This window comes from Streptomyces sp. NPDC027962, assembly GCF_055566095.1.
On sequence record NZ_JBVHTA010000008.1, the window covers coordinates 150,119 to 207,789 of the forward strand.

Genomic DNA, 57,671 nt, shown 5'->3' on the forward strand with positions numbered 1-57,671 from the left:
GTCCCCCCCCCCCCCCCCCCCCCCCCCCCCCCCCCCCCCCCCCCCCCCCCCCCCCTCCCTCCCCCCCCCCCCCCCCCCCCCCCCCCCCCCCGGCCGAGCAACGGGGGGATCGCCTCATGTCCACGGCTCGCGCGCTGCTGTCCGACGCCCGGCTCTATCTCTGCACGGACGCCCGCAAGCGGCAGGGAGACCTTCCCGAGTTCCTCGACGCCGTGCTCTCGTCCGGCGTGGACATCGTGCAGCTGCGCGACAAGGGCATGGAGGCGGGCGAGGAGCTGGAGCATCTTCAGGTCTTCGCCGACGCCTGCCGCAGGCACGGCAAGCTTCTCGCGGTGAACGACCGCGCCGACGTGGCGCATGCCATCGGCGCGGACGTGCTGCACCTGGGGCAGGGCGATCTGCCGGTCCCTGCCGCGCGCGCGATCCTCGGGGACGCCGTGCTGATCGGCCGCTCGACGCACGCCGAGTCCGAGGCGGCCACCGCCGCCGCCGAGCCGGGCGTGGACTACTTCTGCACGGGCCCCTGCTGGCCGACCCCGACCAAGCCCGGGCGGCACGCTCCCGGCCTCGATCTCGTCCGGTACACGGCCGCCCTGAGCGGTGACCGGCCCTGGTTCGCCATCGGCGGCATCGATGGCCGCAATCTGGACGAGGTGCTGGACGCGGGGGCCCGCAGGGTGGTCGTCGTGCGGGCCATCACCGAGGCCGGCGACCCGGCCGCGGCTGCCGCCGATCTCGCGAAGCGGGTCAGGGCCCGGAGCGTGTGACCGGTGGTGATCGTCCATGTCTGTCCAAGGGATGGACAACAGATGGACAAATCCGGCATATTTCCTGGATTTGGTTGGGTGGCCCTCTCGGTCTGGCTAACCTGCGGGTATGGCCCTCGGTACAGCTTCCACCAGAACTGATCGCGCCCGCACGGTGCGCGACCTGCTTGCGACGGGCAAAACGTCGTACTCGTTCGAGTTCTGGGCGCCGAAGACCGAAAAGGGCGAGCGGAACCTGTGGAACGCGCTGCGCAGGGTCGAGGCGGTCGCGCCGAACTTCGTCTCCGTGACCTACGGCGCCGGCGGGTCCACCCGCGCCGGCACGGTCAAGGCGACCCAGCAGATCGCCGCCGACACCACTTTGACGCCCGTCGCGCACCTCACCGCGGTGAACCACTCCATCGCCGAACTGCGCAACATGATCGGCCAGTACGCGGACGCGGGCATCCGGAACATCCTCGCCGTCCGGGGCGACCCGCCCGGTGACCCCATGGGGGAGTGGGTCGAGCATCCCGAGGGCGTGCGGTACGCCGCAGAGCTCGTCCGGCTCATCAAGGAGTCCGGTGACTTCTGCGTGGGCGTCGCGGCCTTCCCGGAGATGCACCCCCGCTCGGTCGACTGGGACGAGGACATCCGGCACTTCGTGGCCAAATGCCGCGCCGGCGCCGACTACGCGATCACCCAGATGTTCTTCCGGTCCGAGGATTATCTGCGGCTTCGTGACCGGGTCGCCGCAGCGGGTTGCGAAACCCCGATCATCCCCGAGATCATGCCGGTCACCAGCGTCAAGCAGATCGACCGGTTCGCCGCGCTGAGCAACGCGCATTTCCCGACGGAGCTGAAAGAGCGGATCCTCGCGGTCAAGGACGATCCGGCGGCTGTACGCTCCATTGGCATCGAGTTCGCGACGGAGTTCGGCGCCAGGCTGCTCGCAGAGGGTGTCCCCGGTCTGCACTTCATCACTCTCAACAGCTCCACCGCGACGCTCGAGATCTACGAGAATCTCGGACTGCACGAGCAGTCCTGACAGGCCGTACCCGCCCCGCCCCGGGGCGGCGGCCGCAGGAGAGGGGCGGGCATGGGCTGGACGGTCCTCTACGTCGCGTTCGGAATCGTCGCACTGTGGCTCCTCGGTGAGGTGCTGCTGCAGTACAAGGCCCGTCTGCGCTGGCGGCTGCTCGCCTTCGCCGGATTCCTGGGCGTCGTCATAGGCGTGCTGCTGCCGTCGGTGGTGGTCATCGCCCTCGGTGCGATGGCGTTCGCGGTCGGTCAGACGTATGTGACGCTCTCCTTCCGGCGCGGCTTCTCCACCGGCTGGGCGCTCGGCGGCAGCCCCGGCGTGAGCAGGCGGCGCAGGTCCGGCGCGGCCCAGGAGGCGAACCGGGAGCCCTCGCTGGAGGTCACCGGCCTCTCCTACGACACGCCCGAGCCCTACGCAGCCGACTCCTCCGAGTCCTATGCCGCCGCCGAGTACGGGCAGTCGGCTGCCCCACCGGCGCCCGACGTCTACGAACCGGAGCCGTTGCCCGACGAAACCGGGACCTACGGCATCTACACGGAGGACGCGTACGCCGCCCGGCGGGACGCGGATCGGCAGGCCACCCCCGAGGAGCAGCAGTACGCCACGTACGACTCGGGTTACGGCGGCTACGACCCGTACGGCGACTACGGCCGGCAGCAGCCCGCCGCGCAGACGGCTTACGCCGGCCAGTACGACCACGGCAGCGGCCAGCAGCAGTACGCCACCTACTCGGATCCGTACGTGGGCGGCCAGCAGTACAGCACCTACGACCCGTACGGCGGCTACACCGGCCAGCAGCAGTACGCCGGCCACGGGCAGCAGGAGGGCCACACCGAGACCCCGCCCGGCGGGGTCTGGGTGCCGCAGCAGCGTGACGGGGAGCAGCCGGAGCAGCCCTCGGCGTACTACGACCCCGGCTACAACGAGCAGCAGCAGTACCGCTACTGACATCCGCGACGGCCACTGGCTTTCCTCCGCGGCCGTCCACGAGGTCCCGGCCGCTACCGAGATCCGCGGAAGTCCGCGCCCTCCACGATCAGCCCGGCGACCAGCGCGCCGGACATCCCCGCGTGCGCAGGCCCGCCTCCGGGGTGCGCCCAGCCCCCGGCGAAGAACAGACCGGGCAGACTCCCGGCGTTGACCACGGGCAGGAACGCGCCGTCGGCTCCCGCGAGCGCCGGGGCCGGCACCCGGCCGGTGCCCGTCGCACGGCGTGTGTGCTCCGGATGGCGCACCTCCCGCCACAGGAGCCGCTCACGCAGATCCGGCATTGCGGCCTCGGCGGCCTCCACCATCCGGTCCGCGGCCGCCTCGGCGATCCGGTCCCAGGTCTGCCCGCCGTGGACCTCGGCCGGAACCGTGGACACCAGGGTGACCGTCTCGTGGTCGTCGTCCGGCCTCAGCAGCGGGTCGTCCGGCCGCAATACGGTCACCGTCGGGTGCGGGCCCACCCCTCCGGCGCGGATCGCCTCCCACTCCGCGACGGGGTCCGCGGCGTGGACCACCGTGCGGTGCGCGGCCCCCGCCTCCGGACCGCCTCGCAGGGCGAGATGGACACTCAGCCGCCCGGTCCGGACCATCGGCTGCCAGTGCGGCCACTCGGCGCGAAGGCTCCGCAGGCCGATGTGCGCCTCGAACAGCGACGGCATCCAGGCCCCCGACACCACGACGTCGGCCTCGACCGGGCCGCCGTGCTCGAGATCGAGTCCCGCCGCGCGACCGTCCTTGACCAGCACGTCCGTCACGTCGGCCTCGAAGACGAACTCCACCTTTCTGGCCAGACAGCGCTCGTACACCGCGTCGGCGAGGGCACGCAGGCCGCCCTTCACGTACCAGGAGCCGAAGGTCTGCTCCATGTACGGCAGTACGGCGGCCGAAGCGGGTGCGGTGGCCGGGTCCAGCCCGTACGCCGCCGCATGGCTGCCGAGCAGCGCCGCCAGGCGTGGGTCGCGCAGCTCGCGCGTGCCGACCTCGGCAAGCGTGCGGGCCGATCGCCGCAACAGACCCTGCCGCAGCGCGGGATAGAGGTCCGTCGACAGCGGTGAGACGTCATGGGGCAGCGGCTCCTCCAGCAGGGGGCGGCGCGAGCGCTCCCACGTCTCGCGTGCCCGCCCCAGGAACTCGCCCCAGCGCTCGCCCGATCCGGGTCCGAGCGCCGATTCGAGGGCGGAGACGATGCCGGCCCTCGAGGCGTTCGGCAGAAGGACGTCGGTTCCGTCGGCGAAGACGTGGCGGCTCGCCGGGTCGACCTGGGTCAGCTCGACGCACCGCTCCAGCGGCTCCTTGCCGGTCTTGACGAACAGGTCCCGCCATACCGCCGGGAGGTGTAGCAGACCGGGCCCGGTGTCGAAGGCGAAGCCGTCCCGTTCGAAGCGGCCGAGGGCACCGCCGTGCGTTGCCGAACGCTCGTACACCGTCACCCGGTGGCCTGCCACGGCCAGCCGGGCGGCAGCCGCCATGGCGCCCATCCCGGCGCCGATCACCGCAATCCGTGCCATGCACGTGACTCTACTGATCAGGACTGACACGGCCCTGGCCGGGTGCGCTCGGGGGTGCCGTGGTCACCAGTCCGGTGGTCTGCGTGCCGCGCCCGTCAGGCGTTTCTCCTCCCGGCGCCGGGCCCTGCGCCGCAGGAAACGGCGGATCCGCGAGGCCAGGAAGAACACGGTGACGATGCCCAGTACCAGCAGTGCGCCCGCGATGATCGCCGCGGCCACCGGGTTGAAGACCGCGAACGAGATGATCCCGGCGACACCCAGGTCCTCCGCCACGCTCAGGCCGATGTTGCTGAACGGCTCCGGCGACGTGTTGACGGCCATCCGCGTGCCCGCCTTGACCAGATGGCTCACCAGGGCGGTCGAACCGCCCACGGCGCCCGCCGCGAGCTCCGGCAGCGACCCGCTCTCGCCCGCCAGCAGAGCGGCGACGACCGCGCCGGCCACGGGACGGATCACGGTGTGGACGGAGTCCCATATCGAGTCGACGTACGGGATCTTGTCCGCCACCGCCTCGCACAGGAAGAGCACCCCCGCGGCGATCAGGACGTCGGTCCGCTGCAGCGACTGCGGTACCTCGTCCGACATGCCGGTCGCGCCGAATATGCCGAACAGAAGGATCACCGCGTATGCGTTGATCCCGCTGGCCCAGCCGCTGGTGAAGATGAGGGGGAGTACCGACACGGACGCGATCGTAACCAGCCGGCGGCTCCGGAAGGTGGGGTTCGGTGCGCAGAGCTGAGTATCCGTACCTAGTCGCCGAGATGAGTATCCGCGCGGATGGGGCCCACCTGCAGGGACGGAAGAGTGGGGACCACGGAAGGGGCGCGGCGCCGGCACCGCCGACACGGGGTGGCGGAACGGCGCGGCTCCCCTGACGGAACGGGGGCCCACAGGACGGAGAGCCCACGACCACGGGGGACACGGGGGACCGGGCTCTTCGGACCAAGAGGGACACGGGGAGCGGGGAACGGGGGACACGGGGAACGGGGAACGGGGAACGGGGAACGGGGAACGGGAAACGGGAAACGCCGGGCGGGCTGGAAGATCAGCCCGCCCGGCGTTTCTCCGATCCCCCGAAACCGTGCTCCGGACCGTCAGTCCCGGCGGCCGCTCACCCGGCCGTGCAGCAGCAGGGACAGCGCCCCGTGCACATCGTCCAGCGACCGCTCCCGCTGGAACGCTTGCCAGTCCAGCGCCGCCACCAGCACCATCCCGACCAGTGCGGCGGCCGTGAGCGGAACGTCGATCTCCTCGCTCAGTTCGCCGGCCTCCACGCCCTCCCGCAGCACCGTCTCCACCACGGCGACCGCCTGCTGCCGCACGACGAGGAGCGTGGACTGCCAGGCCCGGTTGGTCCGCCACAGCTCGGCGACATACAGCTGGGTGAAGGCCGGGTAGCGGTCGATGAACACGAGCCCGGCCCTGATCATCGCGTCCAGCGCCTCGATCCTGGAGCCGCCGCGCTCCGCCGTCTCGTCGGCAGCCTGCTGCAGGGAGGCGGTGAGCAGGCCGACCCCGAAGCGCAGCAGCTCCTCGAAAAGCTCGGTCTTGCTCTTGAAGTTGTAGTAGACCGTGCCCTTGGCGACCCCTGCGCGCTCGGCGATCTCGTCGACCGTTGTTGCCGAGAAACCCTGCTCCGCGATGAGCGTCACCGCTGCCTCGTAGAGCTTCGCGCGTGTCGCCCGGCGTCTGGTGCTGCTGCTGTCCATGACACCGATTCTCACAGCTCCGCCCATGGTCACAGACTCAGCTCCGGGTGGAGCCTGTCCAGCGTCCACACCTGCTTGCGCCGTGCGGACAGGGCGGTCAGCGCCAGCGCGCCCGCGGTGAAGGCCGACAGCACCGCGCACGCCTGCCAGACCGGGCCCAGACCGCCGCCCGTGATCAGCCTGCGCAGCGCTTCGACCACGTACGTCATCGGCAGGAACGGGTGGACCGCGCCGAAGAACCCGGGGCTGGTCTGCACCGGGTAGGTGCCGCCCGCCGAGGTCAGCTGGAGCATCAGGACCGCGAGGACCAGGATGCGGCCGGCTGCGCCGAAACGAGCGTTGAGCCACTGGATGATCGCCGCGAAACAGCAGGTGACGAGGGCGAGGAAGCCCACGGTGCCGGCCGCGTACGCCATGTCGAGGCCGAGGCCCCAGTGCAGGACCGACATCAGAGCCGCGACCTGGAGCAGGCCGATCGCAGCCACCGGCAACCAGCCCGCCGCCGCGATCCGCCAGGCGGACGCCCCGGCGGCGAGGGCCCGGCGGTTGAGCGGCTGGATGATCATGTACGCCACCATCGCGCCCACCCAGAGGGAGAGCGGGATGAAGTACGGGGCGAAGCCGGTGCCGTAATTGGGCGCCGCGTGCAGGGACTTGCCGGCCAGCTGGACCGGGTCGGCCATCACCTCGGTGCGGCGGTCGCGGTCCTTCTTGTCGTAGTCCGGGATCTTGTCCACGCCGTCGTTGAGCCCCACGGCCAGCTCGGTGGAGCCGTCGGCCAGCCGGAAGAGTCCGCCGTCCAGGTCGCCCGCGCCCTTCTTGAGCTTGCCCACACCGGCGTCCAGGTCGGTGGAGCCCTTCTTGGCGGTCGTCAGGCCCGTGTGCAACCGGTCGGCGCCCTTCGCGACCTTGTGGGCACCGGTGTTGAGCTCGTTGACCTTGCGGACGGAGTACGCCAGGTCCTCGTCCAGTTCCGGAGCGCGCCGGGCGAGGGCGTCGGCTTTCTTCTCCAGGTCGGCGAGCTGCTTCTGCAGCGTCTTCAGATCACCGTTGCTGTTGCCGATCAGGACGTTGAGATCGTCGGCGATCTTGGCCACGTCGGCCGCAGCGATCTTGGCGCGCTTCAGCTCGGCACAGGCTTTGGCGTCGGGGAGCAGCGCCTCCTCGCACTGCGTGCGATAGACCTCGCTGAGCACATCCGCCGACTTGTGGGCGACCACCGCGGCGCCGGGGGCCCGTTCGACCAGACGGTCGAGGTTGTGCTGCACGGCCCGCGACGAGTCGGCCACCAACCGGGCCGAGTCGCCGATCGACTTGCCGTTGTCCTTGAGGTAGGGGCGCACCTCGGCGGCGACCCCGTTGACCTTGTCGGCGAGCGTCTGGGTCCCGTCGGCGACCTGACGGGAGCCGGTCTCGAGCTCACCGGCACCCTTGTGCAGCTTGCTGATGCCCCCCGACAGCTTGCCGCTGCCGTCCTTGGCGTCCTTGAGTCCGTCCGCGAGGTCCTCCGAGCCCTTCTTTGCTTTCCCGACACCACTCTTGAGCTTGTCGGCGCCCTTCGCCGCCTTCTCCGTCGCCTCGTGGATGTCGGAGAACGAGATGAAGATCCGGTCGAGGAACGACCGCGAGGCATCGGTCGACGCGGCGGTGCGCACCTCGGAGAAGACTGTCCGCGAGATCTGCCCGACGATGTAGTTGTTCGCGTCGTTCGTACGGACCTGGAGCGCGCCGGTCTCGGGGGAGTCGCCGGAACTGGAGGCGATGCGCCGGCTGAAGTCCGCCGGCATGGTCAGCGACAGATAGTACGTGCCGTCCTCGACGCCCTTGCGGGCCTCGGCACCGCTCACCTCGTGCCACTGGAAGACGTTGCTGTCGCGCAGCCCCTTGGTGATCTCGTCGCCGGCCGTGATCTTCCGGCCGGCCGCGGTCGCGCCTTTGTCGTCGTTGACGAGCGCGACGGGGATCTTGTCGAGCCTGCCGTACGGGTCCCAGAACGACCAGAGGTACAGGGCGCCGTAGAGCAGCGGCAGCAGCAGGACCGCGACGATCGCGGCGGCAGGCAGCTTCCCCCTGCCGAAGCGCTTCAGCTCAAGCGCGGCCAGTTTCGGCGATCGCATCGGCCGTCCCCTCCTCGTTGGTGTTCTCATCGGTGTCGCGCTCGGTCCCGGTGTCCGTCCCTGTCCCTGTCCCGGTCCCGGTCCTGGTCCCGGTCTCGGTCTCGGTCTCGGTCTCGGTCCCGGTCCCGGCGTCCGGGTCCGTCGGAGCGGGCCGGTCCGTTTCATCGGTGTCGGCGTCCGTATCGGGCGCCCCCCGGCCCGTTGCAACGGCGTCGGCGGAGGGGGCCTTGCCTCCGTCGGGGACGGCGCCCGTCGTGCGGACGACGACTGCGTCCTCGGGGGCCTGGCTGCACACCGCGAGCACCGTCGTCCCGCTGTCCGCGACCGAGCGAAGGAGCGCCCAGGCCGTGGCGCGGTCGGCGTCGGAGAGCTTGAGGTCGGTGTCGTCGACCGCGAGCAGCCGCGGTTCGGCGATCAGCGCGAGGGCGACGGAGAGCCGCAGCTCCTCCAGCCGCTCCAAGTCCCGTACGGACGTGCGCTCCCGCTTGGGCAGCGCCGCCAGGTCGAGCCCCGCGGTGGACAGTGCCTTCTCGATGCGTTCGCGCGCCGCGGCGGACCGCTCCGCCCGGGGCCGCAGCAGAGCGCGCAGCGCACCGTCGAAACGCCGCTGCAGCAGGGCCCGTTCGCGCAGATGCTCGGCGACAGTGAGCGCCGGGTCGAGGTCGCTCACTCCCGGCACCGGACCGAGCGCGCTGATCCGGCGCACAGCGGCCATCCTGCGCGGCAGCTCGAGGCCCGCGACCGCAGCGCGGCCCTCCGTGGGCCGCATCCGACCCGTAAGTGCGAGCAGCAGGCTTGTGCGCCCCGAACCCGACGAGCCCTCGATCGCGACGAGTGCCCCCGGCGCGGCGTCGATGTCCACCGATCGGAACGCCCAGCCGCGCGGGCCCTTCACTCCGAAGCCCTCGGCGGCGACGGCCGCGCCGTGCGGGCTGTCCACGTACCCCACCCCGATCCCCCTCCCCAGTTCTCCATCCGTCAGTTTTTGAACTGACCAGTCAGTCCAAAAACTACCCCCGAACCCCCGATCGAAGCAAAAGGACGGCTGGCCGCCCTCAGGATCTGCGTGAACATCGCGAACATGCGGATGCCGGCCGCAGCCAGGCCGTAAGCCACGCCGGAGGCTGCCACCGCGGCTCCGACAGGCAAGCGCGTCGGGTCAAAGGCAGGCCCGTACGACCAAGCGGAACAGAGTCTTGAAGAGTTCGTCCACACCGTTCCGGGCGGACCGGGCTCGCCGGCGGAAGCCCAAAGTGCCGTGATCACCGAGACGGCGAGCCCGGGATCCGCCTCGGTGATCGAACCGCTGCTAAGAAGTGGTCCTCTCGCCACCTCCAGCCGGAAAGAACACCAGGTCAGCGCGGATTGTCAGTGGGGCCCTCCACGATGGACACATACGGCCACAGTGCCGTCACACGACGACAGGAGGCTCGTCATGGCCAGTTACTCGGCAGCCGCCGAACACCGGCGCCGCGCCACCGGCACTGCCCCCTCATCGACCGGCCCCGCGCACGACGTCCACCCCGTCCCGCGCCGGGCATCCGCGCCGCCCGCCGCTCTCGACCTGCTCGCCCGGGCCCGCACCGGGCTCGAGGAGGCCGAGAGCCTCGACCAGCCCAACGAGCGGTATGCCACGGCCCACCTGGCCGCCCTGCGCACGGCCGCCGCGGTGCTCGCCGCCCGCGGCCGCCCCGAGACCGGTCCGCGGCGCCGTCATGGGGCATCCCCACGGCGGAGCCGTAGGGGAGGCATCCGCAGCGCCTGGGAGGTCCTGCCGGAGATCGCGCCCGAGCTCTCCGAATGGAGCCTGCTGTTCGCCTCCGGTGCCGACCGCCGGGCACGTGCGGAGGCAGGCATACGGGGCGCCGCCGGCCGCCGTGACGCCGACGACCTGCTGCGGGACGCGGCCATGTTCCTGAGGCTGGTCGAGCGTTTGCTGGTGCTGCAGCCCTTGCTCCCGCAGCCCAGGCCGCAGCAGCCGGAGCGCGGGGACTCCGCGGGATGAGACGGAGCGCTGGCGGGGGAGTCGGAGGCAATAGGGTGGACTGAGGTCATCAGCTACATCGCCCGAGGAGTCAACAGCCGTGTCGGAACCGTCCCCCGCCGGTGGGGAGACCCCACCGCGACCCTCTCGCGCCTCCCTCCGTACGGCCGTGGTCTGGGAGGTCCTCAAGGAGGCTCTCGACCGTCGGGTCAAGGCGACCGGGACGGACTCCCTGGACATCCTGGACACCGGCGGCGGCACCGGTAACTTCGCGGTGCCCGCCGCTCAGCTCGGTCATCGCGTCACGGTCGTCGACCCCAGCCCGAACGCGCTGTTCGCGCTCGAGCGCCGGGCGGCCGAGGCCGGGGTCGCGGACAGGGTCCGCGGCGTCCAGGGCGACATCCACGGCCTCTTCGACGTCGTCGAGCGCGGTGGCTACGACGCCGTCCTGTGCCACGGCGTGCTGGAGTACGTCGATGATCCCGCCGAGGGCGTCCGCAACGCGGTGGCGGCGCTCCGGCCCGCCGGAGCGCTCAGCCTCCTCGCCGCCGGCCTCGGCGGCGCCGTCCTCGCCCGTGCACTGGCCGGGCATTTCAACGAGGCCCGCCAGGCGCTCTCCGACCCCGACGGCCGCTGGGGCGCGGGCGACCCGGTGCCCCGCCGCTTCACCGCCGAGCAGCTCACCGAGGCTGTCACCCAGGCCGGTGTCGAGGTCGGCGCGGTCCACGGGGTGCGGGTCTTCGCCGACCTGGTTCCCGGCGTTCTGGTGGACACCGAGCCCGGCGCCCTGGACGCGCTGCTGAAGCTGGAGGCAGCCGCCGCCGAGCTTCCTGCTTTCCACTCCGTCGCGACCCAGCTGCACGTCCTGGGCGAGAAGCGGGGCTGATCAGGGGCGCAGCCGCAGATGGAGTACGCAACAGACCCTCCGTTAGTGGCCGTCGCCCCGTATGATCGGGGGACACCATCCGGCATGACGGATCGGAGGTTGGGGAATCAACGCCTCAGCACCCCGATCGGCATGGCGGCCCGGAATGGCGTTTGCGAGAGGGCGGGTTTCACGGGGGCGAATCCCTGCCTATCCTGGAAGGGCCGCATACCGGTCGCCCCCGCGACCGACGACGAGGAGGACTCCGTGCCGCTCTCGGAGCACGAGCAGCGAATGCTCGAGCAGATGGAGCGAGCGCTGTACGCCGAAGATCCCAAGTTCGCTACAGCGCTTGAGGGAAGCGGGCTGCGTACGTACACCCGGCGACGGGTCTACCAGGCGGTCGCAGGCTTCCTGGTGGGTATCGCGCTCCTCATGGCCGGTATGGTCGCCCAGCAGATCTGGATCAGTGTGGTGGGCTTCCTGGTGATGCTCGGCTGTGCGGTTCTCGCGGTCACGGGCTGGCGCAAAGCGCCGAAGCCGGGCGAACAGCAGCAGGCAACCGGCGAGCAGGGACGCCGACAGCCGCACCAGCGCAGATCGATGATGCACCGGATCGAGGAGCGGTGGCAGCGCCGCCGCGACGAGCAGGGCGGCCACTGATTCCACCGGTCACCGGACTTTCACCGGACCGGATGGTGGCTCCGCCGGGCAAAGGCTTGGAGTAGGGATGAGGGGCGACGCTTTCGAGCGCCGCCCCTCATCCGTGTCCAAGGCCCCGCGACACGAGCCGACTTCGTATGCGCCGCGCAGGCGGCGGCCCCGCTGCGGGCTTGGTCCGCCTCCGGCTCAGCCCCGCTGCGCCCCGCGCGCCGGCTGCCCTCGGCGCCCACGCCGGACCGGGCGGCTCAGCGCCGCTCCGCCCGCTCGCTCCGCCGCGGGCTCCGCCCGCCCCCGCTCAGCCCCGCTGTCGGCTCGGTCGGCGAACGGCCCGGGCCCAGCGTTCCAGTGGCAGGCGGCGGACGGACCACCGGTCCGTGAAGGCCGACCAGCGCTCGCTCAGAGTCCACAGGACCCGGACCGACGAGCGGGGCAGCAGCGTCGCTCGCATCCGGGGCCAGAAGCCCACCGCGTCCAGCAGGCCGGCGTGGATCTTCCGTGCGTCCTCCGCGAGGCCCGTGCCGGTTCGCGGGACGGGTGCGTAGAGGACCTGCTCCACCGAGCGGGCCATCCGGTGCACGGCCGCCGCGGGCTCGTCCTCCAGCTTGCCCAGGGTGACGATGCGGGCCGCCGCCTTGCGCGGCGTCAGCGACTCGTCGGGCAGGACGCCGACGTCCCAAGCCGAGTCGGTGACCTCCTGCCACGCCGCCAGCGTCCGGCCAGGGTCGTCCACTGCCGTGCGGCCGGCGACCGCCCCGACACCCCCGGCCAACGACACACCGGCCGGATCGGAGCCGTCGGGGTCCAGGCCCGTCGAGCCTGCGTCGCGCTTGGCCGGCCGGACCACGCGCGTGGTCAGTCTGCGGGCACGTGTCGCGATCCGCCACAGCAACGGAACCGCCAGCAGCAGCAGCCCGGCTGCCACGCCGGACGCGACCAGCAGCACCGTACCCAAGGCCGACTCGTCGGCCGACGGCGGCTGGACGTCACGCGGTTCGGCCGCGCCGCACTCGCCGAGCTGCCGCTCCTGGCGGGGGCAGGTGTCCTGGGGCCGGTCGGTCTGTGCCGGGGCGGCGGAGCCGCCCTCTTCCGGCTGCGCCGGGTCCGAGGGCCCGCCGGAAGGCGTCTGCTCCTGGGTGTACTCGGGCCGGCTGCCGCGGCTCGGCGTCGGCTCGAAGCGGGTCCACCCCACACCCTCGAAGTACAGCTCGGGCCAGGCGTGGGCGTCGCGCAGGCCGATCGACACCGTGCCGTCCGACTGCGTGGTGCCGGGCTGGAAGCCCACCGCCACCCGCGCCGGGATGTCCAGCGTGCGGGCCATGGCCGCCATCGAGAACGAGAAGTGGACGCAGAAGCCCTTCCTGTCCTTCAGGAAGCGGCTGATCGCCGTCGCGCCCGTGCCCGAACGGACGTCCGTGTTGTACTCGAAGCCGCCGTTGTCCGCGAACCACTCCTCGAGCTTCTTCGCTCGCTCGTAGTCGTTCGCCGCGCCCCTGGTGACCGTGACGGCGGTTTCCCTGACGTCGTCCGGCAGCACGTCGGGCACCCGGGTGTATTCCTGCAGCAGCGCGGCGGGCGGCGCGGGAGCATCCGCCAGCTGCTCCTGGGTCGGCTGCACGACGAGGCTGCTGACCGAGTACTGCACGCCGGCCGTGGTCTGCCTGCGGTCGCCGACGAGCGTCCGTCCGGCGGGCTCGAAACGCCAGCGGCCGTCGATGGCCACCGTCGTCGCCGGGTAGGGCATCGGCAGCCAGTTCTGCTTGTAGTCACCGGCCGCCGACAGATTGGTCTTCACTTCGGTGACCTGCACCGACGGGCTCAGACCGGGCGGCTCGGGCAGACGCTCGGGCACATTGGTGACCTTGCGCTCCGAGGAGCGCCACGACGTGCCGTCGAACCGGTCGAGGGCCAGGATCCGCAGATACATGTCCCGGTTGTCCGGCGCGTTGGTGCGGTAGCGAAGCACCTCGCGGTTCTGCGGCTGGTTCAGATTGTCCTGGAGCGAAACCAGGGGGTTGACGGCCGAGATGGTGCCGCCACCGCCTCCTCCGACCCCGCCGCCCGGGCCGTTGCCGAAGCCGCCGAGCAGACCGCCGTCCAGCGCCGGCAGGGCCGCCGGGACCGCGAGCGCGACGCCCAGCGCGAGCACACCGATCCTGCGGCCCGCTCGGACCGGGGCCTGCGGACGCCCGTCCGTCGGGTCCAACCCGCCGGTCGAACGTCGCTGGGCACTGCCGGCGCCGCCGAAGACGCGCCCCCACTGGGACAGCCGGTCACGGCCTTCGGCGAGCAGCAGCAGCAGGTAGCCGGAGGCGGCAAGCAGGAACCACAGCCAGCTGGCCCCGCCGCCGGAGAGCCCGGCAGCCACCGAGTAGAGCGCCAGGAGTGGAAGACCCGCCGGTGCGGCGCTGCGGAACGTCACGGCCAGCGCGTCCACCGCCAGACCGATGACCAGTACGCCGCCGATCACCAGCAGTCTGATCCCGTCGGTCGCGGGGGCCGGGATGGCGTACTTGCCGACATCGGCGGTACCGGCCTGCAGCAACTCGCCGAACCGGGCGAACGCGTCGGGCCCCGGCAGCAGGCCGAGCACCGCCTGTTCGCGCGTGAAGACGACGGTGAGCACAAGAAGCGTCACCAGCACCTGCACTGCCACGGTCAGCGGCCGGGCCAGCGGCACCCGCCGCGCGAGCGCGCCCGCCCCGGCCTGGATCGCCAGCAGGAACGCCGCCTGGATCAGCCAGTTGGGCGGATCGACCAGGGGCAGCAGCGCTCCCGCCGCCATCAGCGTGGCGGCGAAGGCGCACAGCGCGAGCCGTCCGCGACCGCTCATGACCGACCTCCCCAGGACCCGTTCGTACCGGCGGCCGACGACTCGCCGGTGCGCTCCCGGGCCGCCTGCTGCCACAAATCCGCGAGCCGCGTCCCCGGCGTCACCGCCAGTGCCGTCCAGCCCGCGTCGCGCAGCTGCCGCAGCCGGTCGTCGAGCGCCCCCGCCACGGCCCCGCCGGTCAGCCAGGTGCCGCTGTCCACGACGAAGGCGACGGCGGAACCGCTGCGGTGCCGCATCCTGGCCGCCAGCGCGGCCTGTTCCTCGTCCAGATCCCCGAAGAAGGCGACCAGCAGCCCTTCGCCGCCGCCGCGCAGCACGTCGTACGCCCGCGACAGGCCGGCGCCGTCGGAGTGGTCGACGACGGCGAGCGTGTCCATCATCAGACCGGCGGACTCCACGGACTCCTGCGACGAGGCGAACCCCTCGGCGCCCTCACCGGGGACGGAGCTTCCCGTGTCCGTCAACAGTCGGACGGCGAAGCCGCGTTCCAGCAGATGCGTCAGAGCGGAGGCCGCGCCGGACACGGCCCACTCGAAGGCCGAGTCGGGGCCTGCCCCCTCATAGGCCAGTCGGCGGGTGTCCAGCAGCACGGTGCATCTGGCCCGCTGTGGCTGCTCCTCGCGCCGGACCATCAGCTCGCCGTAGCGCGCCGTGGAGCGCCAGTGCACTCGTCGCAGATCGTCGCCGTAGCGGTAGGCGCGCGGGATGATGTCGTCGTCGCCGGCCAGAGCGAGCGAGCGCTGGCGGCCGTCGCCGTAGCCGGAGGCCTCGCCCGCCAGCCGCACCGCGGGCAGCGTCTCCGTACGGGGTATGACCGTGAGGGTGTCGAAGGCGCTGAACGAGCGGGTGAGCTCGCACATGCCGAACGGGTCGTTCAGCCGCAGCTGGAGCGGTCCGAGCGGATAGCGGCCCCGCAGATCGGAACGGACCCGGTAGGACACCTCGCGTCTGCCGCCCGCCTCGACCCGGTCCAGGACGAAGCGGGGCCGCGGGCCCAGCACATAGGGCACATGGTCCTGGAGCATCAGCAGCCCGGTCGGCATCCGCGAGACGTTGTCCATGCGCAGATGCACCCGCGCCTCGGAACCGGCGGGTACCCGGCCCGGCGTCAGCCGGCGGCTGGCCGCGACGCGGTAACGGGTGCGGTACAGCACGGCCACACAGATCAGCGGCAGCACGGCGAGCAGCAGCCCGACGCGGAGCAGGTCGCTCTGGCCCAGGACGTACGCGCACACGGCGGCAGCCACACCGGCGGCGAGGAACGAGCGACCGCGGGTGGTGAGCCCGCCGAGCGCCGCCCGCATGCCGCCGGCTTCCTTGCCGTCCGGGCCCGCAGAGGCGGCAGGCCTCCCGGGCGTCATCACAGCCGCCGGGCGCCGGGCTGCTGGCCGTAGAGCGTCGGCTGTGCCGGCCGGCCGGAGACGTACGCGCCGTCGGAACTGCCGGTGGTGGGCACGGCCGTACGATTGACGATGTCCAGGACGACCTGCTCGGCCGTGCGGCGGTTGAGCTGGGCCTGTGCCGTGGGCAGCAGCCGGTGCGCGAGGACCTGCACGGCGAGGGCCTGCACGTCGTCGGGGAGGGCGTACTCGCGGCCGCTGAGGGCTGCGGACGCCTTCGCGGCGCGCAGCAGATGCAGCGTCGCGCGCGGGGAGGCGCCGAGTCTGAGATCGGTGTGGCTGCGGGTCGCGGCGACGAGATCCACCGCGTAGCGCCGGACGGACTCGGCGACGTGCACCGCGCGCACCGCCTCGATCAGCTTCACGATGTCGTGGGCGTGCGCCACGGGCTGCAGGTCGTCCAGCGGGGAGATGCCGCCGTGGACGTCCAGCATCTGCAGCTCGGCGGCCGCGCTGGGGTAGCCGATGGAGACGCGCGCCATGAAGCGGTCGCGCTGCGCCTCGGGGAGCGGGTAGGTGCCCTCCATCTCCACCGGGTTCTGAGTGGCCACCACCATGAAGGGGTTGGGCAGCTCGTAGCTGTGGCCGTCGATGGTGACCTGGCGCTCCTCCATCGACTCCAGCAGCGCGGACTGCGTCTTGGGCGACGCGCGGTTGATCTCGTCGCCGATCACGATCTGCGCGAAGATCGCGCCCGGCTTGAACTCGAACTCACGCCGCTGCTGGTCGAAGATCGACACTCCGGTGATGTCGGAGGGCAGCAGGTCCGGTGTGAACTGGATCCGCCGCACCGAGCAGTCGATGGATCGCGCCAGCGTCTTGGCCAGCATCGTCTTGCCCACGCCCGGGACATCTTCGATGAGCAGATGCCCCTCCGCCAGCAACACGGTCAGCGAAAGCCGTACGACCTCTGGCTTGCCCTCGATCACACCCTCGACCGACCTGCGGATCCGATCCGCGGTGGTGGTCAGATCCGTGAGGCTCGCTCGATCGTCATAGGTCGTCACCCGGCCCTCCTCGGCCCGTTCTAGGGCCGGTGCACACAAGACGGCACGGCCCACCCCGAAACACGGACACCGCTCCCGGAGAGTCCGGAAGTGGAGTCACACCCGCATTCTTGTTGGCGTTCCCGCGTTGTGTCACTCGCCTGTGGATAAGTGGGTGGGATATGTCGGGGTTGGATGGTTATTCCGGGTGTCGAGCTGCTCACGCAGCGGGGTCGATCTCCCGCAGCAGACCCGTCGCGACGTCGAAGACGAAGCCGCGGATGTCGTCGGCGTGCAGCAGGAACGGCGAGGTGCGCACGCGCTGCATCGACTGCCGTACGTCCTGGTCGACATCCCGGAACGCCTCGACCGCCCACGCCGGGCGCTGCCCGACCTCTTCCTCCAGCTCGATGCGGAAGTCCTCGGTGATGCTCTCCAGGCCGCAGCCGGTGTGGTGCACGAGTATCACGCTGCGGGTGCCGAGCGCCCGCTGGCTGATGGTGAGCGAGCGGATCACGTCGTCGGTGACGACGCCGCCGGCGTTGCGGATGGTGTGGCAGTCGCCCAGTTCCAGTCCGAGTGCGGCGTGCAGGTCGAGGCGGGCGTCCATGCAGGCGACCACGGCCACCTTGAGCACCGGGCGCGCGTCCATCCCGGGGTCCTGGAACTCTGCGGCGTAGCGCTGGTTCGCCTCGACGAGACGGTCGGTGACGGTGCCGCCGGTGCGTGCGGCGTCGGCAGCGGGCGTGTGCGCATAAGTCGACATGCAATGAAGGTAACGGTCACCGACCGGGCAGGCGCGGTGTGAGGGCGGACAAAAGAACGTCAACGACCCTCGCAGTGATGTAACCCACAGGAATGACGCGGTGGTCCGTGCGACGCGCTGGCCGGTTGATTGACCGGCCGGACCAGTGGACTAAAGTGACGCGAAGTTCACGGACACCACCCGGGTAATCGGTGGCTTTCCGCACAATTCCCCGCGTGCGCGGCGTACGCACGGCCCGGCATGACTCGCCCGCGCCGGATCTGAGAGGGCGCATGAGCCAGACCCGACACGTCCCGGTGATGCTCCAGCGGTGCCTGGACATGTTGGCCCCCGCGCTGGAGGCGCCCGGCGCTGTCGTCGTCGACTGCACCCTGGGCCTCGGCGGACACAGCGAGGCCCTGCTCAAGAGGTTCCCCGAGGCGCGTCTGGTCGCTCTCGACCGGGACAAGGAGGCCCTGCGGCTCTCCGGCGAGCGGCTCGCCCCCTGCGGTGAACGCGCCACGCTGGTGCACGCCGTCTACGACGAGCTCCCCGACGTCCTCACCCGCCTCGGCGTCCCCCGCGTCCAGGGCATCCTCTTCGACCTCGGCGTCTCCTCCATGCAGCTCGACGAGGCCGACCGCGGCTTCGCCTACGCCCAGGACGCCCCGCTCGACATGCGCATGGACCAGACGACGGGCCTCAGCGCCGCCGAGGTGCTCAACACGTACCCGGCGGGCGAGCTGGTGCGGATCCTGCGCGCCTACGGCGAGGAGAAGCAGGCCAAGCGGATCGTCTCCGCCGTCGTCCGGGAACGGGCCAAGGAGCCCTTCACCAACAGCGCGCGGCTCGTCGAACTCATCCGCGACGCGCTGCCGCAGGCCGCCAAGCGCACCGGCGGCAACCCGGCCAAGCGGACGTTCCAGGCCCTGCGCATCGAGGTGAACGGAGAGTTGACCGTCCTCGAGCGGGCGATTCCCGCGGCGGTCGCCTCCCTCGCCGTCGGTGGACGAATCGCCGTCCTGTCGTACCACTCCCTCGAGGACCGGCTGGTCAAGCAGGTCTTCGCGGCCGGCGCCGCGATCACGGCGCCGCCCGGGCTGCCCGTCGTACCCGAGGAGTACCAGCCGCGGCTGAAACTGCTGACCCGTGGCGCGGAGCTGCCCACCGAGGAGGAGGTCGCGGAGAACCGCCGCGCGGCACCGGCGCGTCTGAGGGGGGCACAGCGCATCCGGGAGGACGTGGCGTGACCCGGGCGGGCGAGCGGCGCCGCGCAGTCGGCGGAGAAGCGAACCGGAGGACACCTTGAGCACAGCGGCCAAGCAGTTGAAGGGACGGGCCGCGCGGCTCACGCGGCTCATGCCGTCGGGGCCGAGCTCCGCCGCGCGCACCCCCTTCGTCCTGTTGGTCGTGATCCTGCTCGCCGGGGGACTGATCACGCTTCTGATGCTGAACTCGTCCCTCAACCAGGGCTCGTTCGAGCTGAGTGAGCTGAGGAAGAAGACCACCGAACTCACCGACGAACAGCAGGCGCTGCAGCGGGACGTGGACCGCCGTTCGGCCCCTGACGCCCTCGAGCGGCGGGCCCGTGAACTGGGCATGGTGCCCGGCGGCGGCCCCGCCTTCCTCGGCCCGGACGGCAAGGTCCTCGGCGTACCGAAGAAGGCCACCGCGCAGCCCGTGCCGCCTTCGCCGTCACCCACTGCGTCCGACCCGGCGACCGCGGAGCCCTCGCAGCTCTCGACGTCCGCCCAGGCCCCGCCCCCGGCCGCACCGCCGCCTGGTGCCGTCCCTGGCCAACCGGGCAGCGCCGCGTCCACGCAGACGCAGACGACGCAGGCACCGGTCCTCCCGGCGCCCGCCCAGTCCCTCCGTACGTCCCCGCAGCCGATCCCGACGACCCCCGGCAGGTGACGCAGTGCCCTCCAAGGAACCACCGCGGCGCCGGGTGCCAGGCCCCGCACGGCGGCCCTCCGCCCAGTCCGCCGCACGTCCCCGGCAGCGCTCCGGCTCCCGTCCGCCCCGCCCGGGGCAGCGTCCTGCCCCCCGGCGCGTGCGGCTGAGCAACCCGCGCCCCCGGCTGAGGCTGGTCAGCCTGGGTCTGACGCTGGTCATGCTGGCGTTCGTCGTCCGGCTGCTGCAGGTCCAGGCCGTCGACGCGAGCGCGTACGCGGCCAAGGCGGAGAAGAACCGCTACCTCAGCCACAAGCTGGCCGCCGAGCGCGGCGAGATCACCGACCGGGCCGGTGTCGCGCTGGCCACCAGCGTCGACGCGCACGACATCACCGCCGACCCGAAGATGTTCACGCTCGAGGACAGCAAGTCCCCGAGCGCGCCGGAACAGGCGGCGGCACTGCTCGCCCCCATCCTCGGCAAGGAACCGGCCGAGCTCGCGGAGAAGCTCAAGAAGCCCGGCTCCCGCTACGCCGTGCTGGCCCGCCGCCAGACCCCCCAGGTCTGGAACCAGATCAAGGACCTCAAGGGCGTCTACGCGGAGAAGGCCGCGGCCGACAAGCGCAGGGGCGGCCCCGGCGCCAATGTGCTCGCGGGCGTCTTCCAGGAGCCCAGCAGCCGGCGCGTGTACCCGAACGGCGATCTCGCCGCCGGGATACTGGGCTTCGTCAACGCCGCGAACCGGGGCGGCGGCGGCATCGAGTCGATGCTCGACGAGACGCTGGCCGGCAAGGACGGCACCATCACCTACGCCCAGTCCGGCGGCCGCCGCGTGCCCACCGCCACCTCCAGCGAGGTCCCCGCGGTCCCCGGCTCCGACGTCGAGCTGACCATCGACCGCGACATCCAGTGGGCAGCCCAGAAGGCCATCGAGGACCAGGTCCGGAAGTCGAAGGCCGACCGCGGCTATGTGATCGTCCAGAACACCCGCACCGGCGAGGTGCTCGCCATGGCCAACGCGCCCGGCTACGACCCCAACGACCTGGGCCGGGCCGGCACCTTCCCACTGGGCAACGCCGCCCTCCAGGACGCGTTCGAACCGGGCTCCACCGCCAAGGTGATGTCCATGGCCGCCGTGCTCGAGGAGGGGAAGGCGACTCCCGGGACCCATGTCGTCGTCCCCAACCGGCTGCACCGGGGCGACCGGCTCTTCAAGGACGACATCGACCACCCCACCTGGTACCTCACGCTCAACGGCGTACTCGCCAAGTCGAGCAACATCGGCACCATCCTGGCCACCGGGCAGCTCGGCAAGAACCAGCCGGAGGCCAACAAGGTGCTCCACTCCTATCTGCGCAAGTTCGGCATCGGCGTCCCGACCGGGCTCGGTTACCCGGGCGAGACCCCCGGCATCCTCGCCAAGCCGCAGGACTGGTCCACCTCGCAGCAGTACACGATCCCCTTCGGGCAGGGCCTGTCGGTCAACGCCGTGCAGGCGGCCTCCGTGTACTCGACCATCGCCAACGACGGTGTCCGCATCGAGCCGACGCTGGTCCGCGGCACCAAGGGCCCCGACGGCCGCTTCACACCGGCGCCCGAACCGGAGGAGACCCAGGTCGTCAGCGAGAAGACCGCCGACACACTGGCCGCCATGCTCGAGTCGGTCGTCGACGACGAGGAGGGCACCGGCAACAAGGCCCGTATCCCCGGATACCGCGTCGCCGGGAAGACCGGAACGGCCAACCGCGTCGACCCGGAACTCGGCGTCTACAAGGGCTATACCGCCTCCTTCGCCGGCTTCGCACCGGCCGACGACCCGCAGATCACCGTCTACTGCGCCATCCAGAACCCCACCAGGGGCAGCTACTTCGGCGGACAGATCTGCGGCCCCATCTATCAGCAGGTCATGCAGTTCGCGCTGAAGACCCTGCAGGTCGCCCCGACCGGCAAGGGGCCCGCCAAGCTGCCCGTGACCTTCGAACCCGGCGAGTGACCGGAGGACCACCAGTGACAACGATCACGCCCGATTCCGGGAACCGGCCCGGTGAGGGCACCTCATTTTCGCCCGGGCCCGGTGCGCCCGGTACGCTCACCGCCGTGCCACAAGCTGATCAGACCCGAACCACCCAGCAGGACGCCTCCCAGAAACACCCGGGGGCGCCCCGTCCGGACCGGCCCCGCCCGACGCGGCTCGAGGAGCTGGCGGCCCGGCTGGGTGTGCAGACCCCGGGCCGCGCGGAGATCACGGGCATCACCCACGACTCGCGTGCGGTACGCCCCGGCGATGTGTACGCGGCGCTGCCCGGCGCCCGTTTCCACGGCGCCGACTTCGCAGCCCAGGCCGCCGACCTCGGAGCCGCCGCGATCCTCACCGACGAGGCGGGCGCCGGACGCGCCGCCGCGACCGGCCTGCCGGTGCTCGTCACCGACAACCCGCGCGGCCGGATGGGCGAACTCGCCACGGAGATCTACGGTCACCCCGGCCAGGACCTGCTCCAGATCGGCATCACCGGCACCTCCGGCAAGACCACGACCGCCTACCTCGTCGAGGGCGGCCTCAGGGCGGCCGGCCGTTCCACGGGCCTGATCGGCACGGTCGAGATGCGCATCGGCGACGAGCGCATCAAGTCGGAGCGCACCACCCCGGAAGCCACCGACCTGCAGGCGCTCTTCGCGGTCATGCGCGAACGCGGCGCCGACTCGGTCGCCATGGAGGTCTCCAGCCACGCCCTTGTGCTCGGACGGGTCGACGGCTGCGTCTTCGACGTCGCCGTCTTCAACAACCTCAGCCCCGAGCACATGGAATTCCACTCCGGCATGGAGGACTACTTCCAGGCGAAGGCGCAGCTGTTCACGCCGCGGCGCAGCCGGCAGGCCGTCGTCAACTTCGACGACGAGTACGGCCGCAGGCTGGTCGAGGAGGCCACCGTCCCGGTCACCACCTTCTCCGCGGAGGGCCACACCGACGCCGACTGGCGGGCCGAGGACGCCGAAGTCACCGCGCTCGGCTCCACGTTCACCGCGGTGGGCCCCAAGGGCGAGCGGATTCGCGCCCAGGCGCCGCTGCCCGGCCCGTTCAACGTCGCCAACACCCTCGCCGCGATCGCCACCCTCGCCGTCGCCGGCCTCGACCCCCAGACCGCGGCGGACGGAATCGCCGCCGTGCCCGGCGTGCCGGGCCGCCTGGAGCGGGTCGACGCGGGCCAGCCGTACCTTGCGGTCGTGGACTACGCACACAAGACCGACGCGGTCGAATCGGTCCTGCGCTCGCTGCGCAAGGTCACCGAGGGCAAGGTGCACATCGTGCTCGGCTGCGGCGGCGACCGTGACAAGACCAAGCGCGGCCCGATGGGCGCCGCCGCCGCACGGCTGGCCGACACCGCCGTACTGACGTCCGACAACCCGCGCGGTGAGGACCCCCTCGCCATCCTCGCCACGATGCTGGCGGGCGCCGCAGAAGTACCCATCCACGAGCGGGGCGACGTGATGGTCTACGAGGACCGGGCCGCCGCGGTCGCCGCCGCCGTCGCCCGCGCCGAGCCGGGCGACACCGTGCTCGTCGCCGGCAAGGGGCATGAGCAGGGCCAGGACATCGCCGGAGTGGTGCGCCCGTTCGACGACCGCCAGGTCCTCCGCGAAGCCATCGAGGCGCGCAGAGACGCGTCGTCGAAACGCGTCACCGAATTCGAGAACAGTCAGGGATGACCAAGTGATCGCCCTCTCCCTCGCCGAGATCGCAGACATCGTCGGCGGGCAGTCGCACGACATACCGGATCCGGCCGCACCCGTCACCGGCCCCGTCGTCATCGACTCCCGCGCCGTCGAGCCCGGCAGTCTCTTCGCCGCCTTCCAGGGCGAGAACGTCGACGGACACGACTACGCCGAGCGCGCGGTGGCGGCCGGCGCGGTGGCCGTACTGGCCGTCCGCCCCCTCGGCGTACCGGCGATCGTCGTCGACGACGTACAGGCCGCCCTCGGCCGCCTCGCACGGGCCGTGGTGGAGCGTCTCGGCACCAAGGTCGTCGCGCTGACCGGCTCGGCGGGGAAGACCAGCACCAAGGATCTGATCGCGCAGGTGCTCCAGCGCAAGGCGCCCACCGTCTGGACGCCCGGCTCCCTCAACAACGAGATCGGCCTTCCCCTCACCGCGCTGCGCGCCACCAAGGACACCGAACACCTGGTGCTCGAAATGGGAGCGCGCGGAATCGGCCACATCCGGTACCTGACCGAACTGACCCCGCCCCGGATCGGCCTCGTGCTGAACGTCGGCACCGCCCACATCGGGGAGTTCGGCGGCCGCGAGCAGATCGCCGAGGCCAAGGGCGAGATGGTCGAGTCGCTGCCCGCGGACGGCGTCGCCGTGCTCAACGCCGACGACCCGCTGGTGCGCGCCATGGCATCCCGGACAAAAGCACGGGTGCTGCTGTTCGGCGAGGCCGCCGACGCCGCCGTTCGCGCGGAGAATGTCCGGCTCACCGACCTGGGACAGCCGACCTTCACGCTCCACACACCCACCGGGTGCAGTGACGTGACCATGCGGCTGTACGGTGAGCACCACGTGTCGAACGCGCTCGCCGCGGCCGCCGTCGCCCATGAGCTGGACATGTCCGTCGACGAGATCGCCCTCGCGCTCTCCGAGGCGGGCACCCTCTCCCGCTGGCGCATGGAGGTCACCGAGCGTCCGGACGGCGTGACGGTCGTCAACGACGCCTACAACGCGAACCCCGAGTCCATGCGCGCCGCGCTGCGCGCACTGGCCGCCATGGGCGATGCCTCACGGGCAAAGGGAGGACGTACGTGGGCGGTGCTCGGCAAGATGGCCGAGCTCGGGGACGAAGCACTCGCCGAGCACGACGCGGTCGGGCGGCTCGCCGTCCGGCTCAATGTCGGCAAGCTCGTCGCGGTCGGGGGCAGGGAAGCGTCCTGGTTGCAACTGGGCGCATACAACGAGGGTTCGTGGGGTGAGGAGTCGGTGCACGTGTCCGACGCGCAGGCGGCGGTCGACCTGTTGCGCAGAGAGCTGCGCCCAGGAGACGTCGTGCTGGTGAAGGCTTCCAGGTCGGTCGGTCTGGAGCGGATCGCGCAGGCTCTGCTCGAGGGTCTCGAGGGTGAGGGTGCCGTCCGATGAGGCAGATCCTCTTCGCGGGAGCCATCGGTCTGTTCCTGACCCTGATCGGTACCCCGCTGCTGATCAAGCTCCTGGCCCGCAAGGGATACGGGCAGTTCATCCGTGACGACGGCCCGCGCGGCCACGCCGGAAAGAAGGGCACGCCCACGATGGGCGGCATCTCCTTCATCCTGGCCACGCTGATCGCCTATGCGCTCGCCAAGGTGATCACCGGCGAGGACCCGACCTTCTCGGGTGTGCTGGTGCTCTTCCTGATGGCGGGCATGGGCCTCGTCGGCTTCCTCGACGACTACATCAAGATCGTCAAGCAGCGGTCGCTCGGTCTGCGCGCCAAGGCGAAGATGGCCGGTCAGCTGATCGTCGGCATCGCGTTCGCCGTGCTGTCCCTGCAGTTCGCCGACCAGCGCGGCAACACGCCGGCCTCCACCAAGCTGTCGTTCATCACGGACTTCGGCTGGTCGATCGGCCCGGTGCTGTTCGTGGTCTGGGCCCTGTTCATGATCCTCGCGATGTCGAACGGCGTGAACCTGACGGACGGTCTGGACGGCCTCGCCACCGGCGCGTCGGTGATGGTCTTCGGCGCGTACACCTTCATCGGCCTGTGGCAGTTCCAGGAGTCCTGCGCCAACGCGGTGACCCTGACCAATCCCAACGCCTGTTTCGAGGTGCGCGATCCGCTCGACCTCGCGGTCGTCGCCTCGGCCCTCATGGGCTCCTGCTTCGGCTTCCTGTGGTGGAACACCTCGCCCGCCAAGATCTTTATGGGCGACACGGGCTCGCTCGCACTCGGCGGCGCACTCGCGGGCCTCGCGATCTGCTCCCGTACCGAGTTCCTGCTCGCCCTGCTCGGCGGACTGTTCGTTCTCATCACCATGTCCGTGGTGATCCAGGTCGGTTCGTTCAAGATGACCGGCAAGCGGGTCTTCCGGATGGCGCCGCTGCAGCACCACTTCGAGCTCAAGGGGTGGTCCGAAGTCCTTGTCGTGGTCCGGTTCTGGATCATCCAGGGCATGTGCGTGATCGTGGGTCTCGGCCTCTTCTACGCGGGATGGGCAGCAGACAAGTGAGCGACTGGCAGGGTTCGAACGTCACCGTCGCCGGCCTCGGCGTGAGCGGCATCAGCGCCGCCCGCGCCCTGGCCGGGCTCGGCGCCCACGTCACCGTCGTCGACGGCGGCGACAGCGAGACGCACCGCACGCGTGCGGCCGAACTGTCCGAACTGGGCATCGCCGTACGCCTCGGTGACGCCGAGACCCTGCCCAAGGGCACCGACCTGGTCGTCACCTCGCCCGGATGGAAGCCGTCCAGCCTGCTCTTCGAGGCGGCGGCCGAGGCGGGCGTCGACGTCGTCGGCGACGTCGAGATCGCCTGGCGACTGCGCGGCCCGGACGCCGCGCCCTGGCTCGCGATCACCGGCACCAACGGCAAGACGACGACAACGCGGATGCTCGCCTCGATCCTGACGGCGGCGGGCCTGCGGACGGCGGCGATCGGCAACATCGGTACGCCGATCATCGACGTCGTCACCGGCGACGAGCCCTACGACGTGCTCGCCGTGGAACTCTCCAGCTACCAGCTGCACTGGGCGCCCTCGCTGCGCGCCCACTCGGCCGCGGTGCTCAACCTCGCCCCCGACCACCTCGACTGGCACGGCTCCATGGCGGCGTACGCTGCCGACAAGGGCCGCATCTACGAGGGCAACACGGTCGCCTGTGTCTACAACGCCGCCGATCCCGCGACCGAGGAACTGGTCCGCGCTGCCGACGTGGAGGAGGGCTGCCGGGCGATCGGCTTCACGCTCGGTACGCCGGGCCCCTCCCAACTCGGTGTCGTGGACGGGATCCTGGTGGACCGCGCGTTCGTCGAGAACCGGCAGAAGCAGGCGCAGGAGCTGGCGGAGGTCTCCGACGTCAACCCGCCGGCGCCGCACAACATCGCCAACGCCCTTGCCGCCGCCGCGCTCGCCCGCGCCTTCGGCGTCGCGCCGGCCGCGGTACGCGACGGACTGCGTGCCTTCCGGCCCGACGCGCACCGCATCGAGCACGTGGAGGACGTGGCGGGCGTCGCGTACGTCGACGACTCCAAGGCCACCAACACCCATGCCACGGAAGCCTCTCTGGCCGCCTACGACCCGATCGTGTGGATCGCCGGGGGACTTGCCAAGGGAGCGACCTTCGACGGGCTGGTCACCAAGTCGGCGAAGCGACTTCGCGGTGTCGTCCTCATCGGGGCCGACCGCGCCCTGATCCGCGAAGCCCTGGCGCGACACGCGCCCGAGGTCCCGGTCGTCGACCTCGACCGGACCGACACTGGGGCGATGTCCGCCGCGGTACGGGAGGCGGCCTCGCTCGCCCGGCCGGGGGACACGGTGCTGCTGGCCCCGGCCTGCGCCTCGATGGACATGTTCACCGACTACAACAAGCGGGGCGAGGCTTTCGCGGAAGCGGTCCGCGCACTCGCCGCCGAGCACGCCTGACAGCCGCCAGGTCCGGCTGCCGCCGGGCACGACTGGAGGGGACAGCGACCATGCCGGCCACCGACCAGCCCTTGGGCCCCGCCCCGTCCGCCGACCCGCCCAGGCCGACCACTCCAGGCTCCCCGCAGGGCACGGCGGACGGCTCCCCGGTGGGCATGGCGACACAGGGGCGTGTACGGGACCGGGCAGCCGCGTCGCTCGCCCAGGGGTCCCTGCGCGCTGTACGCGCCGCGCGGGCCTGGGCGGCCAGGCTCGTGCCGGCCGGTCCGGTGCCCGGGCCCGCCGGGGGAGCCGGCGTCGCGCTGCGGAGCCGTACCGGCGGGGACGTACGGCGCCTGCCACGGGTACGGGGCGGCGTGGGCCGCTCGGGCGGCCCGGAGGGCCCCCGCGGGCCGCGACGGCTGTACGAGCAGGCGCGCAGGGCCTGGGACCGCCCCCTCACCGCGTACTACCTGATCCTGGGCAGCAGCCTCCTGATCACCGTGCTCGGCCTCGTCATGGTCTACTCCGCGTCGATGATCCAGGCGCTGGAGTACTCGCTGCCCGCCTCGTACTTCTTCCAGAAGCAGTTCGTCGCGGCGGCCATCGGTGCGGGCCTGCTGCTGATCGCGTCTCGTATGCCGGTCAAACTGCACCGGGCCCTGTCGTATCCGCTCCTGGTGGTCACGGTCTTCCTCATGGTGCTCGTGCAGGTCCCCGGGATAGGGCACGCGGTCAACGGCAACCAGAACTGGATCTACCTCGGCGGTCCGTTCCAGCTTCAGCCCAGTGAGTTCGGCAAACTGGCGCTCATCCTGTGGGGCGCGGATCTGCTCGCCCGCAAGCAGGACCGGCGGCTGCTGACCCAGTGGAAGCACCTGCTGGTGCCGCTCGTCCCCATCGCCTTCCTCCTCCTCGGCCTGATCATGCTCGGCGGCGACATGGGTACGGCGATCATCCTCACCGCGATCCTGTTCGGACTGCTGTGGCTGGCCGGGGCGCCCACACGGCTCTTCGCGGGGGTGCTCGGCATCGCCGGTTTCGTGGGTCTGCTGCTCATCAGGACCAACGAGAACCGGATGTCCCGGCTGTCCTGCATCGGCGCCATCGACCTCGGTCCGGAAGGCGAGTGCTGGCAGGCGGTGCACGGCATCTATGCTCTTGCCTCTGGCGGATGGTTCGGTTCCGGCCTCGGAGCAAGTGTGGAAAAATGGGGCCAACTACCCGAACCGCACACCGACTTCATCTTCGCCATCGCCGGGGAGGAACTGGGCCTGGCGGGGACGCTGTCGGTGCTCGCTCTGTTCGCGGCTCTAGGCTATGCGGGTATCCGCGTCGCCGGACGCACGGAGGACCCCTTCGTGAGATACGCCGCGGGAGGCGTCACCACGTGGATCACGGCCCAGGCCATGGTCAACATCGGTGCGGTGCTCGGTCTGCTGCCGATCGCCGGCGTCCCGCTGCCGCTGTTCTCCTACGGGGGTTCCGCGCTGCTGCCGACGATGTTCGCCGTCGGGCTGCTGATCGCCTTCGCGCGAGAGGATCCCGCGGCGAAGGCGGCCCTGGCCGTGCGGAGGCCCGGGGTGAGATGGAAGACGATGAGACGGCGCGTCAAGAAGCGTCCGTCCGGAGAGCGGTGAATTTCGGTGCATGTCGTACTCGCCGGTGGGGGGACCGCCGGCCACATCGAGCCCGCGCTCGCCCTCGCGGACGCCCTGCGCAGGCAGGACCCATCCGTGGGCATCACGGCCCTCGGCACGGAGCGGGGCCTGGAGACCAGGCTCGTGCCCGAGCGGGGCTACGAGCTGGCCCTCATCCCCGCCGTACCGCTGCCACGTAAGCCGACCCCCGAGCTGATCACGGTCCCCGGGCGGCTCCGCGGCACCATCAAGGCCGCCGAGCAGATCCTCGAGCGCACCAAGGCCGACTGCGTGGTCGGCTTCGGCGGTTACGTCGCGCTGCCCGGCTATCTGGCCGCCAAGCGCCTCGGTGTGCCGATCGTCGTCCACGAGGCCAACGCCCGACCCGGTCTCGCCAACAAGATCGGCTCGCGGTACGCCGCGGGGGTCGCCGTCGCCACACCGGACAGCAAGCTGCGCAACTCCCGGTACATCGGCATCCCGCTGCGCCACACCATCGCGACGCTCGACCGCGCACGGGTCCGTCCCGAGGCGCGTGCGGCCTTCGGCCTCGACCCCAACCTGCCGACGTTGCTGGTGTCCGGCGGCTCGCAGGGCGCCCGCCGCCTCAACGAGGTGATCCAGCAGATCGCCCCCGTGCTCCAGCGCTCCGGCATCCAGATCCTGCACGCGGTCGGCCCCAAGAACGAGCTGCCACGCGTGGACAACATGCCCGGTATGCCGCCCTATGTGCCGGTACCGTACGTGGACCGGATGGATCTCGCGTACGCCGCGGCCGACATGATGCTCTGCCGCGCGGGCGCGATGACCGTCGCCGAACTCTCCGCCGTGGGACTGCCCGCCGCCTACGTACCGCTGCCGATCGGCAACGGGGAGCAGCGGCTCAACGCCCAGCCGGTGGTGAAGGCCGGCGGCGGACTGCTGGTCGACGACGCGGAACTGACCCCCGAGTGGGTCCAGGGCAACGTCCTTCCGGTGCTCGCCGATCCCCACCGGCTGTACGAGATGTCGCGTGCGGCCGCCGAGTTCGGCCGCAGGGACGCCGACGAACTGCTCGTCGGCATGGTGTACGAGGCGATTGCGGCACGCCGCCAGGCGTGAGAAGGCAGGGAGCGTGGCCGGACCGACCACCGCGGAACGTGGTGCGCCGGGGCCCAAGGGCGGCCCCGGCGGACCGGACGACAAGGTCCGCCCGCCCCGCAAGGGCGCTCCGGCCGTGCGCTTCCGGCGGCCCGGGCCCCGCTCCCTGTCGATCGCTTTCGGCGCGCTGGTGGCCGTCGCCGGTGCGATCTGGCTGCTCTACGGTTCCGCGTGGCTGCGGACCGAACACGTGAAGACCACCGGCGCCGAGGTGCTCACGCCCCGCGAGGTCGAGGCCGTGGCGCATGTGCCGATCGGGGCGCCGCTCATCTCGGTCGACACCGACGCCATCGAGGCCAGGCTGCGACAGAGGCTGCCACGCATCGACTCGGTGGACGTCGAGCGGTCTTGGCCGCACGGGATCGAACTGGTCGTGACGGAGCGAAAGCCGGTCCTGCTGCTGGAAAAGGGGGCAAAGTTTGTCGAAGTGGATGCGAAGAGCGTCCGGTTCGCGACGGTCGACACCGCTCCGAAGGGTGTTCCCCTGCTGAGCTTGGAAGTTGACGGATCGGCGAGTCTGAAGCGATTCGGCGCCGACCGGCTTGTCGCGGAGGCGGTCCGCGTCAGGAGCGAACTCCCCGCAAAGGTCGCAGCCGATCTGAAGAGCATGAAAGTGGTCTCATATGACTACATTTCCCTGGAGTTGAGTGGCGATCGCAGCGTCGTGTGGGGCAGTCCGGAGGCGGGCGAGGCGAAGGCCCGTGCGCTCACGGCGCTCATGAAAGCAGCTCCCAAAGCCGGGCACTTTGATGTGAGCGCGCCCAGCGCCCCTGCCGTATCGGGGAGTTGACGCCCATCAGTGCTGGCCAGCACCCTGGTTGGTCATGGCTGTGCGTGATCACATAGGGTGAAAAGAAAAACGGGAGGTTCGGCGTGTTCGTTGAACGGGCGCCACTTGTCGACTTAGTGTCCTGTTCGGAAGAGTCCAGGGAACGGACATACTGGTAACCCTAAACTTCAGAGTTAGGGTTCGGGTCGGCAGCCGGGCTGGTCGGGCCGTCCCAATTCGACATCAGTCGTCGCAGCGCGGCCCCGCGCGGCGACGACACGTAACTCGAGGCGAGAGGCCTTCGACGTGGCAGCACCGCAGAACTACCTCGCAGTCATCAAGGTCATCGGTGTCGGCGGCGGTGGTGTCAATGCCATCAACCGAATGATCGAGGTCGGTCTCAAGGGCGTCGAGTTCATCGCTATCAACACGGACGCGCAGGCGCTGTTGATGAGCGACGCCGACGTCAAGCTCGACGTCGGCCGCGAACTCACCCGTGGCCTCGGTGCCGGAGCGAATCCGGCAGTCGGCCGCAAGGCGGCAGAGGACCACCGCGAGGAGATCGAGGAGGTCCTCAAGGGGGCCGACATGGTCTTCGTCACCGCCGGTGAAGGCGGCGGCACCGGCACCGGCGGCGCACCCGTCGTCGCCAACATCGCCCGCTCGCTGGGCGCCCTGACGATCGGCGTGGTCACCCGCCCGTTCACCTTCGAGGGCCGGCGCCGCGCGAACCAGGCGGAGGACGGCATCGCCGATCTCCGTGAAGAGGTCGACACCCTCATCGTCATCCCCAACGACCGCCTGCTGTCCATCTCCGACCGTCAGGTCAGCGTGCTGGACGCGTTCAAGTCCGCGGACCAGGTGCTGCTGTCGGGTGTCCAGGGGATCACCGACCTCATCACCACGCCGGGTCTGATCAACCTCGACTTCGCCGACGTCAAGTCCGTGATGTCGGAGGCCGGCTCGGCCCTCATGGGCATCGGCTCCGCTCGCGGCGACGACCGCGCGGTGGCCGCGGCGGAAATGGCGATCTCCTCGCCGCTGCTGGAGGCGTCGATCGACGGCGCCCGCGGTGTGCTGCTCTCCATCTCCGGCGGCTCGGACCTCGGTCTGTTCGAGATCAACGAGGCCGCCCAGCTGGTGAGCGAGGCCGCCCACCCCGAGGCGAACATCATCTTCGGCGCGGTCATCGACGACGCGCTCGGCGACGAGGTGCGGGTCACCGTCATCGCGGCCGGCTTCGACGGCGGTCAGCCGCCGACCCGCCGGGAGAACGTGATCGGTTCCGCCTCGAACAAGCGTGAGGAGCAGTCCTCGGCTCCGGCGCGGAGCACCGACAGCTCCCGCTCCACCGGCGGGCTCGGCACCGTGCCCGTCCGCGAGGAGCCCGCGTCCCCCGAGCCGGCTCCGGTCGCCGGTGACCTGGGGGCGTCCGGCCCGGCCCAGGTCCCGCCGGCCCGCCCCTACCCGGACAGCCAGGCCGAAGAGCTGGATGTCCCGGACTTCTTGAAGTGACAGTGCAGCCCGACGCAATACACGAGAGCGGCGCGCACTTCGCCTTCACCGACAGGTGGGGCGGGGTGAGCGCCGTTCCGTACGAGGAGCTCAACCTCGGCGGCGCCGTTGGCGACGACCCCGAGGTGGTGCTGGCCAACCGGTCGATCGCCGCCAAGTCCCTGGGTCTGGACCCGGGAGCGGTCGTCTGGATGAACCAGGTCCACGGCCGGGAGGTGGCCGTGGTCGACGGGCCGTGGGGGGATTCGCCCGGCGCGTCCGTCGACGGTGTGGTCACCGCACGGCGGGGCCTGGCTCTCGCCGTGCTCACCGCCGACTGCACCCCCGTCCTGCTCGCCGACCCCGTCGCGGGGGTGGTGGGCGCGGCGCACGCCGGCCGCCCGGGCATGGTCGCGGGCATCGTGCCCGCCACGGTCGAGGCGATGAAAGCACTCGGCGCACAGCCGGAACGCATCATCGCCCGCACCGGACCTGCCGTTTGCGGTCGCTGTTACGAAGTTCCCGAGCAGATGCGGTCCGAAGTGGCAGCGATCGAGCCGGCCGCCTGGTCGGAGACGAGCTGGGGGACCCCGGCCGTCGACGTCACGGCCGGGGTGCACGCCCAGCTCGAGGCGCTCGGAGTGCGGGACCGGCGGCAGTCGCCGGTCTGCACGCTCGAATCGCGCGACCACTACTCGTACCGCCGCGACCGCACGACCGGGCGGCTCGCCGGATACGTCTGGCTGAAGGACCGGGAAACCCCATGACCGACCGGAGAACCGAACTCGCCGCGAATCTCGCGGCGGTGGAGGAACGTATCGCCTCCGCGTGCGCGGCCGCGGGCCGAGCGCGTGAAGAGGTGACCCTCATCGTGGTCACCAAGACCTATCCGGCGAGCGATGTGCGCATCCTCTATGAACTCGGTGTGCGTCATGTAGCGGAGAACCGTGATCAGGACGCGGCTCCCAAGGCCGCGGCATGCGCGGATCTGCATCTTCACTGGCATTTCGTCGGTCAGTTGCAGACCAACAAGGTCCGTTCTGTTGCGAGTTATGTCGATGTGGTGCAGTCGGTCGACCGGCTCAAGCTCGTTTCCGCCCTCTCCGCCGCCGCGGTGCGCGCCGAGCGGGAGCTGGGCTGCCTGATCCAGGTCGCCCTGGACGCCGAGTCCGGCCGGCAGGGCGACCGGGGCGGTGTCGCGCCGGACGGGATCGAGGAGTTGGCGGCGGCCGTCGCCGGCTCACCAGGACTGCGGCTCGACGGTCTGATGACTGTCGCGCCGCTCGCCGGACCGTACGCGGGACGGCAACAGGCGGCGTTCGAGCGGTTGATGGAATTCGCATCACGCCTGCGCGCGGCTCATCCGGCTGCGAACATGGTGTCAGCAGGGATGAGTGCGGACCTCGAGCAGGCCGTGGCGGCCGGAGCGACACATGTGCGCGTCGGTACGGCGGTACTCGGAGTCCGACCCCGGCTCGGGTAACGTCGCGAAGCAAGTCGGACCACAGTAGAAAATATGGTCATTCCCGCTCATAGCGGGCAGGCCGAGTGGATCGCGGGCACTTGGTGACGAATGCCGATCCACCACAGAGCGGAGGACTCAGAGAATGGCCGGCGCGATGCGCAAGATGGCGGTCTACCTCGGCCTCGTGGAGGACGATGGGTACGACGGCCGGGGCTTCGACCCCGATGACGACTTCGAACCCGAGCCGGAGCCCGAGCGGGACCACCGGCGGCACCAGCCCCCCCGGCAGATGGAGCGCGAGGAGCCGGTGCGAGTGCCTGCCCCTCCCGCCCCGCGTGAGCCGGTCGCCCTGCCTGCAGACAGTGGCCGTCCGGCACGAATCGCCCCCGTGGCATCCATCACACCTGAACGCCCGAGCATGGAGAAGAACGCACCCGTGATCATGCCCAAGGTCGTCTCCGAGCGGGAGCCCTACCGCATCACCACGCTGCATCCGCGGACCTACAACGAGGCCCGTACCATCGGGGAACACTTCCGCGAGGGCACCCCGGTGATCATGAACCTCACGGAGATGGACGACACCGATGCGAAGCGACTTGTCGACTTTGCCGCGGGACTCGTCTTCGGTCTCCATGGCAGCATTGAGCGAGTGACGCAGAAGGTGTTCCTGTTGTCGCCTGCTAACGTCGATGTCACGGCGGAAGACAAGGCCCGCATCGCAGAGGGCGGGTTCTTCAACCAGAGCTGAGGAACGACACCGGGAACGACCCGGCCGTAGGGCCGGCTGAGATGGGAACCAGGGGAGAGGGAAGCGCGGGATGAGCGTCGCACTACAGGTGGTCTACATCGCTCTGATGTGCTTCCTTGTCGTCCTGATCTTCCGGCTCGTCATGGACTACGTCTTTCAGTTCGCCCGTTCATGGCAACCCGGCAAGGCGATGGTGGTCGTACTGGAGGCCACCTACACTGTCACCGATCCACCGCTCAAGCTTCTGCGGCGGTTCATCCCGCCGTTGCGTCTCGGGGGCGTGGCACTCGACCTGTCCTTCTTCGTTCTGATGATCATCGTCTACATCCTGATCTCCATCGTTCGTGGAGTGGGGAACTCGATGTGAGCGATACGGTCCTGCCGACTGCCGACGACTACGTAGAGGTGAAGAAGAGATGCCGCTGACTCCCGAGGACGTGCGGAACAAGCAGTTCACGACCGTCCGCCTCCGAGAAGGCTATGACGAGGACGAGGTCGATGCCTTCCTCGACGAGGTCGAGTCCGAGCTGACCCGTCTGCTCCGTGAGAACGAGGACCTGCGCGCGAAGCTGGCCGCGGCGACCCGTGCGGCCGCGCAGAACCAGCAGCAGGGCATGCGTAAACCTCCGGAGCCGCAGGACGGCCGTGGCCCGGGCGGTCCCGGTGCCCCCGTCCCCGCCGCCATATCCGGACCCCCCGTCCAGCAGCAGCCCCCGCAGATGGGTCCGCCCCAGCTGCCCGGTGGTGCGCCGCAGCTGCCGGCCGGTCCGAGCCACGGTGGTCCCCAGGGGGGCCCGATGGGCCCCGGCCCGATGCAGGGTGGCCCCATGGGCGGCCCGATGCAGGGTGGCCCCATGGGCGGTCACGGCGGCCCGCAGGGTCCCGGTCCGATGGGTCAGGGCCCCGGCGGTGACAGCGCCGCACGCGTCCTCTCCCTTGCCCAGCAGACCGCCGACCAGGCGATCGCGGAGGCCCGTTCCGAGGCCAACAAGATCGTCGGCGAGGCGCGCTCGCGCGCCGAGGGCCTGGAGCGGGACGCCCGCGCCAAGGCCGACGCCCTCGAGCGGGACGCCCAGGAGAAGCACCGCGTTGCGATGGGTTCCCTCGAGTCCGCGCGCGCCACGCTGGAGCGCAAGGTCGAGGACCTGCGGGGCTTCGAGCGCGAGTACCGGACCCGGCTGAAGTCCTACCTGGAGAGCCAGCTGCGTCAGCTGGAGACCCAGGCGGACGACTCCCTGGCCCCGCCGCGCACGCCGGCGGCCGCGTCGCTGCCGCCGTCCCCGGCGCCTTCCATGGCTCCGGCCGGCGCGAGCGCCCCGTCCTACGGCGGCGGCCAGACGATGGGCGGCCACGGTGGCCCCTCGCAGGGCGGCCCGTCGTACGGCGGCCAGCAGCAGATGTCACCGGCGATGACCCAGCCGATGGCACCGGTGCGGCCGCAGGCGCCGCAGCCGATGCAGCAGGCGCCGTCGCCGATGCGGGGCTTCCTGATCGACGAGGACGACAACTGACGGGGATGCGCGCGCAGCGCGCGTAGCCGTCGGCAGACAGCGGGGCCGGGCCCGGGGTGCGAATGCACTCCGGGCCCGGCCTTTGGCGTGGCCCCGTCCGGGCCCGGCCTTGTGCGGGGCGGACGTTGCCCCGTGGGGCTGTTCCCCTGCCCGCTCCCTTCCCGTGACCGGGCTCCGCCCGGACCCGGTAGCGCCCTTCGTGCGGTGGCCTCAAACGCCGGCCGGGCTGACAAAGTCAGCCTCGCGGCGATCCCGGCGCGGGGCCCGGCGGCGGAGCCCCGCCACGCGGCGGAGCCGCATATCGGTACAGCGGGAAGGGGGGCGGGGGAAAGCGACCGGGCCCGGCCACTTGGGTGGCCGGGCCCGGGACAGGGGCGCCGTTACGCCTTGCGGAGGCGGAAGGTCAGGCCCAGGCCCTCGTCCGTGAACGGCTCACCGTACGACCCGTCCCCCTCGCCGTTCATGAAGTCCGTCGCCAGGACCTCGTCCGCGATCAGCGACGCGTGGTCCGTGAGGGCCGCGGTCACCTCCGGGTCCGTCGAGGACCAGCGGAGCGCGATGCGGTCGGCGACGTCGAGGCCGCTGTTCTTGCGGGCCTCCTGGATCAGGCGGATCGCGTCACGCGCCAGACCGGCCCGCCGCAGCTCCGGCGTGATCTCGAGGTCCAGTGCGACCGTCGCGCCCGAGTCGGACGCGACGGACCAGCCCTCGCGCGGCGTCTCCGTGATGATGACCTCCTCCGGCGACAGCATGATCGTCTCGCCGTTGACCTCGAGGGAGGCCTCACCCGAGCGCAGTGCCAGGGAGAGCGCCGCGGCATCGGCGGCCGCGACCGCCTTCGCCACGTCCTGGACGCCCTTGCCGAAGCGCTTGCCGAGTGCACGGAAGTTCGCCTTCGCGGTCGTGTCGACGAGCGAACCGCCGACTTCCGAGAGGGAGGCGAGCGAGGAGACGTTCAGCTCCTCCGTGATCTGCGCCTGCAGCTCCTCCGAGAGCGCGGAGAACCCGGACGCGGCCACCAGCGCGCGCGACAGCGGCTGACGGGTCTTGACGCCCGACTCGGCACGCGTCGCGCGTCCCAGCTCGACCAGGCGGCGCACCAGCGCCATCTGCGACGAGAGCGTCGGGTCGATCGCGTCCAGGTCGGCCACCGGCCAGCCGGACAGGTGGACCGACTCCGGGGCGTCCGGCGCCACGGGCACGACCAGGTCCTGCCAGACCCGCTCGGTGATGAACGGGGTCAGCGGGGCCATCAGCCGCGTGACCGTCTCGACCACGTCGTGCAGCGTCCGCAGCGCCGCCGCGTCGCCCTGCCAGAAGCGGCGGCGCGAGCGGCGCACGTACCAGTTCGACAGGTCGTCGACGAAGGCGGAGAGCAGTTTGCCTGCGCGCTGGGTGTCGTACGCCTCCATGGCCTGCGTCACCTGGTCGACGAGCGCGTGCAGCTCGGAGAGCAGCCAGCGGTCCAGGACGGTGCGCTCGGCCGGCGCCGGGTCGGACACCGAGGGGGCCCAGCCGGCAGTACGGGCGTACAGGGCCTGGAAGGCGACCGTGTTCCAGTACGTCAGCAGGGTCTTGCGCACGACTTCCTGGATGGTCCCGTGACCCACGCGCCGCGCCGCCCACGGCGAGCCGCCTGCCGCCATGAACCAGCGCACCGCATCCGCGCCGTGCTGGTCCATCAGCGGGATGGGCTGGAGGATGTTGCCCAGGTGCTTGGACATCTTGCGGCCGTCCTCGGCGAGGATGTGTCCGAGGCAGACCACGTTCTCGTACGAGGACTTGTCGAAGACCAGTGTGCCGACGGCCATCAGCGTGTAGAACCAGCCGCGGGTCTGGTCGATCGCCTCCGAGATGAACTGCGCCGGGTAGCGCTTCTCGAAGATCTCCTTGTTCTTGTACGGGTAGCCCCACTGCGCGAACGGCATCGAGCCCGAGTCGTACCAGGCGTCGATGACCTCCGGCACACGCGTCGCGGTACCGGAGCACTGCGGGCAGGCGAAAGTGACCTCGTCGATGAACGGGCGGTGCGGGTCGAGGTCCGACTGGTCGGTGCCGGTGAGCTCCGTCAGCTCGGCGAGCGAGCCCACGCAGGTGAGGTGGTTCTCCTCGCAGCGCCAGATCGGCAGCGGGGTGCCCCAGTAGCGGTTGCGGGACAGCGCCCAGTCGATGTTGTTGTTCAGCCAGTCGCCGTACCGGCCCTGCTTGACCGATTCGGGGAACCAGTTCGTGGCCTCGTTCTCCGCGAGCAGCCGGTCCTTGACCGCGGTGGTGCGGATGTACCAGGACGGCTGCGCGTAGTACAGCAGCGCGGTGTGGCAGCGCCAGCAGTGCGGGTAGCTGTGCTCGTACGGGATGTGCTTCAAGAGCAGACCGCGCGCCTGGAGATCGGCGGTCAGCGCCTCGTCGGCCTTCTTGAAGAAGACGCCGCCGACCAGCGGGACGTCCTCCTCGAACGTGCCGTCGGGGCGGACCGGGTTGACGACGGGCAGGCCGTAGGAGCGGCAGACCTTGAGGTCGTCCTCACCGAAGGCGGGGGACTGGTGGACCAGACCCGTACCGTCCTCGGTGGTCACGTAGTCGGCGTTGACGACGTAGTGCGCCTCGGCCGGGAACTCGACCAGCTCGAGCGGGCGCTGGTAGGTCCAGCGCTCCATCTCCGCGCCGGTGAACGTCTGCCCGGTCGCCTCCCAGCCTTCGCCGAGCGCCTTCTCCAGCAGCGGCTCGGCGACGACCAGCTTCTCCTCGCCGTTGGTGGCGACCACGTAGGTGACGGACGGGTGCGTGGCGACCGCGGTGTTGGACACCAGGGTCCACGGAGTCGTCGTCCATACCAGCAGCGACGCCTCGCCGGCCAGCGGGCCGCTCGTCAGCGGGAAGCGCACGAAGACGGACGGGTCGACGACCGTCTCGTAGCCCTGGGCGAGCTCGTGGTCCGACAGGCCGGTGCCGCAGCGCGGGCACCAGGGGGCGACGCGGTGGTCCTGGACCAGCAGGCCCTTGTTGAAGATCTCCTTCAGCGACCACCACACCGACTGGATGTAGTCCGGGTCCATCGTGCGGTACGGGTCGTCCAGGTCGGTCCAGTACCCCATGCGCGTCGTCAGCTCGGCGAAAGCGTCCGTGTGCCGGGTCACCGACTCGCGGCACTTGGCGTTGAACTCGGCGATGCCGTACGCCTCGATGTCCTTCTTGCCGGCGAAGCCGAGCTCCTTCTCGACGGCGAGCTCGACCGGCAGCCCGTGGCAGTCCCAGCCGGCCTTGCGGCCCACGTGGTAGCCGCGCATCGTGCGGAAGCGGGGGAACACGTCCTTGAAGACGCGGGCCTCGATGTGGTGCGCGCCGGGCATGCCGTTCGCCGTGGGCGGGCCCTCGTAGAACACCCACTCGGGGCGGCCCTCGGACTGCTCCAGGCTCTTGGCGAAGATCTTGCTCTCGCGCCAGAAGTCGAGCACGGCGTGCTCGAGCGCGGGCAGGTCTACCTGGGCGGGTACCTGACGGTACTGCGGCGGCGTCATCGGCGGTCTCCTCCGGCGGGACTGTTCGTCGGTCCGTCGGAGGGACGAGAGCGCCGACGCTGCGCGGCTCCCGCGGTACCACCCTCCTTGGCGGTGCACAGGACACCGCCCCCTCATTGAGGTCGCGACGCCGGTTCTACCGGCCACGGGGGCACCGCGGCTTTCTTCCGGCGGCTCCGGGGTGATGCTTCACGCCGCGCTTGCCCCCGGGCTCTCACCGTCCCCGGGTCGCTCATGGCTGCGTACGACGCTACTGGTCCCCATCCATGCCTTTCGCTGCGCCCAGTGTAAGGGCCCGTGCGGGGCGCGGCCGACCGCTTTTGCCACGTGCCGCCGTTGACCCGAATGGCCACACGGGGCGTGGCCGGGGTGTTGTGCGCCGCAAGGGGCGGATTACCCGGCGGGGAGTTGGGCACAACGGTTGCAGGTTCGACTACTCGCAGCCCGGGACGGGCCCGACCGGCGGCGTGCCCCGTTGCCGCGGGGCTGGTGTCGATTTATCGTCCCAGCACGATTCGCGAGCAAGATCACAATATGTGAAGGGGCCGCGGCCATGGTGGCGAAAAAGACTGCCGAGAAGACGGCGTCCGCGCGTGCCGCCACCGCGGGAGCGGCGCCGCGAAAGCCCGCCTCGACGACCACACCCCGGAAAACCACGACCAAGGAGTCCACGGCCGCGAAGCCGGCGCGGAAGCAGGCGTCGGCCACGGTGGACGCGGTCGAGAAGGGAACGGCGGGCGAGGCCCGAGTCCGGGCCTCGGGGAAGGGAACTCCGTCCGCCAAGGAGGCTCCGGCCCGCAAGAAGGCCGCCGCCAAGAACGCGTCCGCCGCCAGGAACGTGTCCGCCGTCGAGGCCGCGTCCGGCGTCGAAGCCGCGGCCGGGAACGCCGCGTCCAAGAAGGCGGCCGTCACCAAGGCGGCGGCCAAGAAGGCCGCCCAAAAGAAGGCCGCCGACAAGAAGGCGACAGCAGGCGCGTCCGCGTCCACGAAGACCGCGCCCCACCGGGCGGCACGCAAGCAGACCCAGCCGGGAGGCAAGACCGTGGTCGACGAGACGGCCGTCACCGAGTCCGCAGACGGCACCGATGCCGTCACCGGCCGCGCAGCCAAGAAGGCGGCGGCTGTCACCGAGGCCGCAGCCAAGAAGGTCGCGGCCGTCACCGAGGCCACAGCCAGGAAGTCCCCGGCCGGCAAAGGGGGACAGCGCGCCCCGGTGGAGAGGAAGGCAGCGGCGAATGCGACCGGGAAGTCCGCCGGAAAAACCACGGCCCGCAAGGCCGTGAAGAAGACCGTCCCGGGTGCCGATGGGGCGCCCGGGCAGGTCGCCGAGGTCGCCGAGGTCGGCGACAAGGAGACCGCCAGGAGAACAGCGGCCGGCGAGGTCGGCGCCGAGGGGGCGGCAGTGGCCGCGAAGCAGACAGGAGCCAGGACGGTGGCAGCGAAGAAGACCGCGGGCAGGGCATCAGCCGCAGGCGGGAGCGCGGTGGCGGTGCCGACGACCCGTACGGCGGCCGCGACACCGCCGGGTGAGCTGGCGGTCCGGCCCGGCGAGGACCCGTGGACGCAGGAAGAGGTCGACGCGGCCAGGGCCGAGCTCGAGGGCGAGGCGACCCGGCTGACCGACGAGATCACCTCCTCGGAGGCGGCGCTGGCCGGGCTGATGCGGGACTCCGGCGACGGCGCCGGCGACGACGAGGCGGACACCGGGGCGAAGAACATCACCCGCGAGCACGAGATGGCGCTCGCGGCCAACGGCCGGGAGATGCTCGAGCAGACCGAGCGGGCGCTGCAGGGGCTGGACACCGGGACGTACGGCCTCTGCGAGAGTTGCGGCAACCCGATCGGCAAGGCCCGCATGCAGGCGTTCCCGCGCGCCACCCTGTGCGTCGAGTGCAAGCAGAAGCAGGAACGCAGGGGCTGACCGGGTGAAGCCTTGCCGTACCCTCGTCCTCAGTCAGGCACCTAGGTTGAGGGACTCACGTGGCAGATGCGGAGCGCATCATCGGTACGCCGGATGTTGACGACGAGGCTGCGGCGCCCGCCGAGCAGCCGAAAGGCCCACGCAAGATCGCTATGCTGTTCGCGGTGGCGCTCGTGGCCTACGTCCTCGACCTCGGCAGCAAGATGCTCGTGGTGGCCGAGCTGGAGCACCATGAGCCGATCGAGATCATCGGTGATCTGCTGAAGTTCGAGGCGGTCCGGAACCCGGGCGCCGCCTTCGGCATGGGTGAGGCCTTCACCATCATCTTCACCTTCATCGCGGCGACCGTGATCGTCGTGATCGTGCGGCTGGCCCGCAAGCTCTACAGCACCCCCTGGGCCATCGCCCTCGGTCTGCTGCTCGGTGGGGCGCTCGGCAACCTCACGGACCGGATCTTCCGCTCGCCCGGCGTCTTCGAGGGCGCGGTGGTCGACTTCATCGCGCCCGCGCACTTCGCCGTGTTCAACCTCGCGGACTCCGCGATCGTGTGCGGCGGCATCCTCATCGTGCTGCTCTCCTTCAAGGGCCTGGACCCCGACGGGACAGTCCACAAGGACTGACAAGGCATACTCGACGGGTGAGTACGATTCCCGAGATCCGCACCCTGCCCGTACCCGACGGCCTGGAGGGCGAGCGTGTCGACGCCGCCATCTCCCGGATGTTCGGGTTCTCCCGCACGAAGGCGGCCGAACTTGCCGCTGCCGGGAAGGTGCAGGTCGACGGCTCGGTCGTCGGTAAATCGGAACGCGTGCACGGCGGTGCCTGGCTCGAGGTCGAGATGCCCCAGGCACCCGCGCCCGTGCAGATCGTCGCCGAGCCGGTCGAGGGCATGGAGATCGTGCACGACGACGACGACATCGTCGTGATCGCCAAGCCCGTCGGGGTGGCTGCGCACCCGAGCCCCGGCTGGACCGGTACCACCGTGATCGGCGGGCTCGCGGCAGCGGGCTACCGGATCTCCACCTCGGGGGCCTCCGAGCGGCAGGGCATCGTGCACCGCCTGGACGTGGGCACGTCAGGGCTGATGGTCGTCGCCAAGTCGGAGCGGGCGTACACCCTGCTGAAACAGCAGTTCCGTGACCGGGTCGTCGACAAGCGCTACCACGCGCTGGTACAGGGCCACCCCGATCCGATGAGCGGCACGATCGACGCGCCGATCGGCCGGCACCCCAGCCTCGACTACAAGTGGGCGGTCACCGCGGAGGGCAAGCCGTCGGTCACGCACTACGACCTGCTCGAGGCGTTCCGGGCGGCGTCGCTGCTCGACATCAAGCTGGAGACCGGCCGCACCCACCAGATCCGCGTCCACATGTCGGCGCACCGCCACCCGTGCGTGGGCGACCTCACGTACGGCGCGGACCCGACGATGGCGAAGCGCCTCGGTCTGACCCGCCAGTGGCTGCACGCGGTGCGGCTGGGCTTCGAGCACCCTTCGGACGGGCAGTGGGTGCAGTTCGAGAGCACCTACCCGGACGACCTGCAGCAGGCGCTGGACCGGATCGCGGCGGAGAGCTCGTGAGCACCACGGAGCCCATGACCGGCGTCACCGTGCGCGTCGCCGTCCGCCCCGCCGACCGGGAGGCGTGCTTCGCGGTCCGCAAGGAGGTCTTCGTCGCCGAGCAGCAGGTGCCGGAGGACATCGAGTACGACGCCTTCGACGCGCCGGAGGCGGACACCGTGCACGTCCTGGCAGTGGCCGCGGACGGCCGGGCGCTCGGCACCGGCCGGCTGCTGCGCGGACCGGCCGCCGCCGGCAAGACCGGCGGCGACCCCACGGTCGGCTCGCTCGGCCGGCTCGCGGTGACCAGAGCGGCGCGCGGCCTCGGCGTGGGCGTGGCGCTGGTCCGGACGATCGAGGACGCGGCACGGGAGCGGGGCCTCGCCGCCGTCGACCTGCACGCGCAGACCCACGCCCGGGGCTTCTACGAGCGGCTCGGATACGAGGCGTACGGGACGGAATTCATGGACGCGGGCATCGCCCACCTGGCCATGCGGCGGCCGCTCCACGCCTCCTGACGACGGCGCGGAACGGGTGTCGGGGGCTTCCTGACGACGGACCGGAACGGGTGTCGGGGGCTTCCTGCCGACGGAGCGGGACAGGTGCCAGGGCCCGTTCCGGGTGCCTGCGCGGCACAGTTGAAGCCTTCGTCGTCGGGGTTTCGACCGCCGGAGGGCACACCGTGGACCGCCGCCGCGGTCGCGCTGGGCGCGCCGGTGGCCCCTCCCGGCCCGACCGCGGTCGCCGCTCGCTGGGGCGCGGCGGTCGTCGCGGTCGTGTTCGGCGTACAGCTGTTGTGGCTGCTGCCCGCGACCTGGCTCGCCAAGCCACTGCACACCCTGCGCGACATCGACGAGGAGATCCCCGTCAGCCGGCGCGAGACCGTCGTCATGTGGTGGTCGGGTATGCGGAGCCCGGTCAGCCGCGGCCCGTGCGTGGGGGCTCCCGGGGCGGCTCGCCTTCCAGTGCGTAGTCGCCCGCGTTGTTGCTGTGGATCTCCTCTGCGCGCAGCGGGCGGCCGCGGCCGGCCCTCGCGCCTTCCGGCCACTGGCCGTCCGGCGGCAGCGAGGCCGCCGACGTCGCGATCCGGGGCAGCGCGTACGGGTGCTTTTCGCACAACCAGGCGATCATCTGCTCCCGCACGACGCAGCGGGCCGTCCAGATGTCGTCCGCGTCCTTCGCGGTCATGACCACGCGCACCTCGATCGTGCTGGGCGTCGTGTCGGTGACGGCGAGGCTCCAGTCCCTGCCGTCCCAGGCCTTGCACTCGCCGAGGATCTCCTGCAGCTTCTCGCGCATCAGTGCAACCGGCGCCGAGTGGTCCAGGTGGAAGAAGACCGTCCCGGTCATCTGGACCCCGCCGCGCGACCAGTTCTCGAACGGCTTGCTTGTGAAGTACGACACAGGCATGGTGATGCGTCGCTCGTCCCAGGTGCGGACGGCGAGGAACGTCAGCGTGACCTCCTCGACCACGCCCCATTCGCCCTCCACGACCACCGTGTCGCCTATGCGCACCATGTCGCCGAAGGCGATCTGGAAGCCGGCGAAGAGATTTCCGAGCGTGGACTGCGCGGCGACACCGGCGACGATGCCGATGATGCCCGCGGAGGCCAGCATCGAGGCGCCGAACTTCTCCATGCCGGGGAACGTCAGCAGCATCGCCGCGGCGGCCACCACCGCGACGACCGCCGTGACGATCCGCATGATCAGTGTGATCTGGGTCCGCACCCGGCGGACCCGGGCGGTATCGCGGGTCGAGGACGCGTAGCGGGCGTAGGAGGACTCGACGACCGCCGAGACGATCCGTGTCACCAGCCACGCGCTCGCGCCGATCATCACCAGCGAGAGCACATGGCCGATGCCGGTTTCGTGACGCTGGACGAGCGACCAGTGCGTTTCGCGGTAGCCGGCTCTCAACAGCGCTCCGAGCAGCACGACCTGCAGCGGCAGGCGACACCGGCGCAGCATGTCCCACAGCGGGGTCTCGGGGTGGCGTTCGTCCGCGCGGCGCAGCAGACGGTCGACAGCCCACCCGAGAACCAGTGTGAGCAGGATCGCTCCACCGATGACGGCCAACGGGCGCAAGGCGTTCTCCATGTCTCCGTAACTCCTGGGGGCGAAGGCGGCTGGCAGGATGGCCGGATGAACATCATCCTTTTCCATTCGGCCTTCGGTCTGCGTCCGGCGGTGCACGCCGCCGCGGACCGGCTGCGTGCCGCCGGGCACGAGGTTCGCGTGCCCGACCTGTTCGACGGGCAAACCGCCGAGACCGTGGAGGAGGGCACGGAGCTCAGGGAGGCCGTCGGTGCGGACGAGTTGTTGCGTCGGGCGATTCACGCCGCGGCGCCCCATTCCGATCAGGGGCTTGTGTACGCCGGGTTCTCGCTCGGCGGCGCGATCGCGCAGAACCTGGCGCTCGGCGACGAGAAGGCGCGCGGCCTGCTGCTTCTGCACGGCACCTCCGACATCGCGCAGGGCGCGCGGGTGGACGACCTGCCCGTGCAGCTGCACGTCGCCAGTCCCGACCCCTTCGAGCCCGACGACTGGCTGAACGCCTGGTATCTGCGGATGCAGCGGGCGGGCGCGGACGTGGAGGTCCACCGTTACCCGGGCGCGGGGCATCTCTACACCGACCCCGAACTGCCTGACTACGACGAGGAAGCGGCCGAGCAGACCTGGCGGACGGCGCTCGGATTCCTTGCCACGCTCTGAGCGGCGACGACGGGGCGGCAGCGGAGTGGCTCCAAGGGCTGTTGAAGACGTCGGGGCGAAAGGTTTCGGTCGTGTCCGGGGTCTGAGATCCGCCCGTAACGAGGGCAGTGACGACGACGGGTGGTGCGTCCGCATTCATGGTGCGGAACACGCCACCCGTCGTAGCGATGTGATCTTCCGTCAACAGTGCGGCGACTCGCTGAAAAAGCCCCTAGGGCGTGTTTCGAAAGTCCCGCCTGGCCCACGACGTCTGGCACGCGCACTCGCTGCGTTGTCGGAGTCATCCAAGTACGTCCAGTACGAGGATGATCCTCCGCCTTGCGATTGCACGCACCAGACGCCGCGGGCCCCGCCCTGCGGGCGGACGACGCTACTTTCGAAACACGCCCTAGCGCACCGGCTGGTTCACGCGCTCGACCTTCTGTGTTCCGCTGAGGGTCCGGTAGGAGCGGGACCACGCGGACGTTGCGTCCCGCTTCGTCCGGTCGGAGATCGTGTAGTAGTCCATCTGCGAGCGCTCGGCGGTAACGTCCAGCACGCCGTAGCCGTGCGCGTCCATGTCCACCCACTTCACATGGCGGTTGGCCGCACGCACGGCCGCCGACGCGACCAGCGAGACGGTCCTCGGCGCCACATGGAGGATGTCGTCCAGGTTGTCGGAGCTCACCGACGTCACCACGAACTCCGTCGCGGCGGAGCGCGAGAACGGGTAGGTCGCCGCCTTGACGGGGACGTCGTTGGCCCACGCCATGTGGATGTCGCCGGTGAGGAAGACCGTGTTCTCGATGCCCCGCTGCGTCAGATGCGTCAGCAGTTCCTTGCGGTCGTCCGTATAGCCGTCCCACTGGTCGACGTTGACCGCGAGCCCCTCCTTGGGCAGCCCCAGCAACCCGGCCAGCGGCTCCAGCAGATGGGCGGGGACCGAGCCGAAAGCCACCGGCGAGATCATCACCGAGGTGCCGACCAGCTTCCACGAGGCGTCCGAGGCCGCGAGCCCCGCCTTCAGCCAGTCCAGCTGCGCCCGGCCGGTGAGTGAGCGGTCCGGGTCGTCGACGTCGCCGTTGCCTATGCCCGTCTGCTGGGAACGGAACGACCGCAGGTCCAGCAGATGGAGATCGGCCAGCTTGCCGAAGCGGAGCCGGCGGTAGACGGTCCCCTCGGTCGAGGCACGGACCGGCATCCACTCGAAGTACGCCTGCTTGGCCGCGGCCACCCTGGCGGCCCACTCGCCCTCGGCGCCGGGCGTGTGGTTCTCCGCGCCGCCCGACCAGGCGTCGTTGGCGAGCTCGTGATCGTCCCATATCGCGATCACGGGGTGCGCGGCGTGCAGTGCCTGCAGATCGGCGTCCGTCTTGTAGGTGGCGTGCCGCAGCCGGTAGTCGGCGAGCGTGACGATCTCGTGCCGCGGCTCGTGCTGCCGTACGACGTACTCCTCCGCCGGGTAGCCGCCGGTCGCGTACTCGTATATGTAGTCGCCGAGATGCAGGACCGCGTCGAGATCCGTACGGGCTGCCAGGTGACGGTAGGCGGAGAACCAGCCGGACTCCCAGTTGGCGCACGACACCACGCCGAAGCGCACACCGGGCGTGGCCGCCTCCGCGGCGGGGGCGGTGCGGGTGCGCGCGACGGGGGAGACGGAACTGCCGGCGGTGAAGCGGTAGAAGTAGGAGGTCCCGGGGCGCAGGCCGCGCACGTCCACCTTGACGGTGTGGTCGGAGGCCGCCTTCGAGGTGGTGGTGCCGCGTGCGACGACCCGGGCGAACCCCCGGTCCTCCGCGACCTCCCAGACGACGTCGGTGTCGGCGCCCCTGCCGGACCCGGGTATCGCGTCGGCGCTCGGGGTGACGCGGGTCCAAAGAAGTACGCCGTCGGCCAACGGGTCGCCGGAGGCGGTGCCGTGGAGGAAGGCGGGGCCCTGGTCCGCCGCTGCGGCGGGGGAGGCGAGGGCGCCGAGGACGGGTGCGGCGACGGCAGTGGCGGCAGCGGCTCTGACGACCGTGCGGCGACTGGGAGTTGAGGAAATTCGACTGGTCACGGCCGATCAGACTACTGACCAGTACGCCGAATGGGCGGGCGAACCCGGAAAGTTCGCCCGCCCATTCGAAGCGGTAAACCGGAGCGTTGCCCTCCTGACCGCCGGCGGCGGCGGACCGGAGACCGGAGATCAGCCCTTGAGGGCCTTGTCGATCGCCGTGTTGAACTCCTGCACCGTCATGGGCGCGTTGTCGCTGCCCTCCGCGGTGACCTTCTTGCCGTCCATCATCAGCGTCGGCGTGCCCCGGACACCGCTCTTGTCGAACGTCTCCGACATCTTCACCGCCCAGGCGTCGAACGTTCCGGCCTCGACGTTCTTCTTGAACTCCGCGTTGCTCTTGAGGGCGGGGACCGAGTCGGCGACCTCGAGGAGGTAGGAGTCCTTGGCGAACTTGTCGTCGTTCTCCTCGGGGTGGAACTCGGCGGAGTAGAGCGCCGACTTGTACGCGAGGAAGGCGTCGGGGCTCACGTCCAGCGCCGCGCCGAGCGCGCTGAGGGCGTTCTTGGAGCCCTCGCCGTTGGTGGCGTTGTCGATGAAGGTGGCACCGATGTACTTGATCTTGTACTTGCCGGCGTCGACGTCCTTGTCGACCGTCTCGCCGACCGCCTGCTCGAAGGTCGCGCAGACCGGGCAGCGCGAGTCCTCGTACAGCTCCAGGGTCTTCTTCGCGCTGTCCTTGCCGACGACGACGGTCGTGCCGTTCTTGCCCTCGGTGTTCTTCGGCGCGGTGACGTTCGACTCCTTGGCCACCGACTCCCAGTGACCCGGCTTGTTCGCCTGCATGATGCCGTAACCGACACCGCCGGCGACCGCGAGCACCACGATCACCGAACCGATGACGACCAGCTGCCGGCGCAGCTTGTCCTTCTTGGCCTGGCGCTCGCGCTCCAGGCGCATCCGCTCGCGGGCCGCCGACTTGTTGGCCTGGCTGTTGCGCTTGCTCATGATCATTCACTCCGTGCGGGGACGTAAAAAGGGCAGGGGACTTGCGGTTTCAGGCGCAGAGCGCGACCGAAGCCGGTGGTCCCCTCCGTCCCACGGAGTGCACCAGCAGACGGGTACGCGAAGAGCGGGGCGCGTACTGCTCCGGGCGCCGCGCCTGGCGGCGGGGCCCGGGGGCGTGCACCGCGGCGACCGCGAGGAGCAGCGGCCGGAAGGCGAACGTGCCCACCGCGCGCACCAGCCCTGCCACGGCCGACTCGCCGCGCCGCAGCCACGCCGCCGCCAGCAGGCCGACCCCGGCATGGGCGGCGAGCAGCAGCCAGGGCTGGGCGGGGTCGGGGGCGCTGAGCAGGGCCGCGAGCCCCTGCCGGTCGGCGGGCGCGGGCACACCCGGCAGGGCCGGGCCGACCTCACCGCCTCCGCAGAGCACGTCGAGGCCGACCGACCGCAGCGAACCGGCGACAGGTCCGCCCGCGGGGCCGTAGCAGACATGCTGGCCCGTGGTGAAGACCGTGTCCGCGGCCAGCTCCAGCGGGATCAGCAGCCCGGCTATGCGCCAGAACCCCCGCTCGCGGCCCGACAGCGCGAAGGCGACGGCGAAGACCGCGGCGGCGAGGGCGCCGACGGTGGTCAGCGGCAGGGGAGCGTGGGAGAGCAGCACATGGGAGGCGGCGGACAGCGTCACGACCAGTGCCGTGAAGATCGCTGCCCGCAGCGCTCTGAGCTGCGTCCCGGATATGTCCATCGTGGCCGAGTGTGTCATGCGTTTCTTAAGAGGCTCTTAAAGAGGCTCTTAAGGCCTCCCGTGGGGTTTCCGTGGGACCGGCCGGCGCCTACAGGCCCGGGATCCGGCCGTTGCGGAACAGGTCGACGAAGATCTGGTGGTCGGCGCGCGCCCTGGCGCCGTAGCTGTGCGCGAAGTCGGCCAGCAGGTCGCCGAAGCCCTCCTCGTCCGCCGCGATGGCCGCGTCGATGGCCCGCTCCGTGGAGAAGGGCACCAGCGAGTGGCCGCTCTCGTCGTCCGCCGCCGAGTGCATCGTCGCCGTCGCCCGGCCGAGGTCGGCGACGACCGCCGCGATCTCCTCCGTGTCGTCGATGTCCGACCAGTCCAGATCCACCGCGTACGGCGAGACCTCGGCGACCAGCTGACCGGAGCCGTCCAGCTCGGTCCAGCCGAGCCACGGGTCGGCGTGGGCCTGGAGGGCGCGCTGTGAGATCACCGTGCGGTGGCCCTCGTGCTGGAAGTAACCGCGCACCTCCGGGTCGGTGATGCGCCGGGAGACCGCCGGGGTCTGCGCCTGCTTCATGTAGATCACCACATCGTTCTCGAGGGCGTCGCTGTTGCCCTCCAGCAGGATGTTGTACGACGGCAGGCCGGCCGAGCCGATGCCGATGCCGCGGCGGCCCACGACGTCCTTGACACGGTAGGAGTCCGGGCGGGTCAGGCTCGAGTCGGGCAGCGTCTCCAGATAGACGTCGAAGGCGGCCAGCACCTTGTACCGGGTTGCCGCGTCCAGCTCGATCGAACCGCCGCCGGAGGCGAACCGGCGCTCGAAGTCACGGATCTCCGTCATCGAGTCCAGCAGCGAGAACCGGGTCAGCGAGCGGGCGACACGCAGCGCGCCGAGCAGCGCTCCGTCCGCGGTGTCCAGCGTGAACGGCGGCACCTCGTCGTTCTTGGCGCCGGTCGCCAGGGCGTGAATGCGCTCCCGGTACGCGGCGGCGAAGATCCGCACCAGTTCGGTGATCTGGTCGTCGCTCAGCGCCTTGGTGTAGCCGATCAGGGCCAGCGAGGCGGCCAGCCGCTTGAGGTCCCAGGTGAACGGGCCGACGTAGGCCTCGTCGAAGTCGTTGACGTTGAAGACCAGGCGGCCGTTGGCATCCATGTAGGTGCCGAAGTTCTCCGCGTGGAGATCGCCGTGTATCCACACCCGGCCGGTCCGCTCGTCGAGGAACGGGCTGCCGTGCTGCTCGTGCTCCAGGTCGTTGTAGAACAGGCACGCCGTGCCCCGGTAGAAGGCGAATGCCGACGCCGCCATCTTGCGGAACTTGACCCGGAAGGCGGCCGGGTCGGCGGCCAGGAGCTCGCCGAAGGCGGTGTCGAAAACGGCGAGGATCTCCTCGCCGCGCTGCTCGGCGGTGTGCTGCGGGACCGGCATCGCGGGGTGCCTCCTGGTGCATGGCATACGGGACAGCGTTTCCGCACCGTCCAACGCACGAAGGTACGCGGGAGTGCCCGCCCGGCGCCCCTCCCCGAGGGGCGGCGCCACGTGGTTTTCCACCGGAGTGTCAGTGCGGCGACGTAGACTTCCACGCTGTCCCCCAGACTGCCCGCAGCCTGGCGCCAACTGTTCTTCGGAGGCCCGCCGCCGTGACCAAGCCGCCCTTCACGCACCTTCACGTACACACCCAGTACTCGCTGCTGGACGGTGCCGCGCGGCTCAAGGACATGTTCGACGCGTGCAACGAGATGGGCATGTCGCACATCGCCATGTCCGACCACGGAAACCTCCACGGGGCGTACGACTTCTTCCACTCCGCGAAGAAGGCCGGGGTGACGCCGATCATCGGCATCGAGGCCTATGTCGCGCCCGAGTCCCGGCGCAACAAGCGCAAGATCCAGTGGGGCCAGCCGCACCAGAAGCGGGACGACGTCTCCGGCTCCGGCGGCTACACCCACAAGACCATCTGGGCGGCGAACGCGACCGGCCTGCACAACCTGTTCCGCCTCTCCTCCGACGCGTACGCGGAGGGCTGGCTGCAGAAGTGGCCGCGGATGGACAAGGAGACCATCTCCCAGTGGTCACAGGGGCTGATCGCCTCCACCGGCTGCCCCTCCGGCGAGCTGCAGACCAGGCTGCGCCTCGGCCAGTTCGACGAGGCCCTCAAGTCCGCCTCCGAGTACCAGGACATCTTCGGCAAGGACCGGTACTTCCTGGAGCTGATGGACCACGGCATCGAGATCGAGCGCCGTGTCCGCGACGGGCTGCTGGAGATCGGCAAGAAGCTGGGCATCCCGCCCCTGGTGACGAACGACTCCCACTACACATACGCGCACGAGGCGACCGCCCACGACGCGCTGCTGTGCATCCAGACCGGCAAGAACCTCTCCGACCCCGACCGCTTCAAGTTCGACGGCACCGGCTACTACCTGAAGTCGACCGACGAGATGTACGCGATCGACTCCTCGGACGCCTGGCAGGAGGGCTGCCGCAACACCCTGCTGGTGGCCCAGCAGGTCGACACCGCCGGCATGTTCGAGAAGCGCGACCTCATGCCGAAGTTCGACATCCCCGAGGGCCACACCGAGGTCACCTGGTTCAAGGAGGAAGTGCGGCGCGGCATGGAGCGCCGCTATCCCGGCGGCATCCCCGAGGACCGCCAGAAGCAGGTCGAGTACGAGATGGACGTCATCATCCAGATGGGGTTCCCGGGGTACTTCCTCGTCGTCGCCGACTTCATCATGTGGGCCAAGAACCAGGGCATCGCGGTCGGTCCCGGCCGAGGCTCCGCGGCCGGTTCGATCGTGGCGTACGCCATGGGCATCACCGACCTCGACCCTATCCCGCACGGCCTGATCTTCGAGCGCTTCCTCAACCCCGAGCGCGTCTCCATGCCCGATGTCGACATCGACTTCGACGAGCGCAGGCGCGTCGAGGTGATCAGGTACGTGACGGAGAAGTACGGCGCCGACAAGGTCGCCATGATCGGCACCTACGGCAAGATCAAGGCGAAGAACGCCATCAAGGACTCCGCCCGCGTGCTCGGCTACCCGTACGCGATGGGCGACCGGCTCACCAAGGCCATGCCCGCCGACGTCCTCGGCAAGGGCATCGATCTCAACGGCATCACCGACCCCTCGCACCCGCGCTACAGCGAGGCCGGCGAGATCCGCGGGATGTACGAGAACGAACCGGACGTGAAGAAGGTCATCGACACCGCCAAGGGCGTCGAGGGCCTGGTCCGGCAGATGGGCGTGCACGCCGCCGGAGTGATCATGTCCAGCGAGACCATCACCGAGCATGTCCCCGTGTGGGTCAGGCACACCGACGGCGTGACCATCACGCAGTGGGACTATCCGCAGTGCGAGTCGCTCGGCCTGCTGAAGATGGACTTCCTCGGCCTGCGCAACCTCACGATCATGGACGACGCCATCAAGATGGTGAAGTCCAACAAGGGCATCGACCTGGAGATGCTCTCCCTGCCGCTCGACGACCCCAAGACCTTCGAGCTGCTCCAGCGCGGCGACACCCTCGGCGTCTTCCAGTTCGACGGCGGACCCATGCGGTCCCTGCTGCGGCTGATGAAGCCCGACAACTTCGAAGACATCTCCGCCGTGTCCGCGCTCTACCGCCCGGGCCCGATGGGCATGAACTCCCACACGAACTACGCGCTGCGCAAGAACAAGCAGCAGGAGATCACGCCGATCCACCCCGAGCTGGAGGAGCCGCTCGAAGAGGTCCTCGCGGTCACCTACGGCCTGATCGTCTACCAGGAGCAGGTTCAGAAGGCCGCCCAGATCATCGCCGGGTACTCGCTCGGCGAGGCCGACATCCTCCGCCGCGTCATGGGCAAGAAGAAGCCCGACGAGCTGGCGAAGAACTTCGTCCTCTTCCAGAAGGGTGCCCGCGAGAAGGGCTACAGCGACGAGGCCATCCAGGCCCTGTGGGACGTGCTGGTCCCCTTCGCCGGATACGCGTTCAACAAGGCGCACTCCGCCGCGTACGGTCTCGTCTCCTACTGGACGGCGTACCTCAAGGCCAATCACCCCGCCGAGTACATGGCGGCGCTGCTCACCTCGGTCAAGGACGACAAGGACAAGTCGGCCGTCTATCTGAACGAGTGCCGCCGCATGGGCATCAAGGTACTGCCGCCCAATGTGAACGAGTCCATGTCGAACTTCGCCGCGCAGGGCGACGACGTGATCCTCTTCGGCCTCACCGCCGTGCGCAACGTCGGCCAGAACGTGGTCGAGTCGATCATCAAGTCGCGCAAGGCGAAGGGGAAGTACAGTTCCTTCCCCGACTTCCTCGACAAGGTCGAGGCCGTCGTCTGCAACAAGCGGACCATCGAGTCCCTCATCAAGGCCGGCGCCTTCGACGAGATGGGCCACACCCGCAAGGGCCTGGTCGCCCACCACGAGCCGATGATCGACAATGTGGTGGCCGTCAAGCGCAAGGAGGCGGAGGGCCAGTTCGACCTCTTCGGCGGCATGGGCGAGGAGGAGAGCGACGAGCCGGGCTTCGGACTCGACGTCGAGTTCTCCGACGTCGAATGGGACAAGTCCTATCTCCTCGCGCAGGAGCGCGAGATGCTCGGACTGTACGTCTCCGACCACCCGCTCTTCGGTATCGAGCACGTCCTGTCCGACAAGGCGGACGCCGCCATCTCCCAGCTCACCGGCGGTGAGCACGCGGACGGTGCGGTCGTCACCATCGGCGGCATCATCTCGGGCCTGCAGCGCAAGATGACCAAGCAGGGCAACGCCTGGGCCATCGCCACCGTCGAGGACCTGGCCGGCTCCATCGAGTGCATGTTCTTCCCGGCGACGTACCAGCTGGTGTCGACGCAGCTCGTCGAGGACACGGTGGTCTTCGTCAAGGGACGGCTCGACAAGCGTGAGGACGTCCCGCGACTGGTGGCGATGGAGCTGATGGTCCCCGACCTGTCGTCCGCCGGCACCAACGCTCCGGTGGTCGTGACCATCCCGACCGTCAAGGTGACCCCGCCGATGGTCAGCCGTCTCGGCGAGATCCTCAGCCACCACAAGGGCAACACCGAGGTGCGGATCAAGCTCCAGGGCCCCCGCAAGACCACGGTGCTCCGGCTCGACCGGCACCGCGTCCAGCCGGACCCCGCGCTCTTCGGCGACCTCAAGGTCCTGCTCGGCCAGTCCTGCCTGGCCGGCTGACCGGCCCCGCACGCCGCAAGGCGCCCGCAGCCCGCGCGCACCGCACGCAGAAGGGGTGCTCCCGTCGTCACGGGAGCACCCCTTCTGGCGTTACGCGTCAATGCGTCCGGTAGTACGTCCGGTCAGTTGTGGCCGAAGCGCTTCTGCCGGCCCTTGTGGGCTATGTCGGACGGCGTCACCGACTGTGCGCGCTGTTCGGCCTGCGCCTCCAGGGACGCGCTCTTCGCCTGCTGCGTGCCGCGCTCGGCCGGCGAGGACTTCTGCTCACGCTGCTGTTTCTTGTTCTTGGCCATGGTGGTGCCTCCTGTGGGGGTTTAGGGGCCAGGGCCGCGACCAGACTCACATATGCTTAAAACGGCCGCATTTTGGATCATTGCGCACCGTAGTCGAGGGGAGTGCGTGCCCCCGCGGCTCGATCCGCCACGCCGATGATCGAGTTCCGGCCGTTAACCCTCCCGTGGTCGGGCAGACTCGAAGGAAACCCGGAACAATCCCCGATCCCGACCCCCGATGAGCTCCCGAAAGAGGGTGGAACGCGTGGACCGCTGCGTCGTCCTGGTGGACGCCGGCTATCTGCTGGGCGCCGCCGCCAGCCTTCTCGCCGGAGAGCCGGCCAGGTCTAGGATCACCGTCGACCACGCCGCCCTCATCCACGGCCTGCGGGAGCTCGCGGAAACCGATACGGAGCGGCCCCTGCTCCGTATCTACTGGTTCGACGGCGCGCCCGACCGCGTACCCCAGCCCGAGCACCGCCGACTGCGTGTGATGCCCCGCGTGACCGTCCGCCTGGGCGCCCTGACCCGCAGCGACGGCCGCTGGGCACAGAAGGGCGTCGACGCGGCGATGCACGCGGAACTCACCGAACTGGCCAGAAACCGCGCCTGTTCCGACGTGGTGCTGGTCACCGGCGACGGAGACCTGCTGCCGGGGCTGATGTCCGCCAAGGAACACGGCGTCGCCGTCCATCTCTGGGCCGTGCAGGCCGCCGACGGCGACTACAACCAGTCGGAGGACCTGGTCGCGGAGGCCGACGAGCGCCGAGTGCTCGACCGGGCCTGGATCACCCGGGCCGTCCGGGCCAAGGAACTCACCGGCATCTGTGCGCCGGCGCCCGTGCCCCGACCCGAGATCGCGGCCATCCTGTCGGCGCCACTGCCCGAGTCGGCGCTCGCCGCGGCCGAGGAGCGCGCCGCCGAGGCCACGCGCAACGGGACGCAGACCGCGCCCGAGGAGAACGACGTGGCGCCCGCACCGGCCCCCGCCGCCAAGGGCGTGCCCACGCCAAAAGACCTCGCCGGGTTGCGACCGCCGGGACCGCAGGCCCCCGCCCACCCGGCGAACGCCACCCTGCGCTGGTCCTCCGACAAGGGCTGGATCGAGCGGCCCGGCAACGGGGCGCTGGGCGAGCCGCCGGAGACCGCGTCGCTGCCGACCCTCGCGCAGCTCACCAGCGCCGAGCAGCGCTGGGCCGACCGTGAGGAGGACATCACCACTGTCGGCGGTGACCCGTTCGAGGTCGGTCAGGTCTTCGCCCGGCGCTGGATGGCACGGCTTCCTGAGACGGGGCACGTGCAGAAGCTGTCCACCATGTATCCCCGCATCCCGCACCGCATCGACGGCGAACTGCTGCGCTACGCAGCACGTTTCGGACTTCTGGCACACAAGGACGACCAGATCGACGAGCACGACCGCTATGCGATCAGGGCCGGATTCTGGCGCGAGATCGATGTACGGACGGCCGCGGAGCACGGCCCGGCGGTGGAGCAGCCGGGGCCCGAGGGCATTCGCGGCGGCCGGACCCCGTAGTCTCGTCCCTTGTGAGTACGGTGTGCGTGGTGCGGGATCTGGTCAAGACGTACCCCGCCGCGCGCGGCAGACGCGGGACGCCGGGGACACCCGAGGTGCGAGCCACGGACGGGATCAGTCTCGAGGTCCGGCGCGGCGAGATCTTCGGCCTGCTCGGACCCAACGGCGCCGGCAAATCGACCCTGGTGCGACAACTCACCGGCCTGATGCGCCCCGACTCGGGCAGCGTCCACGTCCTCGGCCACGATCTCGTACGCCACCCTGAGCGCGCCGCCCGGCTCATCGGTTACCTCGGGCAGGAGTCGACCGCCCTGGACGAACTGACCGTCGCGCTCGCCGCGGAGACCACCGGACGGCTGCGCGGCCTGACCGTACGAGAAGCGCGCGCCGAACGGGACGCCGTCCTCGAGGAACTGGGGCTCACCGCCCTCGCCGCCCGCCCTCTGAAGAAGCTCTCCGGCGGCCAGCGCCGGCTCGCCTGCTTCGCCGCGACGCTCGTGGGGGAGCGGTCCGTGCTCGTGCTCGACGAGCCGACCACCGGGATGGACCCCGTCGCGCGGCGTGCCGTGTGGGCGGCCGTCGACCGGCGTCGCGCAGAGCGCGGCGCGACCGTGCTGCTCGTCACCCACAACGTCATCGAGGCCGAGACCGTCCTCGACCGGGTCGCCGTCCTCGACCGCGGCCGGGTCATCGCCTGCGACACCCCCTCCGGGCTGAAGGAGAGCGTCGCCGGCGAGGTACGGGTCGAGCTGGTGTGGCGCGAACGCGCCCCGCTCGACGTACCGGAGGTCGCCGCGCTCCGCGGCTTCGCGCAGCAGTCCGGGCGGCGCTGGGTCCTCAGGCTTGCGCCGGAGGAAGCACGGGCCGCTGTCGCCGCGGTGACCGGCGGCGCGGCGTTCTCGGCACTCGACGACTTCACTTTGGCCACGCCGAGCCTGGAGGACGTGTACTTGGCACTCGGGGGGAACGCGACGAAGGGGCTGGTCAAGGCGTGAGCATCGTGTCCGCGGAAACCGCCGGGGCGGTGGCACGCGCAGCCGTGGTGGCCGAGGAAGCTCCCGCGCCGCTCGCACCACGGGCGCGGCTGCTGCCGGCGCTCGCCGCCGTGTACCGGGCGCAGCTGTCGCGGGCGAGGGTCGCCCGGATCCCGCTGCTGTTCGTCGCGACCTTCCAGTCCATCGGGATCATGGTCCTGATGCGGGGTGTCGTCGACGGCGGTACGGAGGCGCGGGCGGTCGTCGCGGGCGCGAGCGTGCTCGTCGTCGCCTTTGTCGCGCTCAACCTGCTCGCCCAGTACTTCGGACAGCTCAGGGCCGGGGGAGGACTAGACCACTACGCGACGCTGCCCGTGCCGCCCACGGCCGTGGTGCTCGGCGCGGCAGGTGCGTACGCCTCGTTCACCGTCCCCGGCACGGTGGTGACGGCCGTCGCCGGCAGCGT

Annotated in this window: 47 protein-coding genes and 1 pseudogene (1 of these 48 cut by a window edge); 32 read left to right on the plus strand and 16 right to left on the minus strand. The window is 70.6% G+C overall.

The features are described from left to right. Positions 1-116: 116 nt before the first annotated feature. From thiE to ACZ4SA_RS10680, 3 genes are all read left to right on the plus strand, one after another. Positions 117-767 carry a thiamine phosphate synthase gene (gene thiE / locus ACZ4SA_RS10670; RefSeq protein WP_468272185.1) on the plus strand — a complete coding sequence of 217 codons (651 nt, stop codon included), beginning with the start codon at positions 117-119 and terminating at the stop codon, positions 765-767. Positions 768-876: 109 nt separating this feature from the next. After that, positions 877-1,794 carry a methylenetetrahydrofolate reductase [NAD(P)H] gene (gene metF / locus ACZ4SA_RS10675; RefSeq protein WP_468272187.1) on the plus strand — a complete coding sequence of 306 codons (918 nt, stop codon included), beginning with the start codon at positions 877-879 and terminating at the stop codon, positions 1,792-1,794. 51 nt (positions 1,795-1,845) lie between these two features. Further along, positions 1,846-2,736 (plus strand): hypothetical protein, encoded by an 891-nt coding sequence (locus tag ACZ4SA_RS10680; RefSeq protein WP_468272190.1) that lies wholly within the window; start codon positions 1,846-1,848, stop codon positions 2,734-2,736. A gap of 53 nt (positions 2,737-2,789) precedes the next feature. Here the strand turns inward: ACZ4SA_RS10680 and ACZ4SA_RS10685 are convergent, their stop codons facing one another. The 5 genes from ACZ4SA_RS10685 to ACZ4SA_RS10705 all read right to left on the minus strand — a co-directional run bounded on the left by ACZ4SA_RS10685 (position 2,790) and on the right by ACZ4SA_RS10705 (position 9,052). Continuing rightward, complete coding sequence (locus ACZ4SA_RS10685; RefSeq protein ID WP_468272193.1) at positions 2,790-4,286, minus strand: phytoene desaturase family protein; 1,497 nt, start codon at positions 4,284-4,286, stop codon at positions 2,790-2,792. Between the two features lie 63 nt (positions 4,287-4,349). Then, positions 4,350-4,967 carry a DUF4126 domain-containing protein gene (locus tag ACZ4SA_RS10690; RefSeq protein ID WP_468272196.1) on the minus strand — a complete coding sequence of 206 codons (618 nt, stop codon included), beginning with the start codon at positions 4,965-4,967 and terminating at the stop codon, positions 4,350-4,352. A 413-nt stretch (positions 4,968-5,380) separates the two neighbouring features. Further along, on the minus strand, positions 5,381-5,995 hold the full coding sequence (locus tag ACZ4SA_RS10695) for a TetR/AcrR family transcriptional regulator (protein ID WP_356634486.1): 615 nt from the start codon (positions 5,993-5,995) through the stop codon (positions 5,381-5,383). Positions 5,996-6,024: 29 nt separating this feature from the next. After that, positions 6,025-8,112: a YhgE/Pip family protein gene (locus ACZ4SA_RS10700; protein WP_468272199.1), complete on the minus strand. Its 2,088-nt coding sequence runs from the start codon at positions 8,110-8,112 to the stop codon at positions 6,025-6,027. Next, positions 8,084-9,052 (minus strand): ATP-binding cassette domain-containing protein, encoded by a 969-nt coding sequence (locus tag ACZ4SA_RS10705; protein ID WP_468272201.1) that lies wholly within the window; start codon positions 9,050-9,052, stop codon positions 8,084-8,086. Before ACZ4SA_RS10705 ends, ACZ4SA_RS10700 begins: the two co-directional genes overlap by 29 nt. Positions 9,053-9,547: 495 nt before the next feature. Here ACZ4SA_RS10705 and ACZ4SA_RS10710 point away from each other — a divergent pair, with 495 nt between their 5' ends. The 3 genes from ACZ4SA_RS10710 to ACZ4SA_RS10720 all read left to right on the plus strand — a co-directional run bounded on the left by ACZ4SA_RS10710 (position 9,548) and on the right by ACZ4SA_RS10720 (position 11,624). Beyond that, positions 9,548-10,117 (plus strand): SAV_6107 family HEPN domain-containing protein, encoded by a 570-nt coding sequence (locus ACZ4SA_RS10710; RefSeq protein WP_468272203.1) that lies wholly within the window; start codon positions 9,548-9,550, stop codon positions 10,115-10,117. Positions 10,118-10,265: 148 nt separating this feature from the next. Further along, a complete protein-coding gene (locus ACZ4SA_RS10715; RefSeq protein ID WP_403863577.1) occupies positions 10,266-10,982 on the plus strand; it encodes a class I SAM-dependent methyltransferase in 717 nt (238 codons plus the stop codon). Between the two features lie 246 nt (positions 10,983-11,228). After that, a complete protein-coding gene (locus ACZ4SA_RS10720; RefSeq protein WP_356634496.1) occupies positions 11,229-11,624 on the plus strand; it encodes a DUF3040 domain-containing protein in 396 nt (131 codons plus the stop codon). Between the two features lie 295 nt (positions 11,625-11,919). On the opposite strand, the gene ACZ4SA_RS10725 is transcribed toward ACZ4SA_RS10720, so the two are convergent. The 4 genes from ACZ4SA_RS10725 to ACZ4SA_RS10740 form a co-directional block, all read right to left on the minus strand. Further along, positions 11,920-14,454: a transglutaminase TgpA family protein gene (locus ACZ4SA_RS10725; protein ID WP_468272206.1), complete on the minus strand. Its 2,535-nt coding sequence runs from the start codon at positions 14,452-14,454 to the stop codon at positions 11,920-11,922. After that, positions 14,451-15,815, minus strand: coding sequence for a DUF58 domain-containing protein (locus ACZ4SA_RS10730; protein ID WP_468272208.1), 1,365 nt, complete (start codon positions 15,813-15,815; stop codon positions 14,451-14,453). Before ACZ4SA_RS10730 ends, ACZ4SA_RS10725 begins: the two co-directional genes overlap by 4 nt. Continuing rightward, complete coding sequence (locus tag ACZ4SA_RS10735; RefSeq protein WP_468272210.1) at positions 15,815-16,861, minus strand: AAA family ATPase; 1,047 nt, start codon at positions 16,859-16,861, stop codon at positions 15,815-15,817. The genes ACZ4SA_RS10730 and ACZ4SA_RS10735 overlap by 1 nt, the downstream gene beginning before the upstream one ends. 199 nt (positions 16,862-17,060) lie before the next feature. Further along, the gene (locus ACZ4SA_RS10740) at positions 17,061-17,606 is read right to left on the minus strand and encodes a beta-class carbonic anhydrase (protein WP_468272213.1); all 546 of its coding nucleotides are present in this window, start codon (positions 17,604-17,606) and stop codon (positions 17,061-17,063) included. Between the two features lie 272 nt (positions 17,607-17,878). Here ACZ4SA_RS10740 and rsmH point away from each other — a divergent pair, with 272 nt between their 5' ends. The 16 genes from rsmH to ACZ4SA_RS10820 all read left to right on the plus strand — a co-directional run bounded on the left by rsmH (position 17,879) and on the right by ACZ4SA_RS10820 (position 35,828). Continuing rightward, positions 17,879-18,835 (plus strand): 16S rRNA (cytosine(1402)-N(4))-methyltransferase RsmH, encoded by a 957-nt coding sequence (gene rsmH / locus ACZ4SA_RS10745; RefSeq protein ID WP_468272216.1) that lies wholly within the window; start codon positions 17,879-17,881, stop codon positions 18,833-18,835. Between the two features lie 55 nt (positions 18,836-18,890). Continuing rightward, positions 18,891-19,499 (plus strand): cell division protein FtsL, encoded by a 609-nt coding sequence (gene ftsL / locus ACZ4SA_RS10750; RefSeq protein WP_468272218.1) that lies wholly within the window; start codon positions 18,891-18,893, stop codon positions 19,497-19,499. Between the two features lie 4 nt (positions 19,500-19,503). Continuing rightward, positions 19,504-21,471 (plus strand): peptidoglycan D,D-transpeptidase FtsI family protein, encoded by a 1,968-nt coding sequence (locus tag ACZ4SA_RS10755; protein ID WP_468272220.1) that lies wholly within the window; start codon positions 19,504-19,506, stop codon positions 21,469-21,471. A 14-nt stretch (positions 21,472-21,485) separates the two neighbouring features. Beyond that, a complete protein-coding gene (locus ACZ4SA_RS10760; RefSeq protein WP_468272223.1) occupies positions 21,486-23,183 on the plus strand; it encodes a UDP-N-acetylmuramoyl-L-alanyl-D-glutamate--2,6-diaminopimelate ligase in 1,698 nt (565 codons plus the stop codon). Positions 23,184-23,187: 4 nt separating this feature from the next. After that, positions 23,188-24,606, plus strand: coding sequence for a UDP-N-acetylmuramoyl-tripeptide--D-alanyl-D-alanine ligase (locus ACZ4SA_RS10765; RefSeq protein WP_468272226.1), 1,419 nt, complete (start codon positions 23,188-23,190; stop codon positions 24,604-24,606). Next, positions 24,603-25,673, plus strand: coding sequence for a phospho-N-acetylmuramoyl-pentapeptide-transferase (gene mraY, locus ACZ4SA_RS10770; RefSeq protein WP_159692889.1), 1,071 nt, complete (start codon positions 24,603-24,605; stop codon positions 25,671-25,673). The genes ACZ4SA_RS10765 and mraY overlap by 4 nt, the downstream gene beginning before the upstream one ends. Then, on the plus strand, positions 25,655-27,082 hold the full coding sequence (gene murD, locus ACZ4SA_RS10775; RefSeq protein ID WP_468272228.1) for a UDP-N-acetylmuramoyl-L-alanine--D-glutamate ligase: 1,428 nt from the start codon (positions 25,655-25,657) through the stop codon (positions 27,080-27,082). The genes mraY and murD overlap by 19 nt, the downstream gene beginning before the upstream one ends. 50 nt (positions 27,083-27,132) lie before the next feature. Further along, a complete protein-coding gene (gene ftsW / locus ACZ4SA_RS10780; RefSeq protein ID WP_468272231.1) occupies positions 27,133-28,701 on the plus strand; it encodes a putative lipid II flippase FtsW in 1,569 nt (522 codons plus the stop codon). 6 nt (positions 28,702-28,707) lie between these two features. Beyond that, positions 28,708-29,802 carry an undecaprenyldiphospho-muramoylpentapeptide beta-N-acetylglucosaminyltransferase gene (murG, locus tag ACZ4SA_RS10785; protein ID WP_356638467.1) on the plus strand — a complete coding sequence of 365 codons (1,095 nt, stop codon included), beginning with the start codon at positions 28,708-28,710 and terminating at the stop codon, positions 29,800-29,802. A 13-nt stretch (positions 29,803-29,815) separates the two neighbouring features. Next, positions 29,816-30,631, plus strand: a complete 816-nt coding sequence (locus ACZ4SA_RS10790) for a cell division protein FtsQ/DivIB (protein WP_468272234.1) — start codon at positions 29,816-29,818, stop codon at positions 30,629-30,631. A 285-nt stretch (positions 30,632-30,916) separates the two neighbouring features. Next, positions 30,917-32,125, plus strand: a complete 1,209-nt coding sequence (gene ftsZ, locus ACZ4SA_RS10795; protein WP_468272236.1) for a cell division protein FtsZ — start codon at positions 30,917-30,919, stop codon at positions 32,123-32,125. After that, positions 32,122-32,871, plus strand: a complete 750-nt coding sequence (gene pgeF / locus ACZ4SA_RS10800) for a peptidoglycan editing factor PgeF (RefSeq protein WP_468272238.1) — start codon at positions 32,122-32,124, stop codon at positions 32,869-32,871. The genes ftsZ and pgeF overlap by 4 nt, the downstream gene beginning before the upstream one ends. Further along, positions 32,868-33,587, plus strand: coding sequence for a YggS family pyridoxal phosphate-dependent enzyme (locus tag ACZ4SA_RS10805; protein WP_468272241.1), 720 nt, complete (start codon positions 32,868-32,870; stop codon positions 33,585-33,587). The genes pgeF and ACZ4SA_RS10805 overlap by 4 nt, the downstream gene beginning before the upstream one ends. A 124-nt stretch (positions 33,588-33,711) precedes the next feature. Then, a complete protein-coding gene (locus tag ACZ4SA_RS10810; RefSeq protein ID WP_468272243.1) occupies positions 33,712-34,317 on the plus strand; it encodes a cell division protein SepF in 606 nt (201 codons plus the stop codon). Positions 34,318-34,387: 70 nt separating this feature from the next. Continuing rightward, positions 34,388-34,684 carry a YggT family protein gene (locus ACZ4SA_RS10815; protein ID WP_177148724.1) on the plus strand — a complete coding sequence of 99 codons (297 nt, stop codon included), beginning with the start codon at positions 34,388-34,390 and terminating at the stop codon, positions 34,682-34,684. Positions 34,685-34,733: 49 nt separating this feature from the next. After that, a complete protein-coding gene (locus ACZ4SA_RS10820) occupies positions 34,734-35,828 on the plus strand; it encodes a DivIVA domain-containing protein (protein ID WP_468272246.1) in 1,095 nt (364 codons plus the stop codon). A gap of 380 nt (positions 35,829-36,208) precedes the next feature. On the opposite strand, the gene ileS is transcribed toward ACZ4SA_RS10820, so the two are convergent. Then, positions 36,209-39,346, minus strand: a complete 3,138-nt coding sequence (ileS, locus tag ACZ4SA_RS10825; RefSeq protein WP_468272247.1) for an isoleucine--tRNA ligase — start codon at positions 39,344-39,346, stop codon at positions 36,209-36,211. A 553-nt stretch (positions 39,347-39,899) separates the two neighbouring features. On the opposite strand from ileS, the gene ACZ4SA_RS10830 reads away from it, so the two are divergent. From ACZ4SA_RS10830 to ACZ4SA_RS10850, 5 genes and pseudogenes are all read left to right on the plus strand, one after another. After that, positions 39,900-41,267, plus strand: a complete 1,368-nt coding sequence (locus ACZ4SA_RS10830; protein WP_468272249.1) for a TraR/DksA family transcriptional regulator — start codon at positions 39,900-39,902, stop codon at positions 41,265-41,267. A gap of 59 nt (positions 41,268-41,326) precedes the next feature. Then, positions 41,327-41,887 (plus strand): signal peptidase II, encoded by a 561-nt coding sequence (gene lspA / locus ACZ4SA_RS10835; RefSeq protein WP_468272251.1) that lies wholly within the window; start codon positions 41,327-41,329, stop codon positions 41,885-41,887. A gap of 17 nt (positions 41,888-41,904) precedes the next feature. After that, the gene (locus ACZ4SA_RS10840; protein ID WP_403862801.1) at positions 41,905-42,846 is read left to right on the plus strand and encodes an RluA family pseudouridine synthase; all 942 of its coding nucleotides are present in this window, start codon (positions 41,905-41,907) and stop codon (positions 42,844-42,846) included. A 14-nt stretch (positions 42,847-42,860) separates the two neighbouring features. Then, positions 42,861-43,343, plus strand: coding sequence for a GNAT family N-acetyltransferase (locus ACZ4SA_RS10845; RefSeq protein ID WP_468272371.1), 483 nt, complete (start codon positions 42,861-42,863; stop codon positions 43,341-43,343). A 234-nt stretch (positions 43,344-43,577) separates the two neighbouring features. Then, positions 43,578-43,772, plus strand: a pseudogene (locus ACZ4SA_RS10850) (Na+/H+ antiporter); the annotation flags it as partial. On the opposite strand, the gene ACZ4SA_RS10855 reads toward ACZ4SA_RS10850, so the two are convergent. Beyond that, complete coding sequence (locus ACZ4SA_RS10855; RefSeq protein ID WP_468272253.1) at positions 43,744-44,922, minus strand: mechanosensitive ion channel family protein; 1,179 nt, start codon at positions 44,920-44,922, stop codon at positions 43,744-43,746. The pseudogene ACZ4SA_RS10850 and the gene ACZ4SA_RS10855 overlap by 29 nt on opposite strands. 45 nt (positions 44,923-44,967) lie before the next feature. On the opposite strand from ACZ4SA_RS10855, the gene ACZ4SA_RS10860 reads away from it, so the two are divergent. Continuing rightward, positions 44,968-45,537, plus strand: coding sequence for a dienelactone hydrolase family protein (locus tag ACZ4SA_RS10860; protein ID WP_468272256.1), 570 nt, complete (start codon positions 44,968-44,970; stop codon positions 45,535-45,537). Positions 45,538-45,925: 388 nt separating this feature from the next. Here ACZ4SA_RS10860 and ACZ4SA_RS10865 read toward each other — a convergent pair whose 3' ends face one another. From ACZ4SA_RS10865 to ACZ4SA_RS10880, 4 genes are all read right to left on the minus strand, one after another. Further along, positions 45,926-47,572, minus strand: coding sequence for an alkaline phosphatase D family protein (locus tag ACZ4SA_RS10865; protein ID WP_468272259.1), 1,647 nt, complete (start codon positions 47,570-47,572; stop codon positions 45,926-45,928). A gap of 129 nt (positions 47,573-47,701) precedes the next feature. Then, positions 47,702-48,517 carry a DsbA family protein gene (locus ACZ4SA_RS10870; RefSeq protein WP_468272262.1) on the minus strand — a complete coding sequence of 272 codons (816 nt, stop codon included), beginning with the start codon at positions 48,515-48,517 and terminating at the stop codon, positions 47,702-47,704. 49 nt (positions 48,518-48,566) lie between these two features. Then, a complete protein-coding gene (locus tag ACZ4SA_RS10875) occupies positions 48,567-49,259 on the minus strand; it encodes a hypothetical protein (RefSeq protein ID WP_468272264.1) in 693 nt (230 codons plus the stop codon). A gap of 88 nt (positions 49,260-49,347) precedes the next feature. After that, entirely contained in the window at positions 49,348-50,673 is a 1,326-nt protein-coding gene (locus tag ACZ4SA_RS10880; RefSeq protein ID WP_468272266.1) for a DUF2252 domain-containing protein, read from the minus strand. Between the two features lie 212 nt (positions 50,674-50,885). On the opposite strand from ACZ4SA_RS10880, the gene dnaE reads away from it, so the two are divergent. Continuing rightward, positions 50,886-54,425, plus strand: coding sequence for a DNA polymerase III subunit alpha (dnaE, locus tag ACZ4SA_RS10885; protein ID WP_468272268.1), 3,540 nt, complete (start codon positions 50,886-50,888; stop codon positions 54,423-54,425). A gap of 122 nt (positions 54,426-54,547) precedes the next feature. On the opposite strand, the gene ACZ4SA_RS10890 is transcribed toward dnaE, so the two are convergent. Beyond that, positions 54,548-54,718, minus strand: coding sequence for a hypothetical protein (locus tag ACZ4SA_RS10890; RefSeq protein ID WP_468272270.1), 171 nt, complete (start codon positions 54,716-54,718; stop codon positions 54,548-54,550). A gap of 217 nt (positions 54,719-54,935) precedes the next feature. On the opposite strand from ACZ4SA_RS10890, the gene ACZ4SA_RS10895 reads away from it, so the two are divergent. The 3 genes in view from ACZ4SA_RS10895 to ACZ4SA_RS10905 are tightly spaced (at most 20 nt apart) and all read left to right on the plus strand, a layout consistent with a single transcriptional unit that may run on beyond the window. Beyond that, a complete protein-coding gene (locus ACZ4SA_RS10895) occupies positions 54,936-56,231 on the plus strand; it encodes an NYN domain-containing protein (protein ID WP_468272272.1) in 1,296 nt (431 codons plus the stop codon). Positions 56,232-56,251: 20 nt separating this feature from the next. Then, complete coding sequence (locus tag ACZ4SA_RS10900) at positions 56,252-57,226, plus strand: ABC transporter ATP-binding protein (protein WP_468272373.1); 975 nt, start codon at positions 56,252-56,254, stop codon at positions 57,224-57,226. Continuing rightward, positions 57,223-57,671: the 5' portion of an ABC transporter permease gene (locus ACZ4SA_RS10905; protein WP_468272274.1), read on the plus strand. The gene runs 373 nt beyond the window's last position; only the first 449 of its 822 coding nucleotides appear in the window; its start codon is at positions 57,223-57,225; its stop codon lies off the right edge, out of view. The genes ACZ4SA_RS10900 and ACZ4SA_RS10905 overlap by 4 nt, the downstream gene beginning before the upstream one ends.

Excerpts from the sequence above, each read along its gene's own strand:
- ACZ4SA_RS10680 (WP_468272190.1), top strand. The coding sequence starts at position 1,846 with ATGGGCTGGACGGTCCTCTACGTCGCGTTCGGAATCGTCGCACTGTGG.
- rsmH (WP_468272216.1), top strand. The coding sequence starts at position 17,879 with ATGAGCCAGACCCGACACGTCCCGGTGATGCTCCAGCGGTGCCTGGAC.
- ACZ4SA_RS10815 (WP_177148724.1), top strand. The coding sequence starts at position 34,388 with ATGAGCGTCGCACTACAGGTGGTCTACATCGCTCTGATGTGCTTCCTT.
- ACZ4SA_RS10855 (WP_468272253.1), bottom strand. The coding sequence starts at position 44,922 with ATGGAGAACGCCTTGCGCCCGTTGGCCGTCATCGGTGGAGCGATCCTG.
- ACZ4SA_RS10740 (WP_468272213.1), bottom strand. The coding sequence starts at position 17,606 with ATGTCGACTTATGCGCACACGCCCGCTGCCGACGCCGCACGCACCGGC.
- ACZ4SA_RS10685 (WP_468272193.1), bottom strand. The coding sequence starts at position 4,286 with ATGGCACGGATTGCGGTGATCGGCGCCGGGATGGGCGCCATGGCGGCT.
- ACZ4SA_RS10695 (WP_356634486.1), bottom strand. The coding sequence starts at position 5,995 with ATGGACAGCAGCAGCACCAGACGCCGGGCGACACGCGCGAAGCTCTAC.
- ACZ4SA_RS10725 (WP_468272206.1), bottom strand. The coding sequence starts at position 14,454 with ATGAGCGGTCGCGGACGGCTCGCGCTGTGCGCCTTCGCCGCCACGCTG.
- ACZ4SA_RS10870 (WP_468272262.1), bottom strand. The coding sequence starts at position 48,517 with ATGAGCAAGCGCAACAGCCAGGCCAACAAGTCGGCGGCCCGCGAGCGG.
- murD (WP_468272228.1), top strand. The coding sequence starts at position 25,655 with ATGGGCAGCAGACAAGTGAGCGACTGGCAGGGTTCGAACGTCACCGTC.
- ileS (WP_468272247.1), bottom strand. The coding sequence starts at position 39,346 with ATGACGCCGCCGCAGTACCGTCAGGTACCCGCCCAGGTAGACCTGCCC.
- ACZ4SA_RS10805 (WP_468272241.1), top strand. The coding sequence starts at position 32,868 with ATGACCGACCGGAGAACCGAACTCGCCGCGAATCTCGCGGCGGTGGAG.
- mraY (WP_159692889.1), top strand. The coding sequence starts at position 24,603 with ATGAGGCAGATCCTCTTCGCGGGAGCCATCGGTCTGTTCCTGACCCTG.
- ACZ4SA_RS10700 (WP_468272199.1), bottom strand. The coding sequence starts at position 8,112 with ATGCGATCGCCGAAACTGGCCGCGCTTGAGCTGAAGCGCTTCGGCAGG.
- ACZ4SA_RS10890 (WP_468272270.1), bottom strand. The coding sequence starts at position 54,718 with ATGGCCAAGAACAAGAAACAGCAGCGTGAGCAGAAGTCCTCGCCGGCC.
- ftsW (WP_468272231.1), top strand. The coding sequence starts at position 27,133 with ATGCCGGCCACCGACCAGCCCTTGGGCCCCGCCCCGTCCGCCGACCCG.
- metF (WP_468272187.1), top strand. The coding sequence starts at position 877 with ATGGCCCTCGGTACAGCTTCCACCAGAACTGATCGCGCCCGCACGGTG.
- ACZ4SA_RS10810 (WP_468272243.1), top strand. The coding sequence starts at position 33,712 with ATGGCCGGCGCGATGCGCAAGATGGCGGTCTACCTCGGCCTCGTGGAG.
- ACZ4SA_RS10830 (WP_468272249.1), top strand. The coding sequence starts at position 39,900 with ATGGTGGCGAAAAAGACTGCCGAGAAGACGGCGTCCGCGCGTGCCGCC.
- ACZ4SA_RS10895 (WP_468272272.1), top strand. The coding sequence starts at position 54,936 with ATGAGCTCCCGAAAGAGGGTGGAACGCGTGGACCGCTGCGTCGTCCTG.
- ACZ4SA_RS10710 (WP_468272203.1), top strand. The coding sequence starts at position 9,548 with ATGGCCAGTTACTCGGCAGCCGCCGAACACCGGCGCCGCGCCACCGGC.
- ACZ4SA_RS10730 (WP_468272208.1), bottom strand. The coding sequence starts at position 15,815 with ATGACGCCCGGGAGGCCTGCCGCCTCTGCGGGCCCGGACGGCAAGGAA.
- ACZ4SA_RS10820 (WP_468272246.1), top strand. The coding sequence starts at position 34,734 with ATGCCGCTGACTCCCGAGGACGTGCGGAACAAGCAGTTCACGACCGTC.
- thiE (WP_468272185.1), top strand. The coding sequence starts at position 117 with ATGTCCACGGCTCGCGCGCTGCTGTCCGACGCCCGGCTCTATCTCTGC.
- ACZ4SA_RS10875 (WP_468272264.1), bottom strand. The coding sequence starts at position 49,259 with ATGGACATATCCGGGACGCAGCTCAGAGCGCTGCGGGCAGCGATCTTC.
- ACZ4SA_RS10845 (WP_468272371.1), top strand. The coding sequence starts at position 42,861 with ATGACCGGCGTCACCGTGCGCGTCGCCGTCCGCCCCGCCGACCGGGAG.
- ACZ4SA_RS10880 (WP_468272266.1), bottom strand. The coding sequence starts at position 50,673 with ATGCCGGTCCCGCAGCACACCGCCGAGCAGCGCGGCGAGGAGATCCTC.
- ACZ4SA_RS10860 (WP_468272256.1), top strand. The coding sequence starts at position 44,968 with ATGAACATCATCCTTTTCCATTCGGCCTTCGGTCTGCGTCCGGCGGTG.